The organism is Mycobacterium sp. NGS11 (assembly GCF_059813315.1).
Genome location: NZ_JCALEJ010000005.1, coordinates 1 through 57671, shown reverse-complemented (window position 1 = coordinate 57671; position 57671 = coordinate 1). Strand labels below are relative to the sequence as shown.

Below are 57671 nucleotides of genomic sequence, written 5' to 3'. Positions count from 1 at the left end.
AGGTCCAGGTTCTCGGTCCACGAGTCGTAGATCCCGTTGACGAAGTAGGTCAGCCGTATGCCGGTGTCCTTGGCGAACTGCGTGTAGGCGCGCACCACCTCGCTGTTGACGCCGTCGTCGACGGTCAGGGCGAGCAGGTCGCCCTCGCCCGGGATTTTCATCAGGGCACCGCCACCGGGCAGCGGGATGCGGGCACTGAGCGGCGGGGGCGGCAACAGGGCCTGCGGGGCGGCCGGGCCGGAGGCCGGTATGTCGGCCGCGGGGGCTTGGGCAAACGTGCGGGGCTGCGGATCGACGATGAGCCGCGCGGCGCCTACGCCGGCGACGACTGACGCGGCGAGCGATCCAAGGAACTGGCGGCGGTTCATGGCAGACAAGCGAACGCGTCGATCAACTGATCACGCGGTGACAGAAATGGCGAATTCGGCCCGAATAGTCGCCCGGTTATTGTCGCGCGCTGCGCATTACGCCGATCCCCGCAGGAACCGCCGTTGGTGCACAACATCGAGGCCACAGCCGCGAACCGTACCATTCGCTGCGCCCGAATGTCGGCTCCGTTACGGGAGGGTCAGCTGTGAATTCTCATCGATCGGGATTATCACCGGTGAACGGGAGCCGATCGCGGAATCAATGCGGTTCCCCGACGGCGGCCCGTTGCGGCAGTTGCACCGGTTCGACGTTGGGCGTGCCCAGCGTCGAGGCCAGCCAGGGCAGTGCCGTGGCAAACGCCTGGGCGGCGAACGGCCAGTCGTGCTTGCCGGGCTGTGTAACAACCGCGCAGGCGATCCCGTGGGCGGTTCCGGCGGCGCACAGCGCGTTGGCGGCGGCGTCCTGTCCTTCCGGGTTCGCGGCCGGATCGGCGGTGGCGGCGCTGAGGGTGGGGCTGGCTTCCTCGGCGACGTTGCGGGCCTCCGACGACGAGGGAACGTCGAACCATCCCGATAGCCCGGTGTAGTGGCCATGCCGGTTCATGACGGTGATCGGGTCGAAGTCGGCCCATGCGGCGGTGTTGCCGCCGAACAGCTTGGCCAGGGTGGCCTCTTTGGAACCGATGCTGGGCCCGCGATCACCGGCGATGTCCACGAACGCGCTGAACAACTCCGGATGCATGACGGCCAGGTCGACGGCGCAGGTACCACCCATCGACCATCCGGCGACCCCCCAGTTCGCCCGGTCCGGACTTACGCCGAAGTTCGACACCATGAAGGGCTCGATGTCCTTCGTCAGGTGGTCGGCGGCATTGCCCCGGGCGCCGTTGACGCACTCGGTGTCGTTGTCGAATGAGCCGGTGGGATCGACGAACACCAGCACCGGGGAGAACCCGTGATGGGCGGCGGCGAAATCGTCGATCGCGGTGAATGCGCCGCCGGGACCCAGCCAGTCCGCCGGGGTGTTGAAGGCGGAGCCGATCATCATGACCGTCGGCAGCCGGGGTGGGGGATTGCTGTTGAACCATGCCGGAGGCAGATAGACCAATTCCCGGCGGTGGGCGAAGTGGGAGCCCGAGGGGGCGTTGTCGGCGATGTCGACCGGCACCACCACGCCCTTGGCCGGCCTGGTTCCGGCGACCTGCATCTCGGTGACCCGCAGCCGGTCGATCTGGTCGGGCAACGGGGCCGACGTCAGCTGATTCCACGCGGCGAGCACGGTGGGGAAGTAGCCGACCCATCCGTTCAGGGCCAGTCCCGCGCACAGGACGCACAGCGGCACCGAGAGCACCGCGAGACCGCGGCGCCACCAGCGGGTGCCGGGCCAGCCCACCAGCGTGACCGCGGCGGCCAACCCGCCCAACGCGATCCAGAGCCACAGCGCGGTCGGCGCCGGATCCCCGGCCACCCCGAGCGAGGTGATGTACCAGTACGCCAGCGCGGTCACCGCGACGGCCGCGACCAGCGCCACGGGTAGCACCAGCTTCAGCCAGCGCCGCGAACGCCAACGGATCGCGACGAGCAACGCGAGCAGCGCCAGGCCCTGCACGGCCGGCGGAAACCAGCCGTGCAGCAGGGACAGCTGTCCGAAGAACTGCTCCAACGGTCGTGACCTCTGCTAGATCGATTCGCTGCGCGCGGTGAGGTGAGTATCGAGGGGCCGTTCGGGGTCACCGAAGGCGGCGGCCGGACCAACTATCCCATACGATCACGGCCCGTCACCCGACCGTTTCTGCGTGTGGGCTCACCGGATGGGCGAGCCGGCCGCCCAGGTTCACGCGTTGGTGATGACGCTGGCGAACGAGCGCAGCCGCAGGCTGTTACCGACGACCAGCAGGCTGGAGGCGGCCATCGCGGCGCCGGCGAACATCGGGTTGAGCATGCCGAGCGCGGCCAGCGGGATCGCGGCGAGGTTGTATCCGAACGCCCACACCAAGTTGGTCTTGATGGTGGTCAGCGTTCGCCGGGAGAGCCGGATCGCGTCCACGGCGGCGCGTAGGTCGCCGCGGATCACCGTGAGGTCGGCGGCCTGGATCGCGACGTCGGTGCCGGTGCCCATGGCCAACCCCAGGTCGGCGACGGCCAGCGCCGCGGCATCGTTGACGCCGTCACCGACCATGGCGACCACCTTGCCCTCGGCTTGCAGGCGTTCGACGGCGGCGACCTTGTCGGCGGGCGTGGCATCGGCGATGACCCGCGCGATGCCGAGTTCGCCGGCGATACCGGCGGCGACCGTGGCGTTGTCGCCGGTCAGCAGCACCGGCGTCAGGCCCAGCCCGGCGAACTGCCGCACCGCCTCGGCGCTGGACGGTTTGACGGTGTCGGCGACCACCAGGATGCCCCGGACCCGGCCGTCCCAGCCGACGGCGACGGCGGTCTTGCCCTCGCTCTCGGCCCGAGCCTTCGCCCCGGACAGGGCGGGGTCGGGCAGCATCCCGCACTCGGTCAGCAGGCTCTCACGCCCGACGACGACGACGCGTCCGTCGACCTTCCCCCGCACGCCCCTGCCGTGGATTCCGGTGAACTCGGTGGGCGTCGGGAGTACGCCGAGCTTCGCCGTGGCGGCGCGCGCGATCGCTTGTGCGACGGGATGCTCGGAGGCGTCTTCCAGGGCGCCGGCGTAGCGCAACAGCGTGGTGGGCTCGGTGTCGACGCCGGCGATGAGGTCGACCAGGGTCATCCGGCCGGTGGTGACGGTGCCCGTCTTGTCCAGCACGATGGTGTCGACGCCGCGGGTCGACTCCAGCACCTCGGGCCCGTTGATGAGCACGCCGAGCTGAGCGGCGCGCCCGGTCCCGACCAGCAGGGCGGTCGGAGTCGCCAGCCCCAGGGCGCACGGGCACGCGATGATCAGCACCGCGACGGCCGCGGTCAAGGCGGTCGTGAGCGAGAAGCCCGCCGCGAGCCAGCCGGCCAGGGTCGCCACCGCAAGCGCGATGACGACGGGGACGAAAACCCCCGCGACACGGTCGGCGAGGCGCTGCGCCCGGGCCTTGCCGGACTGGGCCCGCTCGACGAGCTTGGCCATCTGCGCGAGCCGGGTGTCGTCCCCGACGCCGGTGGCGCGGACGACGAGCCGACCGCCGGCGTTGACGGTGGCGCCGGTGACGGCGTCACCCTCGCCCACTTCGACCGGGACGGACTCGCCGGTCAGCATGGAGGCGTCCACGGCCGAGGAACCCGCGACGACGATCCCGTCGGTGGCGATCCGTTCCCCGGGGCGCACGACGAACTCGTCGCCGACCGCGAGCCGTTCGACCGGGACACGGGCCTCGGCGCCTGCTCGCAGCACGGCGACGTCCTTGGCGCCCAAGGTCAGCAGCGTGCGCAGGGCGGCACCGGCCGCCCGCTTGGACCGCCTTTCGAAATAGCGCCCGGCAAGGACGAACAGGGTCACGCCCGCGGCGACCTCGAAGTAGACGTGGCACGGGGCGCCGTCGCGCCCGATGGTCAGCTCGAAGTCATGCCGCATGCCCGGTTGGCCCGCCGTCCCGAGAAACAGGGCGTACAGCGACCAGAGGAATGCCGCCAAGGTGCCGAGCGAGACGAGGGTGTCCATGGTGGCCACGCCGTGTTTGAGGTTGGTCCATGCGCCCGCATGGAACGGCCGGCCGCACCACACGACGACCGGGGTGGTCAGCGCCAGTGAGACCCAGTGCCACCGGGGGAATTGCAGGGCGGGAAACATGGCCATCGCGATGACCGGGCCTGCCAGCACGACCGCGGTGACCAGACGCCGGCGCAGCGAGGTCAGCTCGGGATCATCTGATGTCTGCTGGGCCACCTGGTCGCGGCGGCGCTCCGGCTCGCGCGGTGGCAAGGCGGCGCCGTAGCCGGCCCTCTCGATCTCGTCGATGAGAATTTGCGCGTCATAGCCGGCGGGAGCCGTGAGAGCGGCCTTTTCGGTGGCGTAGTTGACGGTCGCGGCGACGCCGTCGAGCTTGTTCAGCTTCTTCTCGATCCGCGCCGCGCAGGAAGCGCAGGTCATCCCGGTGATGTCCAACTCGATCCGGGGGGCGGTGGTGGGTAGGGCGCCCTCGTGGATCTCGCGCGGGGGCGTGCTCATGCGACCGTGACGGCCTCAAAGCCGGCCTCGTCGACCGCACCGAGGACGGCGTCCGCGTCGACGGGGTGCGTGCTGGTGACGACGAGCCTGCCGGTGGTGGCGCTGACCGTCACGTCGTCGACGCCCGGGATCTGGGTCACCTCACTGCGAACAGCGGCCTCGCAGTGGCCACAGCTCATCCCGCTCACCCGATACTCGCTGGTGGGCATGCCGCTCCTTCTCGATCCCCCGGCAGTCTTGACCACCCCATTCTGCCTGCTCGGCCGAGCGGCCTATTGGCGCAGGTGCGATCCGCCGCCTGGCGAACGAGCTCACGTCACACGTAGCCGACACCGATATCGACCGATACCTGGCTTGCGGTGACCAGTCTGGATTGGTCGGAGGCAAGCCACGCAACGGCGTCAGCGATGTCTTCGGGCTGTGCAATACCGTCGGGTAGCAGAGGTTTGTGCAGGCCTCGCAGATGCGGGTAGTCGTCCGCGGCCGATTGCAGTGCATCCCGCATCCGGCCGGTCCCCATCGGGGTGGCGACCGCCCCGGGGTTCAGGCTGTTGACGCGAATGTTGTACCGGCCGAGTTCGGCGGCGAAAGCGCGTGCCATCCCCACCACGGCGTGTTTGCTGGCCGTGTAGTGGATCATGAACGACTGCATGTTTATGCCCGCAGCCGATCCGATCAAGATGATCGAGCCGCCGCGGTCGCCGTCGATGATGTGCTGCGCGCCCGCCATCACGGTGTTCCACGTGCCAGTGACGTTGGTGTCGATGGTGTCCCGGAACGCCTGTGCGGATATCTGATTCCAAGGAGAGGGGCTGCAGATCCCGGCGTTGGCGACGATGATGTCGAGCCGGCCGAGCTGGCGCACGGCGACTTCCACTTCTGCTTTGAGCGCATCCAGGTCGCGAATGTCGACCTGTGCGGCGAAGACCCTGCGTCCGCGTGCGGTTACCAGCCGCGCGGTCTCGGTCAGATCGTCGGGCGTTGGCGAGTCGTAGGGAACGCTCGGCGGCAGCGGGCCGGCGATATCAACCGCGATGATGTCGGCTCCCTCGGCGGCGAGGCGTGCCGCGTGTGCCCGGCCTTGGCCGCGGGCGGCGCCCGTGATCAGCGCGACCTTTCCCGAAAGTGACTGATTCATCAGCGGGGGTCCTTTCAGTCGCCGGCGTCCTCGTCGAGCGGGTTCCGGCGTCCAAGCATGCCCTAGTCGTGCCGTCGCCTGGGATCCGAACATTCCCGAACCGCAGAGCCAGTGGGATTACGCTGCCGGGTAGTGGAAGGAGACATCATGACCGTCACTGTCGTCGAACGGGGGCCTCGCCAGGTGAGCCGCAGGGTCGAGGTGGCCGCCCCGGCCGCGGAGCTGTATGCCATGGTCGCCGATCCACGCCGTCACCACGAACTGGACGGGTCGGGCACGGTCCGCGACAACATCAGCGTGCCGCCGCAACTCGTTGAGGGCTCGAAGTTTTCGACGCACATGAAGATGTTCGGCCTTCCGTATCGGATCACCAGCACGATAACCGCACTCATGCCGAACGAACTGGTGGAATGGCGCCACCCGCTGGGCCACCGCTGGCGCTGGGAATTCGAGGCGGTGTCTCCGACCCAGACCACGGTCACCGAGACGTTCGACTACCGCGACGCCGGTGCGCTGAAGAACAAGCTGAAGTACTACGAGCGCATGGGGTTCGCCAAGGCGAACGCCTCGGGCATCGAAGCGACCTTGACCAAACTGCGCGACCGGTATGCGGGCTGATCAATACTCCGCCGGATCGGCCGCGTCCCAAGGCATCACGCCGGATACCCAATGGCTGAGTTCCTTGGCCTGGTCGTTGCGGTGCAGATGGCGGGGCGGGGTCGCAAAGGTTGAGTAGGGCCGGCAGCGGATGACCACGCGGTTCTCGCGTTCACACATTTCCTGGATGTGTGGCCGGGCTTCGTCGCCCAGTGGTTGGCCGGACATCCGGCCGCCAACCGCCATCATCACGTCGACGGCCAGATCCCGGTCCTGGTCCAAGATCGCGTCGGCATAGACCTGCAAATAGGAGAAGGGCCACCGCTCGTCGAGCACACACAGGCTGACCTTGCCGTCACGTTCGACGACGCGAGCCTTGCCCCGGCCGGCCATGGTGGAAACGAGCAATTCGTCGGTATCGGTGGGGATGTAGTACACGATCGACATGCCCGGGCCGTCGTTGCGGCGACGGTAGCCGAAGACGCAGGTGCGATGGGTGCGCACGAACTCGCGTCGTTCGGAGGGGAGCATGTCGCGGTCGGTGGGAACGGTGAAGGCTTCCGCCGCCAGGGGCAGCAGCATGGCGAATGTTCCTCTCTGCCAGAGTGCTTGAATCTCGAGGCTAATTATGGATACAGTGTCTCCGTAATAAGTGCGGGTGTCAAGCGGAGGGAGAGCCACCTTGCGCGACGCGGGCGACAGCGACGGGCCGCGCCGTTCCCGCGGCCGCCCCGCCCTCCCGGTGGACCGCATCCTTTCCGCGGCCGTCGAGCTCGTCGACGATCAGGGGCCGGAGGCATTGTCGATGCGGTCGGTGGCGCAGCGCCTGGGGTCGGGCACCGCCACGCTGTACCGCCACTTCTCCAGCCGGTCCGAGTTGGTCTCGATGGTCATCGACAAGATTCTGGGCGAGGTCGACCTCGGCGCGGAGGAGCTCGCCGCAATGCGGTGGCAGGACGCCTGCATTCTGTTCGCGCAACACATGTTTGACGCGCTGAGCCGACATGGCAATGTCGCGCCCCTGTTGATCGAGTACACGCCGATGGGCCCGAACGCGTTGGCCCATCGCGAGCGCTGCCTGGCCATGCTCCTCGACAACGGGTTTTCGACGGCGGTCGCGGCCCGCGCGTACGCGACGCTGGCCCGCTACGTCCTGGGCTTCGCGATACAACTGTCGTCGGTGCCGGCGGAGGGCGATCAACGGGACGCCGAACTCTCGGTGGCCTTTCACCGGCTCGATCCGTCCCGCTTTCCCGCGACGGTCACCGTCGCCGACGATCTGCCCGTCCCGCTGGGGGACGAATTCGCGTTCGGGTTGCGGCTCATCGTCGCCGGGCTCGAGCGGTTGCGGAAGTGAACGCGACGGGGACCTGAACCGTGGGCTGGGTGGTTGGTCGCGTTTCCGCTCCAGAAAGGACTTGGCCCGATGATCGAACGTACCCCCGCGCAATCTGCGGCGCCGGCGCTGACCCGGTGGGGTCATTTGGTGAGCCGCTATGGCCTGGCGCTCGTCTTGGCGTGGATCGGGGTGGGCAAGTACGTGAAAATGGAAGCCCGCGTGCTCATTGCGCACAGTCCGCTGATGAGCTGGGTCTACGACGTCTTCAGTGCCACCTTCGTCGCGCGCGCACTCGGAACGATGGAAATCGTTGCGGCCCTTCTTATTACGCTACGGCCGGGGTGGCCGCGGCTCTCAGCTGCCGGCAGCGCGCTGGCGGTGGTGCTGTTTGCGGGCACGCTCAGTTTTCTGTTCACCACCCCGGGGGTGGTCGTGACGTACGCCCACGGTATTCCGGTGCTCTCGGCGCTGCCGGGCCAATTCCTGCTCAAGGATCTGGCCTTGTTCGGCGTCGCGTTGTGGACGCTGGGCGACTCGCTGTCGGCCGTCGATGAACGTCGCTCGCCGCAGTACTCACTTGGCCGAACGCCGCGGTCCGTCAGGCCGCGCGTCAGCGCGTGGATCGCAATCACCGCGGCGCCCATTGTAAGGTCGAGGCCACGGAGAGGAACTCGACGCCGTGACCGAGACCGTTGGCCAGGCGCTTGATGTCGACGCGCTACGACGCAAGTACGCCGAAGAACGCGCGCGCCGTATTCGCGCGGACGGCATCGATCAATACGTCGAGATGGCCGGCGCATTCGCCCGATACGCCCAAGACCCGTGGGCGGACGGAAACCTGGTCCGCGAGCCGCTCACCGACGAGGTGGACGTCGCCGTCGTCGGCGCCGGATTCGGCGGCCTGTTGACCGGGGCGCGGTTACGACAGCTCGGCGTTCGAAGCGTGCGGCTGATCGACCGGGCGGCCGACGTCGGCGGCACCTGGTATTGGAACCGCTATCCGGGAATCGCTTGTGATGTCGAGTCGTATGTGTACATGCCGCTGCTCGAGGAGCTGGGCTACACCCCCACCGAGAAGTACGCGAAGGGGCCGGAGATCTTTGCGCATTGCCGGCGCATCGCCGAGCACTTCGACCTGTACCGCGACGCCTGCCTGCAAACCGAGGTGCGGGAAATCCGTTGGGATTCAGCCGAATCTCGCTGGATCATCCGCACCGACCGCGGCGACGAAATGCGCGCCAGGTTTGTCTCGATGGCCAACGGCTATCAGGCCAAACCGAAGTTGCCGGGCATCGAAGGACTCGGTGCTTTCGGCGGGCATGCGTTTCACACCAGCCGCTGGGACTACGCGTACACCGGTGCGGAGCTGGAGAATCTGATCGACAAGCGCGTCGGCATCATCGGAACGGGCGCCACGGCGATCCAGTGTGTACCGCACCTCGCCGCTGCCGCCCAGCGGCTCTACGTCTTCCAGCGCACCCCGTCGTCGGTGGACGTTCGGGCCAATTGCGCCACGGACCCGCAGTGGGCCAACGCTTTACAGCCCGGCTGGCAGCGCGAGCGGATACAGAACTTCCAGATCCTCACCGCCGGAGGCCACGCCGACCAGGACCTGGTCGCCGATGCCTGGACGAGCATCACCCGCAAGCTACCGGTCATGCGTCAGAATCCCGACGGCCTCGCCGATCCCGGACAGCGGGGCCGCGACATCGAGCTGGCCGACTTAGCGAAGATGGACGAGATCCGGGCGCGCGTCGCCGCGATCGTCTCCGATCCCGCCACCGCCGAGGCGCTCCAACCGTGGTACGGATACTTCTGCAAACGGCCCTGCTTCCACGACGAGTATCTGCCGACGTTCAACCGGGACAACGTCACCCTGGTCGACACCCGCGGCCTCGGGGTGCAGCGCATCACCGACACCGGTGTGGTGGTCGAAGACGTGGCCTACGAACTCGACTGCCTCATCTTCGCAACGGGATTCGAGGTGGGCACCGACTACTGTCGCCGCACCGGATTCGCGCTGATCGGCCGAGACGGTGTGTCGCTCACCGAACACTGGAACGACGGCGTGCGCACCTTTCACGGCCTGTGTACGACCCGGTTCCCGAACTGCTTCATCGAAAGCATCGCCCAGGCCGGGCTGACGGTGAACTTCCCCTACCTGCTCGACGTCCAGGCCGGCCACGTTGCGTGGATCATCGCGACCTCACTCGCCGAAGGCATCACCGAAATCGAGGCCGCACCGGACGCCGAAGCCGCCTGGGTCGACACGGTCGTCGCCCGGTCGGTCGCGAGTGCCGAGCGCGCCAAGACGTGCACGCCCGGCTACTACAACCGGGAAGGCAAGGCCGACAGGAAGACTCGGCAGGGCAGCTTCTTCTTCGGCGCACCGACCGAGTACGCCGACATCCTGCAGCAGTGGCGCGCCGACGGCAACCTGGACGGCCTGCTGGTCCGTCGCGCCGGAGACGGGCCGTGACGAGTCGAAAAGCGCGATCGCTCTACGCCATTGGGCGGATGCGAGCGGCGACCCGGCGGCGCCGCGGACCGAAGGTGGCCATCATCGGCGCCGGCTTCGGCGGGCTCGGCGCCGCCGTGGCGCTGCGCCGCGCGGGCATCGACGACCTGGTGATCATCGAGGGCAGCGACGGCGTCGGCGGCACCTGGCGGCGCAACACCTACCCCGGCGCCGCATGCGATATTCAGAGCCACCTGTACTCGTTTTCCTTCGCCCCCAACGCATCCTGGAGCCGCACCTACGCGCGCCAGCCGGAAATACTGGCCTACCTCGAGTCGGTGGCCGACGACTTCGATCTGCGCCGCCATCTGCTGCTCGACACCACGGTGCGCTCGGTCCGTTGGGACCCGCACGCCGCAGCGTGGCATTGCGAGCTGAGCCGCGACGGGCAGCCGTCCACCCTGACCGCCGACGTCGTCGTGTGTGCGGTCGGCCTGTTCGGTTCGCCCAAGCTTCCTGACATCGACGGCGTGAGCGAGTTCGCCGGCCCGGTGCTGCACACCGCGCGTTGGGATCACGACCTCGATCTGGCCGGCCGCAACGTCGCGGTGATCGGCACCGGCGCAAGCGGGGTGCAGCTCGTGCCCGAGCTGGCGAAGTCCGCCGGGCGCGTCATGGTCTTCCAACGCACGCCGCCGTGGATGGTGCCCAAGGACGACCGCCCATATAGCGCAACCGAATTGGCCCGTTTCCAGCGAAGCGTCCTGGCGTTGCGCCACACCCGCTGGCAGATCTGGAAGTTCCAGCACGACAACACCGCGACCTTCGCCGACGACCCCGTGGTGACGGCGCGCACGCGAATCGCGACGTCGTTCCTGGAGCGCACCGTCGACGACGAAGAGCTGCGCCGGGCGTTGACACCGGACTATCCGTTCCGCTGTAAACGGGTGCTGCTGGGTGACGACTATTACCGAGCACTGCAGCGCGACAACGTCGAACTGATCACCGACCCCATCGCACGCATCGGCCCGACGTCGGTGACCATCGCATCGGGCGCCGAAGTCGACATCGATGCGATCGTGCTGGCCACCGGCTTCGAGACGTCTCGCTATCTGTCGGGGATCGACGTCGTCGGCGCCGGTGGACGCCGGCTACACGAGCACTGGGGCGACGACCCGTCCGCCTACCTGGGGGTCGCGGTCAGCGGATTCCCCAATTTCTTCATGCTCTACGGCCCTAACACCAACCAGGGCGGCAACTCCATCGTCTACATCCTCGAGGCCGGCGCGCGACTGGTCGCCAGCGCGGTGAGCCGACTGGCACGCCGTGGCGGATACCTCGACGTGCGGCCCGAGGCCGAAAAGCGCTACAACGACGCACTTTCCGGCGACCTGGAGCGCACCATCTGGACGCAGTGCGACAGCTACTTCCGCTCACCGTCCGGCCGAATCGTCACGCAATGGCCGTATACCGAGCTGGAGTACGCGCGCCGGACCTGGCGGCTCAGGGCACGAGAGTGGATACACGGCGGGACGCGTGATGGTGCGGGACTGACAAAGGCCGGCATCGGCGCGCGGCAATAGCCAACCGGAGTCCACGCGCGTGCTCGCGCCGGCCCAAACACGCTGAGCGTATTTATCTTCAGAGTGATTTTCACGGCTGTCGACGGCTGGCCAGATCGTTAACATTCTTAAGAATGTCCGGTCCCAGACGGGGCCGTCTGGCAGATCAGCAGGAGCGGTGAGCGGAGGTGTGGCCGGCGTGGTGAAACTGCTGCCGCCCGGCGCGGCCCGCCCGTCGCTTCGCCTGCCCTGGCTCAGCATCCTGGGCGTCCTCGCCATCGTCGTCGCCACGGCCGCGATCGTGCTGAAAAACCTACCGACGGGTGGCTCCGACGAAATCCTCAACGTCTCCTACGACCCGACGCGCGAATTGTATTCGGCGCTGGACAAGGAATTCGTTGCCGAATACCACGCGCAGAGCGGAAACACGCTGCGCATCAAGGAGTCTCACGGCGGCTCTGGACGCCAGCTCCGCAGCGTGCTGGATGGCAGTCAAAAAGCCAGCGTCGTGTCGCTGGCCCTGATCAGCGACATCGACACACTCAGCAAGCGGGGTCTGATCGCCGGCGACTGGCAACAGCGGCTGCCCAACGCCTCGGTGCCCTACACCTCGACGATCGTCTTCGTCGTCCGCAAGGGCAACCCCAAGGGAATTCGCGATTGGCCCGACCTCATCAATCCCGACGTGGCCGTGGTGTCGCCCAACCCGCGGACTTCGGGTAACGGTCAACTGAGCGTGTTGGCGGCGTGGGGCGCTGTCACAACCCGCGGCGGCAGCCCGGCGCAGGCGTCCGCCTACGTGAAGTCGTTGCTGCAGCACGTCGTGGTTTCCGACGCCGGAGCTCGCAGCGCCGGAGATAGTTTCGCCCTGGCCAAGATTGGCGATGTCCAGCTGACTTGGGAGAACGAGGCGCTGCGCGAGGTCGCCGCGAACAAGGACGAACTGGAGCTCGTGTATCCGCCGGTCAGCATCCTCGCCCAGCCCGCCGTCGCCTGGGTCGACGCGAACGTGACCGACCCCCGGGCGGCCGCCCACGCGAAGGCCTACCTCGACTATTTGTTCACCGACGCCGCCCAGGAGCTGGTGGCGAAATTCGGGTACCGGCCGTACAAGCCGGCGATCTTGGCCAAGCACGCCCTCCGGCTGCGGCCCCTGTCGTTGTTCCCGATCAGTGCGATCGCCAAAAGCTGGAGCGACGCCCGGGAACAGTTCTTCGGCACCAACGGAATCCTGGACACGATCTCGGCGCCGAACGCGGCGTCGGGCGCTTAGCGGAAAGACTCGGAAACGTGGGTGTGCGTGTGAATTACGACCTGGTGAAGGGCCGGCATGATGTGATCGCCGGCCTGACCGTCGCCGCCATCTCGTTTCCCCAGGCGATGGCCTATGCCCTGATCGCCGGGGTGGATCCGAGATTCGGCGTCTACTCGGCGATCGTCGTGACCATCGTCGCGTCGATCTTCGGGTCGTCCTCACACCTGATCAACGGGCCTACCAGCGCCATCTCGCTGCTGGTGTTCACCGCGCTGGCCTTCATCGACTCCGAGAACGCCAAGGAACTCTTCGAGGCGCTCTTCCTGCTGGCCGTGCTCGTCGGCGCATTCCAGATCGTGATCAGCCTGTTCAAGCTCGGCAACCTCACCCGCTACATTTCCGAATCGGTCATCATCGGCTTCATGGCGGCCGCGGCCTTTCTGCTCGCCATCGGACAGCTGGGCAATGCCCTGGGCGTCCGTGACAAGGGCAACGGCCACATGCAGGTACTCCGGCGCGTCTGGCTCACCCTGACCCACGGCGATCACATCAATTACCGCGCATTGACATTGAGTGTCACCGCGGTGATCCTGGCCATCGTGCTGCGCAAGCTGGTCCAGCGGTATGGGTGGCCGCAGGTCGACATGCTCGCGGTGCTCGTCATCACGGCGCTCATCGCCTACCTCGCCGGCTGGTCGACCCCGGGCCGAAGCGGCCACACCGCTGTATCGGTGGCCGCCAAGATCCCGCGCAGCCTGCCCGGCCCGCATGTGCCCGAGGTGCACCCGGAGTGGCTGCCGCATCTGTCCACGGGCGCGCTGGCCATCGCCTTCGTCGGCATCATCGAGGCGCTGTCGATCGCCAAAGCCATTGCCTATCAAACACAACAGAAGATCGACTACAACCGCCAGATCATGGCCGAAGGCCTGGCCAACCTGACCGGGGGCTTCTTCCAGAGCCTGCCCGGGTCGGGCTCACTGTCGAGGTCGGCGATCAACTTCCAGTCCGGCGCCGCGACGCGGTTCTCCGGGATCGTCTCGGCCGCAACGGTCGCCGCGGCTCTGCTGCTGTTTGCCCCGCTGCTGCGTTACGTTCCGCAGCCCGCCCTGGCGGGGCTCTTGCTCGTCACGGCGGTGCGCCTGGTCGATTTCAAGCGCCTGATCTACACCCTCAAGGCGTCCCGCTATGACGCCGGGCTGGTGCTCGTCACGGGCTGCACGGGTATCGCCGTCGACCTCGACAAGTCGGTCCTGCTCGGGGTGGTCCTGTCGATCCTGCTGTTCGGGCCGCGGGCGGCCAAGCTGACATCCAAGGAACTCGTCGTCACACCCGAACGTGTAGTGCGCGAACGTATTCCGGGCGACGCCGCGGACCCCTCGATCGCCATCTACGATCTCGAAGGTGAGCTGTTCTTCGGTGCCGCACCGGAATTGGACCGTTACCTGGCGGGGATCAACCATCGCATCGCCGAACAAGATCTCGCTTTCGTGGTGTTGCGCCTCAAGCGGGTGCGCCACCCGGACGTGGTCTGCATCGAGCGCATCGAGCACTTCCTGCGCGAGGTGACCGAGCGGGGTGTCACCGTCCTGCTCGCCGGGGTGCGCCCCGACACGCTCGGCGTCCTGAACAATGTCGGCTTCCGGAATTGGTTTCCCGCCGAGCAGGTCTTCCCCGAGGAGGACGAGGAGTTCTCGGCCACCCTCAAGGCGGTGCGCTACGCCCACAACCGCCTGGCCGACCTCAAAGTGAAGGAGCCGTTCACCGGCGCGCCCGAACTCGCCCCGCACTCCGAGTTGTACTACCTCGTCTAACCCGCGGCCGACACCCTGGCGCGTTCGGTCATCGAGGCGATCACGCCGCCGTCGCTGAGAATGTCCGTGCCGGTGAGATATCCGGCCTTCGCGCTGGCGCAGAAGGCGAGCAGCTCGGCCATCTCTTCCGGCTTGCCCCACCGCGGGACGGCGGCGTTGGCCACCATGGCGCCCGCGCCGGCCTGCTCCTCGAGCCGGCCCATCTCGGTGTCGATGGACCCCGGCGACACCGAGACGATGCGCAAGCCGCGGGTGTTGAAGCGCTCGGCCTGCGACTGGCTGTACCACTTCACGAAGCTCTTGCTGATGGCGTAGGCGAGGCCGGATCGCGCGTCCTCGGGAGCGATGCCGCACGCCGCCAGCATGGCGTCCATGAAGGCGTCCGTGTCGCTCAGTGCTTGCGGAAACTGTTCTGCCGGAATGACTTCGGCGGGTAGAATGTGCGCGGCCATCGATGCCACGTTGACGATCACCGCGCCCTCGTCGGCGCCCGCGAAGAACTCCTCGTTGACGTTGACGGTGCCGACGGCGTTGGTCCGCATGACGTAGTCGGCGGCGCCCATGCTCGGGCTGACCCCGGCGGTGTGGATGACGGAGACAACGGACCCTAGGCCGGTCGCGGCGGCGAGCAGGTCCGCGACGGCGCGCCGGTCTGTGACGTCGCAGTCGACCGTTGTCGCGGCGATCCCGAGGTCTTGCAGGGTCGTGGCCGCGGCCGCCAACCGGTCCTGCCTGACGTCGCAGAGCACCACGGTGTGGTCGCGACCGACGATTTTCGCCGTGGCCAGACCCATGCCGCCCGCCCCGCCTGTGATCACCGACACTCGATTCATAACTGGGACCGTATACGCGGTGTGATTTCGGGCGCGGGCGGGTGACCGTGCGGCGGCAGCTACCGCGGGTGGGCTGAATCTCCCGGTTCGTGATGTGGGTGACCGCTGTGCCGAATGGCCGTGCCGAAGAACGGCGCCCGGAGAGTGGCGACCACGTGGCGGCGGTTGACGACCAGCCCGACGACGGCCACCGCGACGTAGACGGCGCAGAGCAGCAGCCGCCCCTGTGTCGAGAAGATCGGGAACTGGACGACGAAGAGCCCGAGCAGTGCGCACGCGGCGAACCGGTGGAACCGCAGCGCCAGGATCAGCGCCACCCCCATCATCGTTTGGGTGGCGGTCAGCAGCACCTCCTCCACCTGGCGGGAATCCAGTTGCAGGGAGACCCCGCCCCCGCCCAGCAGGTGGGCGAGCGGCAGTGACCCGATCAGCAGGGTCCACTGGTTGACCTTGGAGGACAGCAGCGTGGCGATGGCGGCCGTGCCCTTGCCCCGGGCGGCGAAGATGGTCGCGATGATGAACTCCGGTGCCTCGGAGGCCAGCGGGGCCAGCCACTGCACCAGCAGGAAGCGGTTGATGCCGAGTTGGGCGCCGGCGGCGACCAGGTTGTCGGCGAACGGCTTGGCGCACAGCAGGATCACCGCGCCCGAAACCAAGAACAGGCCGATTACGGTGACGCGCCGCCGGCCGTCGGGCAGGTCGCCCAACGCGGCGGCGGTGCCGATCAGGTCGGGCTCTTCGACCTCGCCGTGGCTGATCTTGTAGAGGTAGAACCCGAACCAGGCCAGCAACGCCAGCCCCAGCCCGAGATGGATCTGGCCACTCGCCGGGATCGCGAACGCGAGGACGCCGGCGATCGACAGAAATCCGAGTTCGACCCGGTTTGCTGGCTCCAGCGTCAGACCGGTGGACTTCGCCGACCCGGTCTTGCGCGCGACCATGATGCCCACCAGCACCACGACGGGCCAACCCAGGCCCATCAGCAACCGATTGGATCCGGTCATGTTGGCGGCGGCGTATTGCGTGTAATCCGCGTTGTGGCCGGACACGTAGGCGTAGTACAGGTCGACGGCGTATTCGGGCAGCACCGCGATCAGGGCGAGCAGCGCCGTCGCCAGCCCGCCGGAGACATCGATCTGCGCCGCCTCGGCCGCCCAGGCCAGCAAGAAGCTGGCCGCCACCACTGCCGCTCCGAAGATCAGCAGGGCGAGCACCGCGCCGGTGTGCAGTCCGGCGATGCGGACGACCACGGCCGGGACGACGAACAAGCCGGTGATCAACCCCGAGCGGGTCAGGGTGCGGCGGCGCCAGCGCGTCGTCGACACGGTCGCTGCGGGCCTGTCTATGGCGAGCATCGTCATCCTTCGCGCTGCTGATCGGGTGGTTAGTTCGGCTCGATGCCGTGGCGATCCGGTTACCCAAAGTACGCGCGGCCTACACGCTCAGCAACGCAGCGGGTCGGCCGTGAGAACGGTGCGTGCAAGCCCATATTTGCTGCACAGGGGACTGGGAAAGCAAGAGTTAGGCTGCCCTGATTTCGAACTTTGGCAAACCTCGCTGCCATCTAGTAGGACGCGCAGCGAACCATCGCGGTTCCGCCGTTCGCCCTAGGCGTCCGGTCCCATGGCAGCGGCGGCGGCCTGGGCGAACAGCTCAACGGCCTGATTGCGGCTCAGCGATGCCAGCAACTGCGCTGCGGCGCGCATGGTGTCGCCCACCATCAGGGTGGGGCCGTTGCCGAGGTTGTCGAAGGCCTCGGCGATGACGTCAGGCACGGCCGCCGCGTCCGGCGGGACCTCGTCGGGGGAGCCGATCAGGCCTCGGCTGTATTCGAGTTCGCGCAACGCCGGTGTGTTGGTCTTGCCCAGGATGAGGCCCAGGACGTCGACGCCCTTGTCGTGCAATTCGGCCCACAGCGCCTCGGCGAAGACCATGTCGAACGCCTTCGAGGCGCCGTAGGCGACCATGTTCGGTCCGCCGGCCAGCCCGGCGCCCGACCCGAAGATGACGATGCCGCCGCTGCCTCGCTCCACCATCGCGGGCGCGAAATGATGGCACAACTGCATGGGCACCATGCAGTTGCGTTGCACCATCGCCTCGGCGGCTTCGATCGGATTGGCAAGGAACGGTGTGAAATTCGGGTCGGCTCCGGCGCAGTACACCAGCATGCCGATCTCCAGGTCACCGGTTGCCGCGGCCACCGCCGCGGCGGCACCGGGCTGCGCGAGATCGATTGTGACAGTGCGGGTTTGCACCGGCGTCTTGGCCTCGATGTCGGCCGCGACGCGGTCGAGCACGGGTTGCCTGCGGGCCAGCAGAACCACGTTGACGCCGCGCTCGGCGAGGCCTTCGGCGAACGCCGCGCCCACGCCATCCGAGGCGCCGGCCACCAGTGCCCATGGCCCGTATTTCGTCGCGAAAGTCATCTACTCGCCCCCGACCGTGGCGATACGAACCTGGGTGTAGCGCCGGCGGGCGATGCGCCAGCCCGTCGGCGTGCGCACCAGGTCGTCGTCATAGAAACCGATGGCATTGACGCCAGAGTTGTTGTCGCTAGCCATGATCAAGCCGTCGATATAGGTGCGTGCCGTGGCCTTGTCGCCGTCGAGCGTGATGGCCTGGTTGGTCAGGCGATGCAACGTGTGCCCCGCCAGGGCGTGCACCTGCTCCATGAAGTCGGCGACGGCGTCGACGCCATTCCAGGTGCCGATCTCGCCGTAGTCCAGTCGGCAGTCGTCGGTGAAGACGGTGCGAAACAGCGGCCAGTCGCGCCGGTCGATCCCGGTGGCATAACGCACCAGCAGCTCGGAGATGTCTTGCCGGTCATCGCGTTCGCTCACGGGACGTCTCCATTCGGACGGACGACGATCCGGGGCGGGCCGTCGGACCTGCGGGCCTGATCGAGGGCATCGGGCACCTCGTCGAGGCCGATGATCTTGCCGACGCTCGGCAGCGGATCCAGTCGGCCCGCGACGATGGCGTCGAGCGTGCCGTACCAGTCCTGGGGGTGCGGACCGCCGCCGAACTGAATGGTCACACCCTGGCGGGTCGCGGTGGTGATGTCGAGGGTGTCGCCGGTGTACCAGCCGCCCGCGCAGTAGATGCGGGTGCCCAGTTCGGCGGATTCGACCAACTCCTGGATCAGTCCGGACGCGCCCACGCATTCGAATACGACTGCCGGCCCGGGCAATCCGCGCTGCGCGCGCACCTCGTTGAACGCGTCGAACGGGGACTTCTCGCCCGGGTCGACCAGCACGTGCGCGCCGAACCGGTCTCGGGCTAGTTCGCGCCGGTCGGCGTGAAAGTCGGCGACGACGATGGGCTCGATGCCGCGGCCGGCCAGCGCCGCGACGGCCGAGAGCCCGATAGCTCCCGCACCGATGACGATGGGAATCTCGCCGTGGTTCAGTTGCGCCGAGCGCACGTAGAACTCGCCGACCGCGAACGCGTCGGTCAATGCGACGGCATCGTTGGACACGTCGCCGGGGACCGGCTTGGCCGCCACTTCCGAAACCACCAGCAGCTCAGCGAAACTGCCTTGGGCTTCGGGATGCTGACCGATGATGCGCATTCCGCCGGCGCCGCCGTCGACCAGGCGCACCGGCATGGCCGTCACGCGCGTACCGACGGCGAACTGGTCGGTGCAGCCAGGCCCGTGTCCGACGACCTCGCCGACGAATTCGTGGCCGAGCACGATGTCGCGCTCGGTGTCGTACAGCGAGCGGCCGGTCGGGTCGTCGATGGCGAGCTCGGGATGATCCATGAAATGCACGTCGGACGCGCAGATCGCGGTGCTCAACGTGCGCAGCAACAGCTCACCCGGCCCGGGCTTCGGGTCCGGTATCGCACGGACCTGCAACCGGCCGTCTCGCAATACCACAGCGCGCAATGAACTAGCTTTCTCGGATAATCGATATAAGATCTCGAATGTTCGTACAACTGTAAAAACGGAGTGGTAGAGGAGTCAAGCAATCCGCGGTTCGACGTCAGCGCCGACCGCCCGCGTGCTCGATGTCGTCGAGCTGCTGGCGCGGTCCGGAAATTCGCGGCTGCGCTTCTCCGACGTCGTGCGCGAGCTGGATCTCACCCAGGCGACCGCGCACGCGATCCTGAAAACGTTGTGCGACCGCGGATGGGCGAGCCGCGATCCGATCGCGAAGACGTTCGCGCTCGGTCCCGCACTCGCCGTGGTGGCCGCCCGCACGGACACCGCGCGCCCGCTCGCGCATGCGGCGCGGTCCGCGGCGCTGCGGCTGTCCCGCGAGGTCGGCTACGCCTGTTCGGTGGTCGAAAAGTTCGGTGATTCCCTGGTGGTCACCGCCTTCGAGGGCGAGCCGGCCACGCAGCCGTCGGGGATACCGGGTGACCGCATCCCCTACGCGCCGCCGTTCGGGGTGGCCATGGCGGCCTGGGACACCGAGGAAGAACAGCGCGGCTGGATCCGGCGGGGCGCGGGCGACAACGCCGACCGCACCCAGCGCCTGGAGCAGGTGTTGGCGCACACCCGGGAACGAGGGTTCGACGTCGACTGGACGACTCCGGCTCTCGCGCAGGCGGTGCAGGTGGTCGGCACGCTGGACAGCAGCGAAATGCCGACCCCGGTGCGGCACATCATGGATCAGCTGCTGATCGAGTTCACCACCATCGGATTTCTCTCCGATGACAACCCGGGCCGGCGCAAGCAGCCCGTGGTGACCATCGCTGCGCCGGTTTTCGACGACCGGGCCCGCGTCGCCCTGATGGTGGCCGTGCACCCGCTGTGCGCGCTGACCGCGCGACAGATCCGCGACATCGGCAAACACCTGACCGACGAGACCGCCGCCCTCAGCGGGTCGCGGCCACAGACCGATACCGCCGTGTAGCGCATCACACACAGGAACGGGGGCGTGCGTCGGGGTAGCCTCGCCTGGGAGGCGAAAAGTGGTGGCACATAACTACGTTGTGGACGAGTTGGCCGATTTCGTCGTCGGCGCGCGGCAGGGGGATCTGAGCGGGCGGCCGCGCGAACTGTTGAAACGCAATGTCCTGGACAGCATCGCGTGCGCCGTGGGCTCGCTGGACGGCGAGCTCGTCCCGACGATCCGCGACCACACCGCAGCGTTCGGTGGCGCCCCGACGGCCACGCTGGTCGGCGGGGGGCGAGCATCGGTGGACCAGGCCGCCTTCTTCAACGCGGTGCTGGTGCGTTACCCCGATCTGCTCGACACCTACCTCACCGTCGGCGGGCTCTGCCACCCCGCCGACAACCTCGGCGCCTTGCTGGCCGTGGCCGAGCACACCGGCGCCAGCGGAGCCGACTTCCTGCTGGCGCTCGCGGTCGCCTATGAGATCCAATGCCGTTTCAGCGCACAGGTTCCCGTGATGGCGCGCGGCCTCAACCACGCGCTGCAGCTGGCGATGTCGGTCGCGGCGGGCAGCGCGAAGCTGCTGGGGCTGAGCGCCGGACAGACCGCGAACGCCATCGCGGCCGCGGCGGCCGACAACGTTTCGCTGGCGACGGTCCATGCCGAACCGGTGTCAAACTGGAAGGGCATCTCGCCTGCCAGCACCGGCATGCGCGCCGTGTACACGACGATGCTCGCCGCGCGCGGGATCACCGGACCCAGGTCGCTGTTCGAAGGCCCGCACGGATTGGTGCAGTTGTTCGATCAGCCCATCGATCTCCACCCGGCCGACCGCGGCCTCACCTGTGTCGAGCAGACCTACCTGAAGCAGTACTGCTCGCTCATCCACGGCCAGGTCGTCATCGACGCGGTCCTGGCCGTTCGCAGCGAAAACGGTTTGCGCGGTGCGGATGTCGACCGGGTGGTCCTCGAGGTCTTTCAGGGGGCGTACGACTTCGCCGGTGGGGGCGCGTATGGCGACAAGCAACACCCGATCACCAAGGAGCAGGCAGACTACAACCTCAAGTACCTGACCGCGGCCGCGCTGCTCGACGGGGGAGTCGGCCCCGAACAGCTTGAGAATAGCCGGGTTTCGCGGGCTGACGTCCAAGACCTGTTGTCGCGGGTGCGGGTCGAGGCGGCCGACGACCTGACCGCCGACTATCCGCAACGCACCGCGGCGCGGGTGCACGTGATTACCAGCGACGGGCGAGAGTTCAGCCGCGAGCAGTCGGATTACGAGGGATCGCCCACCCGCCCGATGTCCTGGAAACGCGTCGTGGACAAGTTCGCCTGGCTCGCCGAACCCTTCTGCGACGAGTCGCTGCGCGATGACATCGTCGCCGCCGTCGCGCGTCTCGACGAGATCGGAATCGCCGAACTCACCGGACTCCTCGGGTCGGTGCCTCCCACCGCCCGGTGCGCTCGCAGCAAGCCGCGTTTCTGACGTCCGCGCGCCCCCTTGCGTGGCCGACCGTCGGCCATGAATGATCCGGCCATGGGCAAAGAACACCGCCACAATCGGTGGGAGCTGGTCACCTGCGCCGTGGCTGGGCACGCCACCTATGCACCGGACGAGAAGTCGCTGGCCGACCGGTTGAGCGGCAGCACCGGACTGGGCGAAGTGTGGCGCTGCCTGCGGTGCGGCGAATTCACCGTGGGCGAACCGCACGGCCGCGGCCGCGCCGAAGACGCGCCGATGATCATGCGCGGCAAGGCCTTACGCCAGGCCATCATCATCCGTGCCTTGGCGGTGGAACGCTTGTTGCGGGCGGTGGTGATCGGATTAGCCGCTTACGCGGTGTGGAAGTTCCGCGGGGCGCGCGGCGCCATCCAGGCCACCCTCGATCGCGACCTGCCGATCTTCCGCGCCGCCGGATTCAAGGTCGATCAGATGACCATCGTGCACGAACTGGAGAAGGCGCTGGCCGCCAAGCCGTCCACCCTGGCCCTGCTGACCCTGGCGCTGGTGGGATACGCGCTGATCGAGGTCGTCGAGGGGGTCGGCCTCTGGCTGCTGAAGCGGTGGGGCGAATACTTCGCGGTGATAGCCACCTCGGTCTTCTTGCCGCTCGAGATCCACGACCTGGCCAAGGGCATCACCATGACCCGGGCGGTGACCTTCGCCATCAACGTCGCCGCGGTGATCTACCTGCTGGTCTCGAAACGGCTGTTCGGGCTGCGGGGCGGGCGCAAGGCCTACGACGAGGAACGGCGCGGCGAGCAACTGCTCGACGTCGAGAAGGCCGCCGCGGCGAAGTGACCCCGCACCCGGCAGGCCCGCCGAAGTGACAGGCATACTGCCCGTCGGAACGGAGGAATCAATGGGCACCTATGCCATCACCGGGTCGGCTTCCGGGATGGGACGCGAGACCGCCGCGCGCCTTCGGGACAGCGGGCACAAGATCATCGGTGTCGACATCAAGGACGCCGATATCGTCGCCGACCTGTCGACACCCGATGGACGCAAAGCGGCGGCCGACCGCGTCCTGACGGCCTCGGGCAACCGGCTCGACGGTGCCGTGCTCGCGGCCGGCCTGGGTCCGGGCCCCGGTCGCGACCGCATCCGCCAGATCGCTGCGGTCAATTACTTCGGTGTCGTCGAACTGCTCGCCGCCTGGCGCGCCGCGCTGGCCGCCGCCGAACGCGCGAAGGTCGTTGTCGTTGCCAGTAATTCGACGACGACGGTTCCCGCGGTGCCGCGCCGGGCGGTCAGGGCGCTGCTTGCCCACGATGCCGATAGGGCGGTGCGGACCGTGCGGCTGTTGGGTCCTGCGGCGCCGACGATGATGTACGCGGCATCCAAGATCGCGGTCAGCCGTTGGGTGCGACGACACGCCGTGCTTCCGGAGTGGGCAGGGTCGGGGGTGCGACTGAACGCATTGTCTCCCGGTGCGATCATGACGCCGCTTCTGCAGGAACAGCTGTCGAATCCGAGGCAAGCCAAGGCCGTCCGGTCGTTCCCGGTCCCCCTCGGGGGCTTCGGAGACGCGGGACACATGGCGGACTGGATGTGTTTCATGCTGTCGGACGCCGCCGACTTTCTCTGCGGCAGTGTAGTATTCGTGGACGGCGGTACCGACGCGTATTTCCGCCCCGATGACTGGCCAAAGGCGGTACCGGCACACCGATTGCCGGGTTATCTGCGCCGGTTCAAGGGTTTTCACTAGACGCACTGTTGCGTGCCCTTCGTTGCGTCACGAATGTGCCGTACGCCACAACCGGGCTTTTCGTGACGTTTACCGCGGCGCGGCGCCGCCGTAAATCCGCTGCGGTGCAATTGACTGAGTCGGCGCACATGCCGAAAGAACAAAGGAACACATTGTGGCCACACTTCCGGCCTGGGTCAGCCAGGCTCCCGCCACTTTCGACGTGGTCGCGCCGCTGAAGACGCGCGCCTCCCACGTAGTGCACGCGGTGCTCAGAAGCTCGCGGCGACCGGCGGCCACGGGTCCGCGCCTGATGCCCAAAGGCGTCGAACGCTGCTGACGGGCGGATCGACGTCCCGCCGGGCTTTATCGCCGATGCCCGCCTAATCCGGCGGAACGGCCGACTGCGCCGCCCGATCGCGTTCCCGCCGCCGCGCCCGGGAGGCGCGCAGATTGACGGCGTTACCGCACGTTTTGGCGTCGTGCCAGACCCCGCTGTTGTTTTTCGAACGGTCGTAGAACGTCGATCCGCACCGGTGGTTGTGGCATCGCTTGAGCCGCCGCCAGGTGCCGGCCTGCTGGCTCAGCAGCACCTCGGCCCACAACGCCGACGCCAGCCAGCGCCAGCCGCTGGCGCTGGGTTCCAGCAGCACCTCGCCCGAATCGGACAGCGTGACGGAAGCGGTAATGCCGCCGGCGCCCGGCCCACTCGGCGGTTGGCCGGCCACCAGCTGCTCGACGGTGGCCCGCAGGCCGCGAAGCCTGGCCAGATCCGCATCGCCCAGCTTCGGGGGGTGCAGGGTCACGCCGCGCGCGCACGACCACGCTCGCACCGCGGCGGCGGCCCAGTCGCGGGCGAGGATCGGGTCGGCCAGCAGGTCCGGTCCATACCCGTCGATGGCCCTCGTGTTGAGGAAGTCCTGGACCAGGCCCAGGCCGCCGGGCGCCGCGGCGCACCCGTATCGCTGTGACGCACCCCACGGCGAAGACATACCCAAATATTACTTGCCTATGTCACATGCGGCCAGTACCGTGACGTAAGCAAAACAGTTTTGACTCAGTCAAGGGAGTAGGGACATGGTCAACGTCAAGGGGTCGACGGTGGTTGTCACCGGTGGACAGCGCGGACTCGGCAAGGCCATCGTGGCCGAGTTGTTGGAACGAGGCGCGGCCAAGGTCTACGCCACAGCGCGGGCGCCCAAGCCCAGCCAGGATCCGCGCGTCGTCAGCGTCGAATTGGACGTCACCGAACCGGAATCGGTGGCCGCCCTGGCGGCCGTGGCGCCGGACGCCGACATCGTGATCAACAATGCCGGTGTGCTCGGCGCCCGAAGCCTGCTCACCAGCGACATCGACGAGGTGCGAGCGGTCTTCGAGACGAACTACTTCGGCGCGCTGCGGGTGGCCAAGGCGTTCGCGCCGATACTTGCCGACAACGGCGGCGGGGCGCTGGTCGACATCGCCTCGATCCTGTCCTGGATGCCCGGATCCGGGGGATACGGAGATTCCAAGGCCGCGCTGTGGTCCACGACGAATTCGCTGCGTATCGAACTCGAAAAGCAAGGCACCCTGGTTACTGCCGCGCACCTGAGCTTCACCGACACCGAGATGACCTCCGGCTTCGACGCACCCAAGAACGACCCGCGCCAGGTGGCGCGCGCGATCGTCGACGGCGTCGAGGGGGACGCCACCGAGGTGCTGGCCGACGACGACACCCGCTACGTCAAGGCGGCGCTGGCCGGGCCGATTGAGGCGCTGCCGCGGATGGGGTGAACCGCCCCTCTGGGCCCCGGCCCACAGTCACCAACCGGCGGACCCGCCGACGTGTTTGGATAGCGGCATGGAAGAGGAACGCATCGTGAGCGCCACCCGCGTCATCTCGGCCAGCGCCGCTCGCATTTTCGAACTCATCGCCGACCCGGCCCGGCAGCCCAGCTGGGACGGCAACGACAACCTCGCCTCGGCCGCTCCGGGGCAGCGCGTCCACCAAGTCGGTGACGTGTTCACCACGACCCTGACCAATGGTGCGGTGCGCGAAAACCACGTCGTCGAATTCGTCGAATGCAGCAAAATCGCTTGGTGCCCGGCGGAACCCAAGAAGCAGCCGCCCGGCCACCGGTGGCGCTGGGAGGTCAGCCAGATCAACCCCACACTGACCACCGTGACCCACACGTACGATTGGACGGCGCTCAACGACCCCACCCGCATCGAACGAGCCCGTGCGACGACGCCCGACATGTTGCGCGAGTCGATGGACAAGCTCGCCGTCCTGGCGCAATCGCCGGAATAGGACCGGCCCGCGGCCGTCGGAAAAGCCCGGCGGATCAGCCTTTCTTACCGCGGACCCACTGGAACGTGCCCAGGTTCTTCACCCGTACGCTCGCAAAACCGTTGTCTTCCAAGGCATCGCCGATTTCGTCGTCGTCGAACGCGTGCGCCCCGACATTGGGCAGCAGCTGCCAATAGCGGGCCAAGCGCCCGGCGGTCGGGACCATCACGGCCAGCCTGCCGCCAGGCCGCAGCACCCGCGCGATCTCGGCAAGGGCGGCCGCCGGATCCGGCACCAATTGCAACACCGCGGTCGACACCGCCACGTCAATAGTGCTGTCGCGCAGCGGAAGTCGTTGTGCGTCGGCCTTGATGAAGCCGACCTGCGGCCCGGCCTCGTTGCGCACGGCGCGGGCCAGCATCGGCTCGGAGATATCGACGCCGAGGGCCAGGCCGTTCGGTCCGGCGGCTCGCGCCAGCGACGCGGTGACATTGCCCGGACCCGAGCCGACGTCCAGCGCGATACCGCCCTGCGGGACGTCCAACCACTCCAGCGGCAGTTGCCACGCGCTGATCCAGCGCCGGGAAAGCGCTTGGGCGTTGTCGTAGAGCATCGATCCGATCGGTGACGCCCAAGCCGCCTGGATGGGGCCGGTGTTCTTCTCGACTGGGCCGTCGTTGCCGGCGCCGAGCAGGTTCAGATAACCGTGGCCCACGTCTGGATCGGCCGGCGGGTCGATCAGCAGGTCCAGCGCTCGCCGCAGGGCGGGAGGCAGCGAGATGTGCACGTCGGTCATGCGTACTCCTTCGATCAAATGCCAAGCCAGACGCCAGAAATCGAATAGAAAGCCGCGTAGCGTCGGCTCCGGTAAGTCCCCGCCCGCAGCCTACGCCGGGGGCGGGGACACTTCGACCGCCGCGATTTGGCGGGTGGGTTACCGGTGGGCGACGGCGTGCTCGCGGACCAGGGCGTATAGCCGCCAGTAACCGGGGACGCCCTTGAGCGCGGTCTCACCGCGGTCGCCGAACCGGTGCCGCGACCCGGTGACGATGTCGCGCAGCGTGGATGACACCAGTACCTCACTGGGCCCCGCGAGCGCCGCCACCCGGGCGCCGATGTGGACGGCCATGCCTGCGACGTCCGCGCCGCGCATCTCGACTTCGCCCGCGTGAATGCCGACCCGCACCTCGATGCCCAGAACGCGAACGGCGTCCACGATGGCGTCGGCGCAGGCGATCGCCGCGCTCGGGCTGCTGAACGTCGCGACGAATCCGTCTCCGGCCGTGTTGACTTCGCGTCCGCTGAACCGCTGCAGTTCGTGACGCACGATCGTGTCGTGGTTGTCCAGCAGGTCGCGCCAGCGGTGGTCGCCGAGCATCGCGGCGCGCTCGGTGGAGCCGACGATGTCGGTGAACACGATGGTGGTGAGCAGGCGCTCGGCGTCGGATCCGCCACGCACGCCGGTGATGAACTCCTCGATCTCGTCCAGCATGGGCGCGGTATCGCCGACCCAGTACAGGGTGTCGCCGCCGGAACACTCGACCAGGCGCGCGCCGGGGATGCGCTCGGCGAGGTAGCGCGCGTGCTCGACGGGGCTGAAGCCGGGATTGTCGCGGTGCAGGATCAGGGTCGGCACGGTGATCCGAGGCAGCCGGTCGCGGACGTCGCCCTGCCTGACCTTGTTGATGAACGCCCGCGCCATGCTGGGTGACGCGGCCCGGTTACCGGCCATGTCCCACCACGAGCGGAATGCGTCGTCGTGCGCGACGCTGGGGGCGATGATGCCGAGCATGTCGAAGCCCTGCTCGACGGCGTCGGGCTCCATCCCGATCGACGTGAAGCGATCGGCGGCGTCGAGCTCAGCGCCGATGGGGTAGTCGGGGCCCCGCAGGGTGCGTGCCGCACCGTTGGCTATGACAAGACTGCTCACTCGGTCGGAGTGGTCGGCCGCGAGAACCACCCCGGCCAGCGTGGTGAAACCCGGGGCGAAGACGGTGGCTCGCTCGCAACCGACCGCGTTCATCACCGCGAGGGCATCCTGCGCCCACGATTCCGGGCCGAGCATGTCCAGCGAGGGAATCCGGGACGACAGGCCGATGCCGCGCTGATCGAAGCGGATCACCCGGCAGAAGGAGGCCAGCCGTCGATGGAACCGATACATCGAGGGCTCGAGGTCGACACAGTCGATCGGGATCAGCGGGCCCGGCAGCATGAGCAGGTCGATCGGGCCATCGCCGAAGACCTGATAGGCGATGTCGATCTCGCCGCAACTGGCGTACCGGGTCCGCGGAGCCGCAGAACTCCCAGCCACGGGTCAAGGCTAGTTCAGGACGCCGACAATGTGAGCGCCGTTAGCGGGCCTGCTCCCGGCTGATGATCGGAACCAGATAGCGGGCGGCGTACTCGCGCACCGCGGCCGGGTCCGAGGTGTCGAGCCGGTCGGTGGGAAAGACGATGATGCCGAGGGCGACGCGAAGCAGGATATCGGCGACGTTGTCCAGGTCCGGCTCGAGCAGGTCGGCCCCGCAACGCCGAAGGGTATGGGCGATTCCGTCGGCGAACTGGCGAATCGGGAAGGCATGCGACCGGGAGAACATGCCGAAGAGTTCGGGTTCGCTGTCGGCGATCCGCGAGTACAGCGGTGAATCCTGGACCAGCCGCACCCCGAGCGCGAAGGCCTCGACCACAGCCCGTTGCGGGTCACAGCCGGCGGTCGCTTGATCCAGGGTGCTGAAGAACTGTCCGGCCTCGCGCCTGACCACCTGGGCAAACAGCTTCTCCTTGGTCGGAAAGCGCCGGTAGATGGTGCTGCGGCTGACCCCGGCCCGGGCGGCGACGTCGTCGATGTTGGCGCGGCGCACCCCGTAGGTCTCGAACACGCTTCGCGCGGTGTCCAGGATGGTGCGGTCGAGATCGGTGGTTTCGTCGAAATTGCGCTCAAGGCTGCGGTTCTGCATGTATCACGACCTTCACGGCAATCTCGCGGTACACAGAATGCTAGCCTTGGAACAAAGATACATTTTTGTGTCGGCGTTCCACGACGCGCCACGCCAGCGCAACGCCGGGCGACAAGGAGGTGGGCATGACCGCCCAGAACGACGGGTGGGCCGCGGCGACCGCCGGCTCGCGTTTCGACACCGGCGTTCGCGAGGCGATGCCCATGCCCGTCGACGACGAGGTCGCCGACGCCGCGACGCGGCTGGGGCCGGACTCGTTGATCTGGAAGTTCTATGGCGACGTCCGGACCCAGTTGTTCGGGTTCCAACGCACCGCCGGGGTGGAGAACTGCATCGAACAGCTCGCCCAGGGCGTGCTGGACCACTCCGTGATCTTCAGCGACACGCTGGGCCGGGCCAAGCGGACCGCGCCGCCCCTGATGAACACCGTCTACTCAGACGAGCCCCACGAATGGGGCCGCAAGGTGCGCGACTTCCACAAGACGATCAAGGGCACGGTCAGCGACGGATCGAGATATCACGCGCTGAACCCGGAGCTGTTCTACTGGGCGCACGCCAGCTTCGTCGACCAGGTCATCTACAACGCCGACACATTCATCCGCCGGCTGTCGCGCGCCGAGAAGGAACAGATCTTCACCGAGGGCAAGCTCTGGTACAGCCTGTACGGCGTCAGCGACCGGGGACAACCGCAGACCTACGACGACTTTCTGGCCTACTGGGACGAGATGCTCGACCGGTTCGTCCCGCACAAGACCGTGCTGTACGGCACCGGCTACATCCGCAAGGGCATACCGGGTCCGCGCCGGATTCCCAGGCCGGTCTGGAAGGTCCTGTCGGCGCCGCTGAACGCCTACACCCGGCTGATCGTGGTCGGAACGCTGCCGCCGCAGATGCGCGAGGTGTGCCAGCTGCAGTGGAATGCCAAGAAGGAGAAGCGTTTCCAGCGCATCGCCGCGGCGATTCGAGCGCTCAACCCGCTGCTCAACCGGCTGCCCGTCCGGGTGCTCTACACGAGCTGGGCCGCCGCGGGGTGGCACCGCGCGGGCGTCGATCCGCGCCGGCTGCACAACCAACCGGCCGCGTAACCGAATCGGGTCGCGTTTTTCGTGACAGCGCGCGGGCGGATAGGGCATCGTGGTTAGCCGGCTCCGCATTGGGGCATTCCGCTCTGTCGGCCGAGTGGCCGGTCGAGCTGGCCGATGGCAGGGCGACCCCGAAGGAGAACCGCGATGCAGATGACGGGCAACACCGTTCTGGTCACCGGCGGCGGCAGCGGCATCGGCCGCGGCCTGGCGGAATCTTTCCACCGATTGGGCAACCAGGTCATCATCGCCGGCCGGCGCAGCAACCACCTACGTGCCGTGGCGGAGGCCAACCCGGGCATTCAGACCTTGTCGCTCGACCAGGGCGACCCCGCCGACATCCGGCGGTTCGCCACCGAGCTGACCGACCACTACCCGGACCTCAACGTGGTGATCAACAACGCCGGGATTCAGCGGGTCGAGGACCTGACCGGCAGCAGCGTCGGCCTGGCCGAGCAGAGCATCGCCATCAATCTGCTGGGCCCCATCCGGCTGACGTCGGCGCTGCTGCCGGCGCTGCTGCGCAAGCGGCACGCCACGATCCTCAACGTGACGTCCGGGTTGGCGTTCATGCCCAGCGCGCTCACCCCGACCTACTGCGCCGCCAAGGCGGCGCTGCACTCCTACACCGAATCGCTGCGGTTCCAGCTGCGGGACACCTCGGTGCAGGTGATCGAGATCATTCCCCCGCACGTGCAGACCGCCCTGCAGGGCGAGCGGGGATTCGATCCCCGGGCGATGCCGCTGGAGGACTACATCACCGAGACGATGACGCTGCTGCAGACCCAGCCGCAGGCCAAGGAGATCGTGGTGGAGCGCGTCAAGATGTTCCGGTTCGCCGAGCGCGACGGCACCTACGACGACATCTATCCCCGTTTCAACGAGACGATCACGGCGATGCTCGGCACGTAGGGGCAGCGCGCTGAACATCGCGTGCACACAGATGAAACTCCCTGTGAAATAAGGCGATACGGTGGCACGCGCGCCTGACCAGACGCCCCGTGTCGTTGGCATACCGGTCCATGATGGGACAGGATCGAGGACATGGCCGATGTCGACTTCTCGCTGTTGGACGTCCCGCGCGCGGCACCGGTCGATGATGCCGACGCCTATTTGCGCGCGGCGATCGCCTGGCATTTCGGCGATGACACCGGTTCGCCGTTCTGGTTGAGGGCCGCCCACACGCTGGGCTTCGACCCGTTGACCGACATCAACACCTTCGCCGACCTTCGGCTGTTTCCCAACCTGATCAACGAATTACGCAGTGTTGCCGTGGAAAACCTCATTCCTCGCGGTTACGCGGCCGAAGGAGCTGCGCCGCCGCTGCCCCAGATTTTCGAATCCGGCGGCACCACCGGAGCCCCGAAACGCACTGTGCAGATGCCGGATTGGGTCGCACAGGTCGTCGAATGGCAAACCGAGGACTTCGCGGCGGGCGGGTTTCGGCGGGGGCAGGGCTTTCTCTGCCTGATGCCGAGTGGGCCGCACGGTGTCGGCTACTTCTCCCGGCTGGTGTCGCAGCGCCTGGGCGCGGTTTTTCACGCGATCGACATCGATCCCCGCTGGGTCAAGAAGATCGCCGCCCGCGGCGCCGCCGGCGAGGTGGCGGCCTACGTCGACCACGTCGTCGAACAGGCCGCCTTCGTGTTGCGGACGCAGAATGTCGCGAACCTGCACACCACCCCGCCGCTGCTGGAGGCGATCGCCCGCAACGATCGGATCGTCGACCTGGTCAACGACAAGATCCGTCACCTTTTGCTCAGCGGCGCGCATGTGGACGCCGACACGCTCGACCTGTTGCGCGGCATCTTCCCGAATACGGCGGTCGCCATGGCGTTCGGCAGCACCATGGTGCTGTCGCAGGCGGTCACCCGCATCGTCGACGGCGACGCGTTCGTCTTCGACCCCCGCACCCCGTATGTGGTGTTCTGGGTGGTCGATCCCGACACCGGGCAACGCGTGCCGTACGGGCAGCGCGGCCAGGTGGTGATGAACCACGTCAGCAAGGGCATGTTCATCCCGAACAATCTGGAGCGCGACCTGGCGATCAGGATGCCCGGACCCGCGGGCGACCTCAGCGATTCGGTCAGCGCGGTGCGACCGGTGACCACATTTGAGGGCGAGGCCGTCATCGAAGGCGTGTACTGAAGCGTGGCCGTCGAACACGGTTGCCCCGCAACCGATTTGGTAAACCTGGACGCACTAGGCCCGGACGGCGAATATCGAACCCGCAAACGCGAGGTCATCACCACGACCGCGGGGACCCCGGTCGCCGAGATGAGTATGGTTCCGCCGCTCTACGTTTCGCGGACGCTGGGCGCGCAGCGCAACGTTGCACCGCTGCCGGCCGCCCAGCGCGTGGCGGCCCTGGCCCGGGCTGCCGAGATATTTGTCAACGGCGTGATCGCCGGTCTGGATTTCGAGGCCTACGTCGGGTTGGCCGGCCGGATTTCGGGCATGCCGATCGCGATCACCCGGGCCGGGGCGAGCGGGGTGGCCGACGCCGTCACCGAAGCTTTCGATGCCGTCCGGCCGGCTCGGCCTTTGGGTGCGGCGCTGGACTGGCGCGAGGAGCGCACCCGCGGGGGCGGTGCGCTGTGGGTGCGCCGGGGCGAGGTGTTCGGCGTGCACGCGGCCGGAAACGGTCCGGGCGTCCACGGGCTGTGGCCCCAGGCGCTGGCGCTGGGCTACCGGGTCGCGGTGCGCCCGTCGCGGCGCGAGCCACTGACGGCGCATCGGCTGGTGTGCGCGCTGCGCCAGGCGGGCTTTCGCGCCGAGGACGCCGCCTATCTGCCCACCGACCACGCCGGTGCGGACGAACTCATCCGTCGCGCCGACCTCGCGATGGTGTACGGCGGCCAGGAGGTGGTGGACAAGTATGCCGGTGATCCGGCGGTGATCGTGAACGGGCCGGGCCGCAGCAAAATCGCGATCACCGCCGACCGGGACTGGCGCGACTATCTCGACCTCATCGTCGATTCGATCGCCGGTCACGGCGGCATGGCGTGCGTCAACACCACCGCGGTGCTCTACGAAGGCAATCCCACGGCGCTGGCCCGAGCGATCGCCGAACGATTGGCGACGATCGAACCGCTGCCCAGCGACGACGAGCGGGCGAGCCTGCCCACCCAGCCGGTCGAGAAGGCGCGCGCGCTCGCGAACTTCCTGGCGGCCAGAGCCGCCGGGTCAACCCCGCTGCTCGGCGCCGATCAGGTGGTCGCCGACCTCGGCGACGGCCACGCCGCGCTGCGCCCGGCCGTCCATCTGATGACCCAACCCGATGTGGACAAACTCAACCTCGAGCTGCCCTTCCCGTGTGTGTGGGTGTCGGCATGGTCGCGCCAGGCCGGCTCGGCTCCGTTGCGGCATTCGCTAGTCGTCACCGCGATCACCGGCGACGAGACGCTGATCGACGACCTGGTCGCCGAGCCCACCGTCGGCAACGTCTACTGCGGGCACCATCCGACGTGGTTCCAGGCACCGCAGATTCCGCACGACGGCTTTCTGGCCGACGCCCTGATGCGCAACAAGGGCTTCATCAGGGACTGACCGGCGATGTTATTCGCCGAAGCCGCCGTGCGGCGACGCGACCGGAGCCGGCCCGCCCATACCGAGGTGGCTGGAGGCGAAGGAGACGCCTTTGTCGATCATGGCGCCGTCGTCGGCGTAGGTGTCGTGGGCGGAGAAGTTCATGCCGTCGGAGCAGACGGGGTCTTCGGTGGCGCACACCTTGACGGTCTTGTCTTGGTAGAGCGGGCCGATGACCACGGGCGGTTCGCCCAGGAAGTTCATCGCACGCACGTTGGGCATGCCGAAGAGCACGACCGAGGAGACGTGGCTGGCGACGTCGGGGGACAGCGGTTTGGGCACGGTGTTGGGGTCGATGCCCTCGGGTACGGCGGCGGAGGTGACAAAGCCCATCACGGCCGCGCCCTGGGAGTAGCCGCCGAGCACCATTTTGGTGTTGGGGCAGTCGTGGGCCATCGAATTGACATGGGCGCCTGCGTCTCTGACGCCGTCGATGCCGGTGTCCCATTGGTCGCTGGCGGGGTAGTTGACCGGGTAGACGTCGAAGGAGCGTCCGCCCACGCGCTGGCGCAGGGAGTCGACGAAGGCTTGGCCGGTGGGGCCGACGCCGGGTGCTTCGCCGGTGCCGCGGGCGAACACCACTTGCACGTCCGGACACTGGGCCGACGCGGAGGGGACGACCGACGTGGACACGGCCGAAACGGCCACGCCCGCCGCCGCGAGAACTACTGCTGAACCGAGGAAACGAACGATGTGACGCGCAATCATGCCGCCATTGTGCCCAGCCGACACGCCGCTTAAACGCAGGAAACACCGAAATTAACGTGTTCTCATAAAATAACCGCCGCGGCTGCGGACGGGCTGAGATCGGTTGTGCGCGGCGCGCATCCGGCGCCGCCGATCGCATCCCCGACGGGCCATCGTCATCGCTGGCCGCCGCCGGAGCCGTCATGGCCGGACCGGAGCGCGGGCCCACGATGCAATGTGGTCTGCTACTTGTGGTTACGAGCTCGGGGAGCGGTGAAGCAACGGCCGCCCTCGGCAAGCGGCTCGAGTGGATGCGGCGGCGAAGTTGAACGCGATAGCGCAGGCCCTGAACGCGGTCACGGACCGCGTGGCCAACCCGGCGCGGGTGTCGGACCCCGATAAGTTGCGCCGCACCGTCTTCGGCAAGACCGTCTTGGTGACCGGCGCCTCCTACGGCATCGGCGAAGCGACCGCACGCAGCCTGGCCGCCGCCGGGGCGACCGTCCTGGTGGTCGCCCGGTCCGAGGAACGGCTCCGCGACGTCACGTCGTCGATCAACGCCGGCGGGGGCAAAGCGGTCGCCTATCCGGCCGACCTCACCGACGAATCCGCGGTGAGCAGCCTGACCAAACAGATCACCGAGGAGCACGGCCCGCTCGACATCGTGGTGAGCAACGCCGGCAAGTCACTGCGCCGCTCGCTGCATGAGCAGTACGACCGGCCGCACGACTTCCAGCGCACCATCGACATCAACTACCTGGGACCGGTGCGGCTGCTGCTGGGGCTGCTACCGGCCATGCGCGGCAACGGCAGTGGGCACATCGTGAACGTGTCGAGTGTCGCCGTGCGGGTGGCGCCGGGCCCGCAATGGGGTGCCTATCAGGCGTCGAAGGGGGCCTTCGACCGGTGGCTGCGCAGTGTGGCCCCGGAGCTGCACACCGACGGTGTCGATGTGAGCACGGTCTATTTCGCGCTTGTCCGAACCCGGATGATCGCGCCCACCCCACTTTTGGGCCGCCTTCCCGGAATGTCGCCCGACCAAGCCGCCGACGCCATCGCCAAAGCGATCATCGAGCGACCGCGCACCATCGAACCGCCCTGGGTGCTGCCGGCCGAGCTGGCCTCCGTGCTACTGGCCGGCCCGGCCGACTACGCCGCCCGGCTATGGCACCGCCGGCTCTTCAGCGAGCCCGACAACGACGAGGCCGACGATGACCAATGACCGCGTGGTGACCACCGCCGCCCGGGCCCTGCTGCACTCCGGTCTGCTCAATCCGCCGCCGCCCCTTGCGGGTTTCCGGCTTCTCCGCGAGGCGCGCCGGGGCGGCACGAATCCCTACACGCTGTTGGCTGTGACGACCGCGCGTTGGCCCGACCGGACGGCGATCGTCGACGACGACGGCGCGCTGAGCTATCGGCAGCTGCAGCAGCTGACCGAGTCGCTGGCTCGGCGGTTGTCCGCCGATGGTGTCGCACCCGGACAGGCGGTTGGAGTGATGTGCCGCAACGGACGCCGTTTCGTGGCGGGCGTTTTCGCCGCCGCCCTGCTGGGCGCCGACGTCGTGCCGATGAGCACGGAGTTCCGCAGCGATGCGCTGGCGGCCGCCGTGCAGGCTCACCGTATTTCGACCGTGGTCGTCGACGGCGACGAGTTCGCCGAGCGAGTCCGCGCCGCGGATAAATCGGTTGTCACCGTCGACCCGGCGAGCGTCGGCACCGACGAGGGCGCGCCCAGGCCCGACGTGGCCGCACCCGGCCGCATCGTACTGCTGACGTCGGGCACCACCGGGAAACCCAAAGGGGTGCCGCGCACACCGCAGCTGCGCTCCGCGGTGGGTGTGTGGGTGACGATCCTCGATCGCACCCGGTTACGCACCGGCTCACGAGTTTCGGTGGCGATGCCCATGTTTCACGGGCTGGGGCTGGGCATGCTGATGCTGACACTCGCGCTCGGGGGCACCGTTCTGACACGTCGGGAGTTCGACGCCGAAGCCGCGCTGGCCCAGGCGTCGCTGCACCGCGCCGACGCCTTCACCGCGGTGCCCGTCGTACTCGCCCGCATCCTGGACCTGCCCGAGCAGGTGCGGGCGCGAAACCCGCTGCCCTACTTGCGGACCGTGATTTCCAGCGGCGACCGCCTCGACCCCAGCCTGGGTCAGCGATTCATGGACGCCTACGGCGACATCCTCTACAACGGCTACGGCTCCACCGAGGTCGGCATCGGTGCGCTGGCCACGCCGGCGGATCTGCGCGAAGCTCCCGAAACCGTGGGAAGACCCGTCGTGGGGTGCCCGGTGCGCATCTTCAACAAGAACGACAAGCCGGTGGGCCCGCGGGTCACCGGGCGGATCTTCGTCGGCGGCGAATTGACCAGCGAGGGCTATACCGACGGAGCGGCAAAAGCCGTGATCGACGGCATGACCAGCACCGGCGACATGGGCTATCTGGACAACGCGGGCCGGCTGTTCATCGTCGGCCGCGAAGACGACATGATCATCTCCGGCGGCGAGAACGTCTATCCACGTGCGGTGGAGAACGCGCTCGCCCAGCACCCCGCCATCGCCGACAGCGTGGTCATCGGTGTCCCGGACGAACGCTTCGGGCAGCGGTTGGCCGCGTTCGTGGTCGCGCAGCCCGGCGGCGAGATCGATGAGGCGGAGCTGCGCGAGTACCTGAAGGGCCGGGTCTCTCGCTTCGAACAGCCGCGCGACATCAACATCGTCGACAGCATCCCGCGCAACCCCGCCGGCAAGGTGCTGCGCAAAGAACTGCCCCGCTGACTTTTACTCCTCGCCGGGCTCCAAAGCGGCGACCTGCTTGGCCAGCCAGTTGGGTGCCAGCGCCGAGATCGCGGTGGCACCCGCCGTCGAGCCCAGCACACCGGACCAGGCCACCGGCCCCAGCGGCGTGCACCCGAAGAACTGGCTGAGCCCCGGGGTCTGCACGATGCCGACCAGGACGCCGGCGCTGCCCAGGGCGGTCGCCACGACGAGCGGGCTGTGCCGGCGGGTCAGCAGCGTCTGCGCCAGCTGCGTCGTCACGAGCGCGGTCAAACCCATTGTCGCGGTGCGGCGTTCGGTACCCGGCGTCCATCGTCCGATGGCCCAGGCGGCCGTTGCGCCGGCGGCGGTGACGGCGCCGCGGGTGACGATCTGGCGCATCAGCGGCGCATCGAGGGAGGGCGTGGGCCCGGTCAGCACCTCGCGGCGGTGCAGGCGGCGCGCCTCCTCGGCGGCTTCGGCGGATTCGTACTCGGCTTCGTCGGGCTCGACGTACTGCGACGTGACCGCCACCGCGAGCGCGGGGAACATGTCGGTGAGCAGGTTGACCAGCAGGAGCTGACGGGTCCCCACCGGGGCGCGGCCCTGGCCGAAGGCGGTCCCGATGATGGTGAACAGCACCTCGCCGACGTTGCCGCCCACCAGAATCGTGACGGCGTCGCGAACGCCGCTCCACATGCTGCGGCCCTCGACCAGGGCGTCCATCAGGACGCCCAGATCCTCGTCGGTCAACACGATGTCGGCGGCCCCGCGAGCGGCCGACGATCCGCGACCGCTCACCCCGATGCCGACGTCGGCCATCCGGATGGCGGCGGCGTCGTTGGCGCCGTCACCGACCATCGCGGTCACGCGCCCGCAGCGCTGCAGGGCGGCCACGATCTGCACCTTCTGTTCCGGGCTGACCCGGGCGAACACCTGCACGTCGGCGACCAGCCGGGCGCACGCGTCCTCGTCGAGGCCGGCGAGTTCGGCGCCGGTCACCACCTGCGCGTCGGCGGGCAGGCCCAGCTGCCGGGCGATCGCCCGCGCGGTGACGGGATGGTCGCCGGTGATCAGCACCACCTCGCGGCCGGCGTCCACCAGCGCTTCGATCAACGGGCGCGCCGATGCCCGCGCGGTGTCGGCCAAACCGACGTAACCGAGCAGCTCGAGGTTCTGCGCCGCGGCGTCCACGGCGTCGGCGTCGGTGTCATCGTCGTCGGTCTCGTGCTTCCAGCCGCGCTGCGCCACCGCGAGCACCCGCAGGCCCTGCTCGGCCAAGCCGTGCACCACCGCCTCGGCCCGCGCCTGGTCGGCTTTCGGGTCGGCGAACTTGCAGCGCGGCAGGATGACCTCGGGAGCTCCCTTGAGGACCAGCACCGGCGCGTCGGCGGGGTGACCATTGCTAGTGCCGTCGTGGCCGACCGTGCCGATCGCGGCGGCGAAGCCGCGACTGGACTCGAACGGCACCTCGGCGAGCATCGCCCAGTCCGAATCACCTTGGCCGTTCAGCGAACTCGCGGCGGTGAGGATCGCCTCGTCGGTGGCATGCGCATGCCCCTGGCCTTCCTGCGGCTGGGCGGATGCGCGTGCGGCGGCGCGCAGCAGACCGGCGGATTTCGGGTCGGTCAGCTTCGGGAACGGGTCGTGCGGATCGACATCGTCGGGCACGGCGCACACCACCCGTAGCCGGTTCTCGGTCAGCGTGCCGGTCTTGTCGAAGCAAATGGTGTCGACGCGGCCCAGCGCCTCGATGGAACGTGGCGCGCGGACCAGGGCCCCGCGCGCCGTCAGCCGCTGGGCGGCCGAGAGCTGGGATAGGGTCGCCACCAGCGGCAGCCCCTCGGGGACCGCGGCCACCGCGATCGCGACACCGTCGGCCACCGCCTGGCGCAGCGTCGCGCGGCGCAGCAACGCCAACGCCGACACCGTTGCACCGCCGGCGAGCGTCAGCGGCAGCACCTTGCTGGTCAGCTCCCGCAGCCGGGCCTGGATTCCGGCCGACGTTTCGACGTCGGCGACCGCCGAGATCGCGCGGTGCGCGGCGGTGCCGACGCCGGTCGCCACGACGATGCCCCGGGCCCGCCCCGCGACGATGGTGCTGCCCTCGAACAGCATGCTGGCGCGGTCGGGGTCGTTGACCGCGACGGGGTCCTCCTGCTTGTCCACCGGGAGCGATTCGCCGGTGAGCAGGGACTCGTCGACTTCGAGGTCTTCGGCCACCAGCACGCGGGCGTCGGCCGGCACCACCTCGGGTGCGGTCAGGTCGATGACGTCGCCGGGCCGCAACGACTTGGCGGACACCGTGACGGTGCGGGTGGCGTGCCGCGCGGCTTCCAGCCGGCGTTTGGTCGTCGCGACACCCGGAACGACGACCCGGCGCACCAGCTGATCCTGCTCGGCGAACAGCTCGGCGGCCGCGGCCTCGGCCCGTAACCGTTGCGCCCCACCGGTTATCGCGTTGACGGTCATGACGCCGGCGACCAGCAGCGCGTCGATGTTGCTGCCGACGATCGCCGACGCCGCGGCCCCGACGGCCAGGATCGGGGTCAGCGGGTCGGCGAGTTCGGCCCGCGTGGCGGACGCCAGCCTGGCCGCGTTGAGCAGCGGACCCCGTAGTGGCGCCAGCGCCGGGCTGTACGACAGGTCGTCGAGACGACGCCGCCACGACGGCTCGGTTTCGACCGCCAGGGGCCGGGAACCGCCGGCCAGCCGCGAGTAGACGATCTCGGGATCCAACGCATGCCAGGCGGTGAGCGGCTGGGGGGTGGGATCGGGCAGGCGCAGCACCCGGGTTGCCGACAGGGTCCCCGCCACCAGCGCGGTGGCCGCGGCCGCGTTGACCGGGTTGAGCCATCGGCGAAAGCTCACGGGATTCGTGGGTGCTTGTTCTTCGCCGGTGACGAGCAGCAGCCCGGCCAGCGTGGTGCCGCCCTGGGCAAGGTGCACGGCCGATTCGCTGGCCGACCGCGCCACCGGGATCGCCGACAGGATCCGCACCGCGTCGGCCAGGTCGGTGCCGGTGATGATGTCTGCGGTCCACGCCGTCGCGGCGCGCGGATCGTCAAGGGCCACACCGACGTCGGCGATAGCGAGCGCGGCGAGGGTGTCGGTCGACGCGAAATCGCGGTGCAGGGCGGTGATCAGCAGGACGGGTCCGCGATCGACTCGCAGCTCGCGGACCACGTTCAGCAGCGGCGTGCCCGGCGGATGCGATGCGCCCACGCTGGCGGAGAGGTCCTCGGTGCCGGCGACGTGGCGTAAGACCACCCGCGCACCCGTCCGGTTCGCGGTCTGGAACAGCGGAATCGCGTAGGGGTCGACCTCCCAGCCGACGGCGACGCTGCCCACGCATTCGCCGTCGACGATCAGGTCGGCGTTTTCCAGACCCTCCGCGGGCTTGCCCGACGGCCTGCCCTCCGACGAAACCCATCTCAGGCGCGCACCGGTGGCCGGGAGTTCGTCCGGGTCGGGCTCGGGCGCCTCCTCACCGTGCAGCAGCGCGTCGGCGACCTCGTAGACGCGGTCGTCGTCCCAGCCGGGCGCGTCGCCGCGCACGCGCAAGACGGCACGATGATCGCCGCGCAGCGCGGCCCCGTCGATGACGACCACCTTCACGCGGTCCAGCCGGCGCAGCGCGCCAGGGTCGAGGACCAGTTGCCCGGAGTTGGCGAGCCCGCGGCCCAACACCGCCGCGAACGCCTGCCGGCCCATGTGCGCCGCCCGCGGTACAGCGGCTTCGATCGCGCCGGCCGCGTCCTCCGTACCGCCCCCCGCGACCAGCGCGCTCGCCGCGGCGATCAGCGCGCCGTTGGCCGCGGAGTCGACATAGCTCTCGACGGGGCCCGCCATGGACCCCTTCCCGGCGTCGATCGCGACGTCGATGGACCCGCCAACCACCACGTGCGAAGCCTCACCGGCCGCGGCGGCCGCCCAGCTGTGCCGCGGCTCATGGGACTTGGCACCGGCGGATGAGATGACGGGCACCACCGGAGCTTGCGGCCGCTGAGGCGAGGCCAACGCCGGCTCGCGGTCCCGCCACACCCGGCGGTGGGCGGTGGCCTCCGAGATCTGCAGGGTGCGTTGGGTCAGGTCGAGCAGCGGAGTGCCGATCGCCTGGGTCAGCCCGTAAGCTGCGGCCGTCGTGGCGGCAAGCGCGATATCGGTGCCCACCCGGCCCAGTCGCGATTCCAGGATCGCCACCATGCGCGGCTGATGGTTGATCAGGGCGGCCGCGGCCCGGGTGGTCTTGGGTGCGGCGGGCAGGCGGGTCACCCAGCCGGTGACCGCGCCACTCACCGCGACGATGTCCAGGGCGGCGGCAGTCAGGGGCACCAGAACCGCCAGCGGGTTACCCGGGTCGGCGAAGGGCGCGGACAGCGGCGACGACACCGAGGTTGCCGGAGCGATGTCGTCGGCCAGGGTGACAACCGCCTCCCGCACCTCGTCCAGGACGGTGCCGGGGTCCGCGTCGTCGGTGAATTCGACCACCAATCGGCCCAGCGAGCCCTCGACATGGGCCTTGGCCACGCCGGCGATCCGGCGAACCGGCTCTTCGACGACGGCCGCGTACTCGTCCCACCGCGGGAACGGCAGCAGCGGGTCGAGGTCCAGATGCACCCGTCGTCCGCTCTGCCAGCGCACCGGGGGCAGGACGCGGGCCGACGAACCATTGGTGGAGCCGCCGAATCCGATGGCGCGGCCAGTAGTTTCAGCCACCGACTGAACCACCGGACCGGCCAATTCCGTGACCGGACTGGTCAGCGTCTGCAGCGCGCCCACGGCCTCCGCCGCGGTGGACACACCGGCCCGCACTACCTGCGCGGCTCCGCCGGCTACGCCAGCGACGACGCTGGAAACGCCGGGAATTTTCACTCGTCACCCTTCAACTTCGTCTACGCGCCTAATGATCCTGACGTGTGGAGGAGCTGTCCACACGCGGGCGGGAAGGTGAAACCGTGCGACGACGCCGATGACGATGCAGGTCCGGCCTCCCTTAGAGAGCAAGGGTGCGATTACGTCCCTGGACCAAGGTTACCGGGTTGGCGACAAACCAAACGTGCTGAACAAGCCGGGGTCGAGGAAGACGGTGATGCCGGCGATCCCGGTAGCGCCGGTGGTCAGGACGTGAATGGAATGGGCCGCCATTGACCCGTCGGCGCTGCGCCGGTACTCGGCAACGGCGGGTTGCGCATTCGCGGCCGTCGGGACCATCGCGATATCGCCGGGGCTCGGTCAGAGCCCGCCGGGCGAGGAACCGCAGCACCGCGTCGCGGCCGGTGAACCATATTGGCATGGGCGGCATTTCGAGTTTGACGTCGGCTTGCAGCAGCGCCGTCACCGCCGCCATGTCCGCGTTTTCGAATGCGGCGCAATACCGGTCGAGCAATTCGCGGCGCTGCGCATCGCCGGGCTCGGAGATGTCTTCCTCGGCGGGGGAGAGTTCGGCAAGCCGTGCCCGGGCGCGCTGCAGCGAACTGTTGACCGCTGTGGGTGTGGTCTCGAGGAGCTCGGCGACTTCGGCGGCACTGAACTGCACGACGTCGCGCAGAATCAACACCGCGCGCTGTCGCGCCGGCAGCTCCTGTAGCGCGGTCATCACCGCGAGCCGCACGCTCTGCTTGGCGGCGAGGTCGTCCTCCGGGCTCGTGAACATCGAGTCCGGAATGGGCTCGAGCTAGGCATGCGCGCCGGCCTTCGCGTCGAAATCGGTGTCCGGGTCGAGCGAGCCGTCCCCCACCCCCATCGGGAGCACGCGGCGGGCGCGGCTCTCCAGCGCACGGAGGCAGGCGGTGGTCGCGATGCGATACAGCCACGTCTTCAACGCCGCGCGTTCCTCGAAGGCCGGATAGCCGCGCCAGCCCCGCAGATACGTCTCCTGGACCAGATCCTCGGCGTCGTGCACCGAGCCCAGCATGCGATAGCAATGCGCGATCAGCTCGGCCCGAAAAGGCGCCGCCTGTTCGACGAAATCCTCCTGCGCCGGCACGACCGTCTCCTCTCGGCTGCGAGGCGAAACCTACTTCCTTAGAGACGTCGCGCCGCCAAAATTCATCGGTCCGGGCGCGATGAATCCCGATGCGGCTTCGTATCTGAATCAGTGAAGACGCGGCAAAGGCCGCCAGACCAGCGAGAGTGAGAAGACCATGAACCAGCCCCGCACCGCCCATGCCGACGGGCTCGTCGGCACCACCGCGATCATCACCGGAGCCGGTCGGGGGTTCGGCCGTGCCATCGCCTGCGCGCTGTCGGCGGCGGGCGCACAGGTCGTCGGCGTTGCGCGTACCCGATCGCAACTCGAAGAGGTGCGCACCCGGCTCGGCGACGCGTTCACCCCGGAGGTGGCCGACGCCGCCGAACCTGGGACGGCCCGTCGGCTCATCGACCAGTACCGGCCGCGCACACTTGTGCTGTGCGCCGGAGCGACGCCGCGGATGACGCCGCTACCGGATCAGACCTGGGAGACGTTCAGCGCGAACTGGAACGTGGACGTGGCGCAGGCATTTCACTGGATTCGCGAAGCGCTGCGACGCCCGCTGGCGCCGGGCAGCTCGGTGATCGTGATGTCCAGCGGCACCGCGCTGAACGGATCACCGCTGTCCGGCGGCTACGCGGGCGCGAAGGCGACCGTCAGGTTCATCACCGGCTATGCGGCCATGGAAGCGCAACGCGCCGGGCTGGGGATCGGCTTCACGGCCGTGCTGCCGCGGCTGACGCCGGCCACCGACCTCGGCGCGGTCGCCGTCGCCGCCTACGCCGAACGGCAAGGCGTCGACGTCGACTCGTTCCTGCGGGCCGCCGGACCCGCGCTCACCGCCGAACTGGTGGGCAAGTCGGTCCTGGAGATCGCCACTGGCGCCGCCGCCGAAGGCGGCGCGTACCTACTCAGCTCCACCGGCCTGGCGGCGCTGTCCTGACCACCCACGCCATCCGCCGCCGCGCGAAAACTCAGTGGCGCAGCGGATTTCGTGTTCTCAGCCGCGCTGGTACATGGCCCAAAAACACGAAAGCGCGGTAGCCGTCGACCGGCTACTCGCGCAATGTTCGGCTCAGAGATTCAGGCTATAAGATTCGGTGGTTCGCCCTGCCGACCTGATACCCGGCAGGAAACGACTTCTCGATGACCTGCAGTTGGTGATCCACCCTGGATTCCAGCTCGAGCACCACGCAGCTGTCGCTGAAGGATTTCGATTCGAGAACTATGTACCGCTGACCACAATCGGTGATCGGGTCGCCCGAGTGCAAGCTCTCGACCGACACCGACTCCGGAGTTCCATCTGCCTCCATGCATGACACGTTAGGTCAATTCCGCAAATGAGGGAATAGACCGCTACTTCGCGGCGGCGCCCCGTTGCTTGAAGAACACGCTGACGTGAGAGATCAACCCGTCGTCGTTCTGCTCGAACCGGATGCATTCGGGCCACGTGCTCGCGACATCGTCGATCTCGAATGTCTCGGACAGCTCGGCGAACGACACCCGCGAATCCACGCGCGAGACCCGCCGCACGTCCAGCCGGTGGCCCCGCAGATTGGTGCACACCTTGCGCAGGTAGGCGACGTAGTGCGCCTTGCCCTCGACCACGTCGCAGAACGGCCCCTCCCGGGTCAGGCCCTCCTCGGCGATGGTGTCGGCCAGTCCGTCCCAGTCATGAGCCGCCAGGCATTCCAGGTAGCGTTCGACCACTTGGCCATCGGTGCCCATGTCTTCTCCGCTCGCTCGTGAGTCCACGGTAAGCGCCGAATCGTTGCCGGGCTAGGTTCCTCTTATGAGTTGGTGGACCGTGCACGCCGAACGGACGCTGTGTGAACACGTGCCCGCGCCGCCCGAGGCGGTCCGCAACTTCTACGTGGACCTCGACAACATCAAGCTCGTGCACCCGCTGATCGTGTCCGTGGAAACGTTGTCCCGCAGCGCAACCCCGGACGGCTACCAGCAGACCTACCGCGTGGTCGACCGAATCCCATTGGGGCCGTTGACCATACGCACCAGCTATCGGGCCCGGCTGCGAGTGCCCGCGCGCGGCGACGTGCTGACCGAGGCCGATCAGTCCCCCGGGGTTCGGCTGCGCGGCACGGTGAGATTCGATCCGGCGGACGGCGGCACCCGAGTCACCGAGCGGATAGGCATAACCGCCCCGCGGCTACTGGCCGGCGTGACCATCCGCGAAGGGGTCAAGGCGCACGTCAAGATGCTGGCCGGCATCAGGAGTCACTTCGAGTCTGGGAGGTCGCAATGAAGTGTCGTGCCGCTGTGCTGGAAGGGGTCGGCAGGGATTGGGAGATTCGCGAGGTTGCACTCGATCCGCCCCGCGCCGGTGAGGTTTTGGTACGCATGGCCGTTGCCGGCATCTGCCACTCCGATGACCACCTCGTCACCGGCGACGTGCTGCCGACCCCCGAGGTACGTGCGTCAACGGGTATCCCTGAGCCCGACTGGTTCCCGATGCTCGGTGGTCACGAGGGCGCCGGTGTCGTCGAAGAGATCGGCCCGGGTGTGACGTCGGTGCGGCCGGGGGACCACGTGGCGATGTCGTTCATTCCCGCATGCGGGAGTTGCCGGTTCTGCGTAAACGGCCAGAGTTACATCTGCGACGACGGCGCGAGTCTGTTCTCCAGGGAGATGCCGACCGACGGAACCTGTCGCCGGCACCTCGGCGACGAAGACCTCATGGCCTACGGTCAGCTCGGCACGTTCGCCGAATATGCCGTGCTCACCGAAAAGTCCGTCATCAAGATCGACGATGCGATCCCATTCCACGCCGCCTCACTCGTGTCGTGCGGCGTCAGCACCGGCTGGGGCTCCGCAACGATATCGGCGGGCACCGAGCCGGGCGACACGGTGGTCGTGATCGGCACCGGCGGCGTCGGTATGAACGCCCTGCAGGGGGCCCGGGCCGCCGGGGCGACCTATGTGGTCGCGGTGGATCCCGTTGAATACAAACGGGATTCGGCCAAGATCTTCGGCGCCACTCACTCCGCGGCCTCCGCCGAGGAGGCCGTACCGCTGGTGGCCGACATCACCACCGGAGTCATGGCCGACCGCGTCGTCGTGACGCCCGGCGTGCTGCACGTGGAGCTGATCCCCTCGGCCATGCGGCTGCTTCGCAAAGGGGGGATATGCGTGGTCACCGGCATCACCCCCTACACCGAACCCGTGGTACCGCTGATCCTGCAGGAGATGGTGCTGTCGGCCAAACAACTTCGGGGAGCGCTCTACGGCGGGATGAATCCGCGCACCAGCGTGCCGTTGCTGTTGTCGATGTATCAGGCGGGTGCGCTGAAACTCGACGAGTTGGTCACCCGGCACTACCAACTCGACCAGATCAACGAGGCGTTCGTGGATCTGCGCGAGGGCCGCAACATTCGCGGAATCATCGACTTCGCCGATCTTTGACCGAGCCGACCGGTCTCACTGCGCCAAGCCGGCCCGCAACTCTCGCTTGAGCACCTTGCCGTAGCTGTTTTTCGGTAGCTCGTCGACGAATTCGTAGCGCTTGGGCCGCTTGAAGCGCGCGATGCGGCGCAGCAGGTGGGCGTCCAGCGCGGCCGGCTCGGCCGCGCCCACGATGAACGCGACCACCACCTCACCCCAATCGGCATCGGGGGCGCCCACCACGCAAGCCTCGGCGACACCGGGGTGCTCGAGCAGAGCCTCCTCCACCTCGCGGGGGTAGATGTTGCTCCCGCCGCTGATGACGACGTCCTTCGACCGATCCCGCAGCGTGAGAAAACCGCGCGCGTCGAACGAGCCCATGTCGCCCGTGTACAGCCAGCCCTCTTTGAGGGTCGCGCGGGTGGCGTCGGGATTGCGCCAATAGCCGGACATGACCGCGTCTCCGCGGCAGACGATTTCGCCGATTTCGCCGCGCGGCGCCACGCGGCCATCCGCAGCCAGCACGGCGACCTCCATCCCCGACCGCGCATAGCCGACGGACCCCAGAAGCGCGTCGTCATCGGATTCGTGATCCGCGCGGCGCAGCCCGGTGATGGTCATCGGCGACTCGCCCTGTCCGTAAATCTGCGCGAAGACCGGGCCGAACGCCGCGATCGCCTTGCGCAGGCCTTCGGAGTACATCGGACCGCCGCCGTAGACGATCGCCTTCAAATTGGCCGGCCGGCCGCGGCCCGTATCCACCAGCCGCTGCACCATCGTCGGCGCCAGGAAAGTGCTGGCGGCTGGGTGACGTTCGCACAGATCCAGGAATTCGTCGGGGTCGAAACCCCCCGACACCGGCACGACCTGCCGGGCGGCGCGCAGCACGTACGGCAGGACGTAGAGTCCGGAGCCGTGCGACATCGGCGCCGCATGCACCAGGCTGCAGTCCTCGTCCGGAGCGTCGATGTCAGCGAGGTGCGCGACCGTCATCGCCATGAGGTTGCGGTGCGACAGCATCGCACCCTTGGCCCGGCCGGTGGTCCCGCTGGTGTAGAACAGCCACGCCAGCGCAGCCGGATCGGTGCGCGGCGGAGGTGCCGGGCCGACGCCCAACCGCTGCGAATAGTCCTCGGAATCAATGGCTTCCGTCGGCGTCGCGGTGACCGGCGCCAGCTCGGTGCCAATGGCCGACGAGGCGAAGACCCGCGCCGCGCCAGCATCGTCGAGGATCTGCGCCATCTCGCGCGGGTGCAGCTTGTAGTTGATCGGGACGACGACGCACTCGGCGGCCCAGGTCGCGAACATCAACTCGATGGTCTCGGGACGGTTGTGGGTCGCGATGGCGATTCGCGCACCGGCACCATGCTGTTGCCGGATCGACGCGGCCAGACGTAAGGCGCGGTCGCGCAACTCATCCCACGTGCACACCAGTCGATCCCCGTGATACACCGCACCGCGATCGGCAAACCGGGTCGCGGCCTGATCGAGCAGGGCAAACAGATTCATCGCTCGATCCACTGCGCCGCCAGCGCGGCCTCCGAAAGATACTTCGTCGAGCTCCAGCCGCCGTCGACGACGATCGTTTGGCCGTTGATGAAGCTGCCGCCCGGCGAGCACAGGAAGGCGACGGTGCTGGCGATGTCGTCGACGCGGCCCAGCCGCTGATGCGGCGTCATCTCGGTGTTGATCTTGCGGAAACGCTCATCCTCCAGGCGCTGCTCGACCATCGGCGTCACCGTCACCCCGGGCGCGACGGCGTTGCAACGGATGCCGGACGCGCCGTATTGGCAGGCGATGTGGGTGGTCAGGGCCGTGAGTCCGCCCTTGGCGGCGGAGTAGGCGCCGCCGCGCAGGCCACCGACGACCGCGAAAGTCGATGTCACGTTGATGATCGCCGAGCCGGGCCCCATGTGCGGTAGCACGTCGCGGGCGAGCCGAAACGGCGCGCGCAGCATCAAACCCAAGAAGTAGTCCAGGGTTTCGTCGTCGGTTTCGTGCAGCGGCTTGGGGCTGCCGACTCCGGCATTGTTGATCAGGAAGTCGATGTGACCCCACCGGCGCACCGCGAGGTCCACGATGCGGCGCGGCGCATCGTCGTCCGTGAGATCGACGGCAAGTGTCGCGACGCGCTCCGGATCACCGACGGCCCTGCCCAGCTCGGCCAGCCGCCCCTCGTCGCGGCCGATGCCGACGACCGCCATGCCCGCCTCGGCGAGCTTTGTGGCGCAACCCAAGCCGATGCCGCTGCTTGCTCCCGTGACGATTGCGACCTGCATATCACCCATCCTTCGCCGGCGTCAGAGCCGCCCGGATCCGATGCTTCAGTATCTTCCCCGCATCGTTTTTCGGCAGGGCATCCCAGATCTCAACCTGTTCAGGGGCCTTGAATCTGGCCACGCCCTTGCTCACCAACATGTCGAGCAGGCTCGCGACGTCCGGGCGCGCGCCGCGGGCGGGCACGATCACCGCACAGGCGCGTTCTCCGGTGCGCTCGTCGGGCAGCCCGACGACCGCGATCTCGGCGATGCCGGGGTGGTCGGCGAGCAGGTCCTCGACCTCCTTGGCCGAGATGTTCTCGCCGCTGCGGATGATGACGTCCTTGGCCCGGCCGGTCACCACGAGGTACGTGTCGTCGACCCAGCGGCCCAGGTCGCCGGTGCGGAAAAACCCTGCGGCATCGAAGGAGTCGTCCTCGGGGTGGCGGTAACCCAGCAGCATCTGCGGGCCGCGCACACAGATCTCCCCGTCGCCGTCGGGCGCGGAGTCGTGTGCGGCGAGCTTGATCTCGGCGATCCCGGGCCTGCCGTCGGTATCCGCGGCGTAACCGGCCTCCCGGGGTCCGGGCGCACCGATCGTCGCGACGGGCACCTCCGTGCAGCCGTACACCCTGGTGATCACGGCGCGGTCGAAATAGGCTGTGGCGCTGCGGATCAGCGACGGCGACACCGAGGCGCCACCACAGATGAACATCTTCAGGTCGGGCAGCCGGGTGCCGGCGCGTCCGGCCGCGGACAACAGCTGCTGCAGGAACGGCGTCGCCCCCGCCATGTGGGTACACCGCTGCGAGTCCATCAGGGTGACCGCCCTACCCGCATCCCACCGGTCCATCAGCACCGCGGTGGTGCCCAGCAGCAGCGGGCATTCGAACGCGTAGATCGAGCCGCCGATGTGGGCGACCGGCGACGGCACCAGGAACGTGTCACCCGGGGTGATCATCCAGTGGTCGCGGATCTGACGGATCAGCGCGTGCATCGAATTGTGACTGTGCAGTACGCCTTTCGGCCGGCTCGTGGTGCCGGACGTGTAGAGGATCATCCGCACGGAATCGGGATCGAGCACCGGAAGGGTCGCGGCGTGCGGTGGCTCCTGCACCAGGGCCGCATACGGCGTGTGCGGCCCGGCGTCACCGCGCAGCACCACCACCTCCGGCGCGCGGCTCATCGCGGGCGCCACGCGCTCGAGCATCGCCGCGTAGTCATGGCCGCCGTGATGCCTCGGAACGAAAATCACTGCGGTGCCGGCGTCTTCGAGGATGTACCGCAGATCGTGGTCGCGCAGCGACGGCAGGATCGGGTTCACCACCATCCCCGCGAGCGTCGCGGCCAGGTAAATGACAGCGCTCTCGTGCCAGTTCGGCAACATGAACGACACGGTGCTGCCTGTCGGCACGCGCGCCAGCAGCGCGCCGGCCAGCGCGCCGGCCTGGTTGTACAGGGCGGCGCAGTCCAAACGGACGTCGTTGTCCACCAAGGCTGTTCGGTGGGGCGTTTCGGATGCGGCCTCGCGGAGCGCATCGGCCAGCGTCGTGCGCACCCACCACCCGCGCCGGTATGCCTCCGCCGCATGCGCCCCGCTGGCCCGGGCGATCACCACGACCTCATCTGGGCGCCCTCATTCATCCACGCGACGCATCGTCATCGCGTACCGGAACCTCGACGACAGGTGGGTGTTGACCGTCACCTGGGCCACCTCGCCGTCGGAGGTCGTGTAGGTGCGCCGCATCTGCAGCGCGGCCGTGCCCGCTTCGGCACCGAGACCATCCGCCAATTCCGGTGCGAGCAGGACGGCGGCGATCTCTTGGTGCAACTGGGCGACGCTCACCCCGAAAAGGTCCTCGATCAAGGGAAATATCGGGCCGGCGTGGCGTTGCAGCAACCTGCCCACCGCCGCGAAACTGCGGTTGATGTAGTACTCCGTCCGGCACAGCGGAACCGGCGCGCCCTCGGCCTGCCGGTAGCCGCGGACCGACAGCCACTGGGTGCCGACCTCCAGGCCGGTCAGTTCGGCGAGGTCGTCGTCGATCGTCACCATCGCGTTGGATTCGATGGTCAGCTGCGCGCCGGCCGCGAACGCGAGGAGGTCGTCGATCGACATCGCGTCCTGCGCATAGGAACTCGACGCCGGCCGGGGAACCACCCGGGTGCCCGCCCGCGGCCGGGAAGCCACCAGGTTGTCCTCGCGCAGCCGGCGCAGCGCCTCACGGATGGTGTAGCGGCTGACCGCGAAGCGCTCGCATAGTTGGTGCTCGGTGGGCAACTGCGAACCCACCGGGTAAACCCCGTCGACGATCTCCTTGCGCAGGGTGCGCGCGATCTGGAGGTAGCGGTGGTCGCCCGCGATCGCCTGCGGCATCACGGTCCGTCCGGCCTCGCGCGCACCGCCAGCACGCTGCCCTCGCCGTCGGCGGAGAGGTAGAGCGTCCCATCGGCCGACGCGGTGATGCCGGCGAAGGGACCCTGCGGCCCGGAGAACGGTGGCATGCCGCGCAGCGGTTTGGGCGTGACACCCGGCGGGGGGCCGACGGGCAGCCCGGCCGCAATCGTCCGCCGTGCGCTGGTGGTCAGATCGAACTCGACCAATTCCTTGGCGCCGGCATCGACTATGTAGAGCACGCCGCCCCGGACCAGAATGCCCTGCGGGCGTTGCAGATCGGTGATCACGGTGTCGATCCCTGACCCGCTCACCCGCAGCACCCGGCCGGCTCCGGCCTCGGCCACCAGACACGCCCCGTCCGCGTCGACCGCAACCCCGACCGGCTCACGCAGCTCTTTCGCCAAAACCTCAACACCACCCGATTGCAGCGACAGCACCCGTCCGGTGCCCAGCTCGGCGAACACCACACCGCCCCCGCTCAGGGCGATACCGTAGAGCTGGTCGAAACCGTCTGCCAGTAACTCGGTTTCGCAGGCGTCCGGACGGTATCGGGCGACCTGGCCGCCGGACGTGGTGACGAAGAACTCGCCGGGCCCGCTCGCGGCGAGGCCGCGCAGGAAGCCGGGATAGCCTGGGCTGAACAACATTCCCGCGGTGCGCAGGGACCCATCGGGCTCGGCGACGTAGAAGTAGGTGCCGTCGGCGATGTAGAGCCGGCCGTCGTGGCCCATCGCCAGGTCCATCGGCCAGTTGAGGCCGCCCGCCAACACGGATCGCGTTGTGCCGTCCGGTGAGATCTCGGTGATCTCACCGGTGAAGTTGGAGACGAACAACCGGTCGTCGACGAAGGTGCAGTTGTCCAGGCCGGGGTTCAGTTGGGCGAGCAGGCGTTGTTCGCCGCTGCGGGGATCGATGCGCAGCACCTGCCCGCTGGCCACCTGCGTCGAGACGATGTAGCCCTGCGCGTCGAACTTGACCGAGTCGGGCACACCGAGACCGGTTGCCACACAGTGCGGCTCGCCGCCATCAGGGTCGATGCGCCAAATCTCGTTGGCTCCCATCACCGGGAAGTACAACAGGCCGTCCGGGCCGACCTCCATCGCGTTCGGCGAGGGCACGTTCTCCAGGAGCACCCGCGGCGGTCCGCCCGCCAGGTCGAATTCCAGCAGCCGCCCACCCTCACGGCATTCTCCGATGAACAACCGGCCCGCATGAAAGGTGATGCCGTTGGCTGACGGCACGTCGTCGCGTAGCACTCGCGTGCGGCCGCCGGTGTCACGCACGCTCACCCGGCCGTCCATCACCTCGGTCGCGTACAGGTTGCCGCCGGCGTCGAACGCGACGTCGTCGGGCGCCACGATGTCGCCGCCCTTGGGGCTCGCGGTGAAGATGTCCCCGGTGCGGTGATCGAGCGCGCTGATCTGACTGCCGGTCACCTGGGCGATGTAGATGCGCCCGTCCGGGCCGGTGCGCAGGCCATTGGCGCCGAACAGCCGGCTGGGCGCGGTGACCCGTTCGAGCTCCCAGCCCTCGGCCACGTCGACGGGGTGCGGCGGCGCATACCGCGAGGGCAGCGTTGGGATGGCCCTTGAGATGGACATGCTCGCCGAGGTCCTTCCGTCAGCCGGTTGGGCTGGACGCTATCAATTCCTCTTAGTCCAGACAATAGCTGTCATCGGCGCGCAAACGGACCTTGACAGCGAAGTCTTCGGATCGGAATAGTGTTCTCCAACGGGCAGAATGCCACATTTTGTCCGGACAAAATGAGTAAATCGAGCTCGTTGCGATCGCTGGCGCGGCGGCGGCGGGGAAAGCAGGTCATGGCCGATCACCAGGATCACGTCAACCTTCTAGGTCTCGACGGCCGCGTCGTGGTGGTTTCCGGCGCCGGCGGGGGCGGCATCGGCACGACCGTTGCGGCCATGACCGCCCGGGCGGGAGCCACCGTGATCGCGGTAAGCCGATCCAAGGAGAACCTCGACGAACACATCGCCCCGCTGGCACACCAGGGACTGGCCGTGGTGCCTGTCGCGGCCGACGCGTCGACCGACGAGGGTATCGCCACGGTGATCGACCACACGCGCCAAGCCGACGGCGGGTTGTACGGCCTGGTCAACGTCGCCGGCGGCGCCGAGCCGTCGACCTGGATGCCGTCCACCCGGGTGACGCGTGGGGACTGGCGCAAGATCTTCGCCGACAACCTCGACACCGCGTTCTTCATGAGCCAGGCCGTCGCGCGTGAACTCGTCGCCCAGCACCGGCAGGGATCGATCGTGTCGATCTCCTCGATCAGCGGCATGAACACCGCGCCGTTTCACATCGCCTACGGAACGGCCAAGGCCGCGATCACCGCGATGACCCGCACGATGGCACTCGAGTTGGCGCAGGCCGGAATTCGGGTCAACACGGTGGCGCCCGGCGTCACCGAAACGGCGGCTTCGCGCACCTATGTCGACGAGGACCCCGAGCGCGACCGCCAGGCGATCGCGATGGGCCGACGTGGGCTTCCCGAGGAGCAGGCCGGTGCCATCCTCTTCCTGCTCTCGAAGCTGTCGAGCTATATCACCGGCCAGACGCTGCTCGTCGACGGCGGCCTGGGCCTCAAGTGGAGTCACCTCGGCGCCGACAACACGTCGCTGTTCCTGCATGACGAATCCTTCCGCGCGGCGATGAGGAGGTTATGATGACCCGCCCGGCGAAAGGCGCGAATCCCGAAGCGGCCGAAGAACTCTCGCAGCCGATGACGATCGGAGTCGAGGCCTACATCTCCGAGGACTATGCCCGCGCCGAGCGCGACAAGCTGTGGCGCAAGGTCTGGCAGCAGGTCGGCCGCGTCGAGGAGCTCCCCGAGGTGGGCAGTTACCTTACCTATGACATCCTCGACGACTCGATCATCGTTGTGCGCACCGGTGACAACGAGTTTCACGCCCACCACAACGTCTGCATGCACCGCGGCCGCCGGCTGATCGACACACCCGAAGGAGCCAAGAACGCCTGCGCGCGAACCCGAAAGTCGTTCGTCTGTGGTTTTCACGGCTGGACCTACGGCCTGGACGGCGCGTGCACGCATATCCGCGAACAACAGGACTGGCAGGGCGCTCTCACCCCCGACAACACCCACCTTCGACCCGTCCGAGTCGACACGTGGGGCGGCTGGCTGTGGATCAACATGGACCCCGACTGCGAGCCGCTGGCCGACTTCCTGTTTCCCGCCGCGAAGATCCTCGACCCGTTCGGGTGTGAGAACATGCGCTACAAGTGGCGCAAATGGGTCATCTTCGACTGCAATTGGAAGGTCGCGCTGGAGGCCTTCAACGAGACCTACCACGTCTACACCACCCATCCGGAGTTCAACAAGTTCGGTGAGTTCAAGGGCTGGGCGAAAGCCCAAGGCAGGCACAGCAATATCGGCTATGACGCGCCCGAGGACATGGAGGCCACCAAGTCCAAGATCCGCCTGGGCATCGGCGCCGATCCGCGGGTGTCGACCGCGGAGATGCAGGTGTACACGATGGAGGAGACCAACGCCACCACCACCCAGACGCTGGTGAATGCCGCCAGGCGGCTGGTCGACGAATTGCCCGAGGGGACACCGGCCGACAAGGTGCTCGAGCACTGGCTGGCGTCGGCACGCCGCGACGACGAGGCCCGCGGGGTGATCTGGCCGACGATCCCCGCCGACATACTCGGGCAGGCCGGCACCGCATGGCAGATCTTCCCGAACTTCCAGATCGGCCAGGGTCTGACCAGCGCGCTGTGCTACGGCGCGCGGCCGCATCCCAGCTACAACCCGGACAAGTGCATCTTCGAGGTGTCCGTCTTCGAGCTGTACCCGAAAGGCCAAGAGCCGCAGACGGAGTGGGAGTACACGCCGGTCGGAGACCCCCGGTGGCGCTCGGTCCTACCGCAGGACTTCTCCAACATGGCCGCCGTGCAGCAGGGCATGAAGTCTCTTGCCTTCCCGGGCACCAAACCCAACCCGTACCGCGAGCGCAGCACCGTCAATCTCCATCATCAACTGTCGAAGTACATGGGTACCGGCGAACCGCAGGAGCTTTAGTGCCGATCGCAAGCGCGGCGCGGGCGCCGGGCGCCGCGGGTCGGCACTATCAGAAGGAGACGCATGACCACCGCTGACGAGCCCTGCGGGCCCACCGACGTAGCGCAAGACGTCGACATAGACGCGCTGCGGGCCAAGTACGCCCAGGAGCGCGACAAGCGCCTACGCGTCGACGGCGGCGCGCAGTACCTCGAACTCGAAGGTGACCTGGCGGACTTCTACGAGATAGACCCGTACACTCCGATCGCCGACCGCGCGCCGATCAACGAGGACCTAGAGGTGGCCGTCCTCGGCGGTGGGTTCGCCGGATTGTTGTCCGGTGCCTACCTGAAAAAGGCCGGCGTACAGGATGTTCGGATCATCGATATGGCCGGAGACTTCGGCGGAGTGTGGTATTGGAACCGCTTCCCAGGCATCCAGTGCGACAATGACTCCTACTGCTACATCCCGATGCTCGAGGAGCTCAATTTCCTGCCGAGCAAGAAGTTCGCCGACGGGGCCGAAATCTTCGCGCACTGCCAGGCCATGGGTAAACACTTCGACCTCTACGATGGCGCGATCTTCTCTACCCAGGTCGAGACCATGCGCTGGGACGAGAAGATAACGCGGTGGCGGCTGACCACCAACCGCGGCGACGACATTCGCGCACGGTTTGTGGTGATGGCGCAGGGCTCGTACAACAAGCCAAAGCTGCCCGGCATCCCCGGTATCAAGGAGTACCTAAACGGCGGCGGCCACGCATTCCATTCCGCCCGTTGGGACTACGACTACACAGGTGGCGATGCCAACGGCGGGCTGCATAAGCTGGCTGACAAGCGGGTCGCACTCGTCGGCACGGGGGCTACCGGCGTCCAGCTGGTGCCGCATCTCGGCCGGGATTCCAAGCAGCTCTTCGTGTTCCAGCGCACCCCGTCGTCGGTGGACATGCGGGCCAACACACCCACCGACCCGGCCTGGGCGGCGGCGCTGCAGCCCGGTTGGCAGGAGGAGCGCAAACGTAACTTCCACAATTGGTCACCGTTTGTTGGGGTGGTCTTCGGCGAGCCGGATCTGGTGTGCGACTTCTGGACCGAATTGGGGCGCAACATGACCGCCCGGATTGCCGCCAGCCCGGATCCCGCCTCGCTGGGGATCGAGGAGATCATGGCGATCCGCGAGGAAGAGGATTACAAGATCATGGAGCGGCTGCGCCGCCGCGTGGCCGCGCTGGTCGACGACCCCGACACCGCCGAGGCACTCAAGCCGTACTACCGCTTCATGTGTAAGCGGCCGTGTTCGAGCGAGACCTACCTGCCGGCGTTCAACCTGCCTAACGTGACGCTGGTGGACGTGTCGGAGTCCAAGGGCGTGGAACGCCTGACGGAGAAGGGCATCGTCGCCAACGGCGTCGAGTACGAGGTCGATTGCGTCGTATTCGCCAGCGGTTTCGAGATCTCCACGGAGATCAGTCGACGCTTCGCCGTCGACGTCATCGAGGGTCGAGACGGGCTGTCGCTGTTCGACTACTGGCACGACCGCTACCAGACGTTGCACGGCATGACCACCCGCGGATTCCCGAACCAGTTCTTCACGGGCTTCATCCAGGGCGGCGTCTCGGCCAACACCACCGCGATGTTCGAGCAGCAGGCCGAGCACATCGCCTACATCATCGCCGAAGCGCAAAAGCGCGGTGCCACCGTCGTTGAACCCAGTCAGGAGGGCCAAGACGGCTGGGTCAGGACGGTTGCCGAGCTCGCTATCGACAACTCGGCATTCGAGATGTCCTGCACCCCTGGCTATTACAACAATGAAGGCCAGGGTGGCGCCAAAGACAACGGTGCGTTCCTCGGCGATTTCTACTCGCCGGGTTTCTACGCCTTCGGTGACCTGATCGCCGAGTGGCGCGCCAAGGGTGACTTGGAAGGCCTTGAGCTTTCGTGAGCGACTTGAGGTTCGACGGCAGGGTCGCGGTCGTCACCGGGGGCGGCCGAGGGCTCGGCCGCTCCTACGCCTTGCTCCTGGCCTCGCGGGGGGCGAAGGTGGTCGTCAACGATGCCGGCGGCCGCCTGGACGGCGGCGGGAGCGACGCCGGGCCGGCCGAGCAGGTGGTCGCTGAGATCACGGCGGCCGGGGGCCAGGCCGTGGCGTGCAGCGCGTCGGTTGCGACCCGCGCAGGCGGCGAGGCGATCATCGGGACCGCACTCGAAAACTACGGCGGCATCGACGTTCTGATCCACAACGCCGGCAACGTGCGTCGCGCGTCGCTCAAGGAGATGAGCTACGAGGACTTCGACGCCGTGCTCGATGTGCACCTACGCGGCGCGTTCAACGTGGTGCGGCCGGCGTTTCCGGTCATGTGCGAGGCGGGTTACGGCCGCATCGTGCTGACGTCGTCGATCGGCGGCCTGTACGGCAACCACAACGTAGCCAACTACGCGGCGGCCAAGGCCGGCGTGATCGGGTTGTCGAACGTCGCCGCGCTCGAGGGCGCCGCCGAGGGCGTGCGGTGCAACGTGATCGTGCCGGCCGCGGTGACGCGAATGGCCGACGGCATCGACACCTCCTCCTACCCGCCGATGGGCGCGGAACTCGTTGCGCCCGTGGTCGGTTGGCTTTCCCATGAATCCTGCTCGGTGACCGGTGAACTCTTCGTCGCGCTGGCGGGTCGCGTGGCGCGGGCGGTCATCGCGGAAAGCCCGGGCGTGTGCCGGTCGTCGTGGACGATCGAGGACGTCGGCAGCC

At 68.1% G+C, this 57671-nt stretch carries 50 protein-coding genes and 2 pseudogenes (1 of these 52 running past the window's edge); 27 read left to right on the top strand and 25 right to left on the bottom strand.

Going from position 1 to position 57671, the window contains the following annotated elements:
- The 5 genes from AC5Y4T_RS08740 to AC5Y4T_RS08720 all read right to left on the bottom strand — a co-directional run.
- Window positions 1–368: the 5' end (the start) of a polysaccharide deacetylase family protein gene (locus AC5Y4T_RS08740; RefSeq protein WP_499917496.1), read on the bottom strand. It extends 442 nt beyond the left edge of the window; the window shows 368 of its 810 coding nt (coding positions 1–368); it begins with the start codon at window positions 366–368; the stop codon falls past the left edge of the window.
- Window positions 369–627: 259 nt separating this feature from the next.
- The gene (locus AC5Y4T_RS08735; protein ID WP_499952720.1) at window positions 628–2031 is read right to left on the bottom strand and encodes an alpha/beta hydrolase; all 1404 of its coding nucleotides are present in this window, start codon (window positions 2029–2031) and stop codon (window positions 628–630) included.
- Between the two features lie 171 nt (window positions 2032–2202).
- Window positions 2203–4494: a heavy metal translocating P-type ATPase gene (locus AC5Y4T_RS08730; RefSeq protein ID WP_499952719.1), complete on the bottom strand. Its 2292-nt coding sequence runs from the start codon at window positions 4492–4494 to the stop codon at window positions 2203–2205.
- Window positions 4491–4703 carry a heavy-metal-associated domain-containing protein gene (locus tag AC5Y4T_RS08725; RefSeq protein WP_499917499.1) on the bottom strand — a complete coding sequence of 71 codons (213 nt, stop codon included), beginning with the start codon at window positions 4701–4703 and terminating at the stop codon, window positions 4491–4493. The genes AC5Y4T_RS08730 and AC5Y4T_RS08725 overlap by 4 nt, the downstream gene beginning before the upstream one ends.
- A gap of 107 nt (window positions 4704–4810) precedes the next feature.
- Window positions 4811–5632 carry a mycofactocin-coupled SDR family oxidoreductase gene (locus tag AC5Y4T_RS08720; RefSeq protein ID WP_499952718.1) on the bottom strand — a complete coding sequence of 274 codons (822 nt, stop codon included), beginning with the start codon at window positions 5630–5632 and terminating at the stop codon, window positions 4811–4813.
- Between the two features lie 147 nt (window positions 5633–5779).
- Here AC5Y4T_RS08720 and AC5Y4T_RS08715 point away from each other — a divergent pair, with 147 nt between their 5' ends.
- Window positions 5780–6250: an SRPBCC family protein gene (locus tag AC5Y4T_RS08715; RefSeq protein WP_499917501.1), complete on the top strand. Its 471-nt coding sequence runs from the start codon at window positions 5780–5782 to the stop codon at window positions 6248–6250.
- Here the strand turns inward: AC5Y4T_RS08715 and AC5Y4T_RS08710 are convergent, their stop codons facing one another.
- Window positions 6251–6811 carry a pyridoxamine 5'-phosphate oxidase family protein gene (locus AC5Y4T_RS08710; RefSeq protein WP_499917502.1) on the bottom strand — a complete coding sequence of 187 codons (561 nt, stop codon included), beginning with the start codon at window positions 6809–6811 and terminating at the stop codon, window positions 6251–6253. It abuts the gene before it with no gap.
- A 160-nt stretch (window positions 6812–6971) separates the two neighbouring features.
- Between AC5Y4T_RS08710 and AC5Y4T_RS08705 the strand changes: the two genes are divergently transcribed.
- From AC5Y4T_RS08705 to AC5Y4T_RS08680, 6 genes and pseudogenes are all read left to right on the top strand, one after another.
- Window positions 6972–7586, top strand: coding sequence for a TetR/AcrR family transcriptional regulator (locus AC5Y4T_RS08705; protein ID WP_499952880.1), 615 nt, complete (start codon window positions 6972–6974; stop codon window positions 7584–7586).
- Window positions 7587–7655: 69 nt separating this feature from the next.
- Window positions 7656–8114: pseudogene (locus AC5Y4T_RS08700) on the top strand (DUF417 family protein); the annotation flags it as partial.
- A gap of 133 nt (window positions 8115–8247) precedes the next feature.
- Window positions 8248–10047 (top strand): flavin-containing monooxygenase, encoded by a 1800-nt coding sequence (locus tag AC5Y4T_RS08695; protein ID WP_499952717.1) that lies wholly within the window; start codon window positions 8248–8250, stop codon window positions 10045–10047.
- Between the two features lie 38 nt (window positions 10048–10085).
- Complete coding sequence (locus AC5Y4T_RS08690; protein ID WP_499952879.1) at window positions 10086–11609, top strand: flavin-containing monooxygenase; 1524 nt, start codon at window positions 10086–10088, stop codon at window positions 11607–11609.
- Between the two features lie 178 nt (window positions 11610–11787).
- Entirely contained in the window at window positions 11788–12861 is a 1074-nt protein-coding gene (locus AC5Y4T_RS08685) for a sulfate ABC transporter substrate-binding protein (protein WP_499952878.1), read from the top strand.
- A 17-nt stretch (window positions 12862–12878) separates the two neighbouring features.
- Window positions 12879–14654, top strand: a complete 1776-nt coding sequence (locus AC5Y4T_RS08680) for a SulP family inorganic anion transporter (protein WP_499952716.1) — start codon at window positions 12879–12881, stop codon at window positions 14652–14654.
- Here AC5Y4T_RS08680 and AC5Y4T_RS08675 read toward each other — a convergent pair.
- The 5 genes from AC5Y4T_RS08675 to AC5Y4T_RS08655 form a co-directional block, all read right to left on the bottom strand.
- On the bottom strand, window positions 14651–15487 hold the full coding sequence (locus AC5Y4T_RS08675) for an SDR family oxidoreductase (protein ID WP_499947151.1): 837 nt from the start codon (window positions 15485–15487) through the stop codon (window positions 14651–14653). The genes AC5Y4T_RS08680 and AC5Y4T_RS08675 overlap by 4 nt on opposite strands.
- Window positions 15488–15546: 59 nt before the next feature.
- Complete coding sequence (locus tag AC5Y4T_RS08670; RefSeq protein WP_499952715.1) at window positions 15547–16848, bottom strand: sodium/calcium exchanger protein; 1302 nt, start codon at window positions 16846–16848, stop codon at window positions 15547–15549.
- Between the two features lie 246 nt (window positions 16849–17094).
- Window positions 17095–17913: an SDR family NAD(P)-dependent oxidoreductase gene (locus AC5Y4T_RS08665; protein ID WP_499952714.1), complete on the bottom strand. Its 819-nt coding sequence runs from the start codon at window positions 17911–17913 to the stop codon at window positions 17095–17097.
- On the bottom strand, window positions 17914–18327 hold the full coding sequence (locus AC5Y4T_RS08660) for a nuclear transport factor 2 family protein (protein ID WP_499917508.1): 414 nt from the start codon (window positions 18325–18327) through the stop codon (window positions 17914–17916).
- Window positions 18324–19367 carry a zinc-binding dehydrogenase gene (locus AC5Y4T_RS08655; protein ID WP_499952713.1) on the bottom strand — a complete coding sequence of 348 codons (1044 nt, stop codon included), beginning with the start codon at window positions 19365–19367 and terminating at the stop codon, window positions 18324–18326. The genes AC5Y4T_RS08660 and AC5Y4T_RS08655 overlap by 4 nt, the downstream gene beginning before the upstream one ends.
- 124 nt (window positions 19368–19491) lie before the next feature.
- On the opposite strand from AC5Y4T_RS08655, the gene AC5Y4T_RS08650 reads away from it, so the two are divergent.
- The 5 genes from AC5Y4T_RS08650 (at window position 19492) to AC5Y4T_RS08630 (ending at window position 23859) form a co-directional block, all read left to right on the top strand.
- Window positions 19492–20349, top strand: a complete 858-nt coding sequence (locus AC5Y4T_RS08650; RefSeq protein ID WP_499952712.1) for a helix-turn-helix domain-containing protein — start codon at window positions 19492–19494, stop codon at window positions 20347–20349.
- A gap of 79 nt (window positions 20350–20428) precedes the next feature.
- Entirely contained in the window at window positions 20429–21817 is a 1389-nt protein-coding gene (locus tag AC5Y4T_RS08645; RefSeq protein WP_499952877.1) for an MmgE/PrpD family protein, read from the top strand.
- 51 nt (window positions 21818–21868) lie between these two features.
- The gene (locus AC5Y4T_RS08640; protein ID WP_499952711.1) at window positions 21869–22633 is read left to right on the top strand and encodes a DUF2127 domain-containing protein; all 765 of its coding nucleotides are present in this window, start codon (window positions 21869–21871) and stop codon (window positions 22631–22633) included.
- A 61-nt stretch (window positions 22634–22694) separates the two neighbouring features.
- Window positions 22695–23540 carry an SDR family oxidoreductase gene (locus AC5Y4T_RS08635; protein WP_499952710.1) on the top strand — a complete coding sequence of 282 codons (846 nt, stop codon included), beginning with the start codon at window positions 22695–22697 and terminating at the stop codon, window positions 23538–23540.
- 154 nt (window positions 23541–23694) lie between these two features.
- The gene (locus tag AC5Y4T_RS08630; RefSeq protein ID WP_499917513.1) at window positions 23695–23859 is read left to right on the top strand and encodes a hypothetical protein; all 165 of its coding nucleotides are present in this window, start codon (window positions 23695–23697) and stop codon (window positions 23857–23859) included.
- Window positions 23860–23902: 43 nt separating this feature from the next.
- Here AC5Y4T_RS08630 and AC5Y4T_RS08625 read toward each other — a convergent pair whose 3' ends face one another.
- Window positions 23903–24511, bottom strand: a complete 609-nt coding sequence (locus AC5Y4T_RS08625) for a CGNR zinc finger domain-containing protein (RefSeq protein WP_499917514.1) — start codon at window positions 24509–24511, stop codon at window positions 23903–23905.
- 85 nt (window positions 24512–24596) lie between these two features.
- Between AC5Y4T_RS08625 and AC5Y4T_RS08620 the strand changes: the two genes are divergently transcribed.
- Together AC5Y4T_RS08620 and AC5Y4T_RS08615 are read left to right on the top strand one after the other, a co-directional pair.
- On the top strand, window positions 24597–25292 hold the full coding sequence (locus tag AC5Y4T_RS08620) for an SDR family oxidoreductase (RefSeq protein ID WP_499952709.1): 696 nt from the start codon (window positions 24597–24599) through the stop codon (window positions 25290–25292).
- Window positions 25293–25359: 67 nt separating this feature from the next.
- Window positions 25360–25809, top strand: a complete 450-nt coding sequence (locus tag AC5Y4T_RS08615; protein ID WP_499917516.1) for an SRPBCC family protein — start codon at window positions 25360–25362, stop codon at window positions 25807–25809.
- A 34-nt stretch (window positions 25810–25843) separates the two neighbouring features.
- Here AC5Y4T_RS08615 and AC5Y4T_RS08610 read toward each other — a convergent pair whose 3' ends face one another.
- From AC5Y4T_RS08610 to AC5Y4T_RS08600, 3 genes are all read right to left on the bottom strand, one after another.
- The gene (locus tag AC5Y4T_RS08610; protein WP_499952708.1) at window positions 25844–26584 is read right to left on the bottom strand and encodes a methyltransferase domain-containing protein; all 741 of its coding nucleotides are present in this window, start codon (window positions 26582–26584) and stop codon (window positions 25844–25846) included.
- A gap of 138 nt (window positions 26585–26722) precedes the next feature.
- Window positions 26723–28099, bottom strand: a complete 1377-nt coding sequence (gene lipJ, locus AC5Y4T_RS08605) for a bifunctional lipase/adenylate cyclase LipJ (protein WP_499952707.1) — start codon at window positions 28097–28099, stop codon at window positions 26723–26725.
- A gap of 40 nt (window positions 28100–28139) precedes the next feature.
- The gene (locus AC5Y4T_RS08600; RefSeq protein WP_499952706.1) at window positions 28140–28745 is read right to left on the bottom strand and encodes a TetR/AcrR family transcriptional regulator; all 606 of its coding nucleotides are present in this window, start codon (window positions 28743–28745) and stop codon (window positions 28140–28142) included.
- A gap of 125 nt (window positions 28746–28870) precedes the next feature.
- Between AC5Y4T_RS08600 and AC5Y4T_RS08595 the strand changes: the two genes are divergently transcribed.
- The 4 genes from AC5Y4T_RS08595 (at window position 28871) to AC5Y4T_RS08580 (ending at window position 33376) form a co-directional block, all read left to right on the top strand.
- Window positions 28871–29830, top strand: coding sequence for an oxygenase MpaB family protein (locus AC5Y4T_RS08595; RefSeq protein WP_499952705.1), 960 nt, complete (start codon window positions 28871–28873; stop codon window positions 29828–29830).
- Between the two features lie 144 nt (window positions 29831–29974).
- Window positions 29975–30739: an SDR family oxidoreductase gene (locus AC5Y4T_RS08590; RefSeq protein ID WP_499952704.1), complete on the top strand. Its 765-nt coding sequence runs from the start codon at window positions 29975–29977 to the stop codon at window positions 30737–30739.
- A gap of 132 nt (window positions 30740–30871) precedes the next feature.
- Complete coding sequence (locus tag AC5Y4T_RS08585) at window positions 30872–31975, top strand: phenazine antibiotic biosynthesis protein (protein ID WP_499952703.1); 1104 nt, start codon at window positions 30872–30874, stop codon at window positions 31973–31975.
- A gap of 36 nt (window positions 31976–32011) precedes the next feature.
- On the top strand, window positions 32012–33376 hold the full coding sequence (locus AC5Y4T_RS08580) for an aldehyde dehydrogenase family protein (RefSeq protein WP_499952876.1): 1365 nt from the start codon (window positions 32012–32014) through the stop codon (window positions 33374–33376).
- Window positions 33377–33385: 9 nt separating this feature from the next.
- On the opposite strand, the gene AC5Y4T_RS08575 is transcribed toward AC5Y4T_RS08580, so the two are convergent.
- Entirely contained in the window at window positions 33386–34123 is a 738-nt protein-coding gene (locus tag AC5Y4T_RS08575; RefSeq protein ID WP_499952701.1) for a cutinase family protein, read from the bottom strand.
- A gap of 304 nt (window positions 34124–34427) precedes the next feature.
- Here AC5Y4T_RS08575 and AC5Y4T_RS08570 point away from each other — a divergent pair, with 304 nt between their 5' ends.
- Window positions 34428–35324, top strand: a complete 897-nt coding sequence (locus tag AC5Y4T_RS08570; RefSeq protein WP_499947519.1) for an SDR family NAD(P)-dependent oxidoreductase — start codon at window positions 34428–34430, stop codon at window positions 35322–35324.
- Window positions 35314–36882, top strand: a complete 1569-nt coding sequence (locus AC5Y4T_RS08565; RefSeq protein WP_499952700.1) for an AMP-binding protein — start codon at window positions 35314–35316, stop codon at window positions 36880–36882. The genes AC5Y4T_RS08570 and AC5Y4T_RS08565 overlap by 11 nt, the downstream gene beginning before the upstream one ends.
- Window positions 36883–36885: 3 nt before the next feature.
- Here AC5Y4T_RS08565 and AC5Y4T_RS08560 read toward each other — a convergent pair whose 3' ends face one another.
- Complete coding sequence (locus AC5Y4T_RS08560) at window positions 36886–41736, bottom strand: cation-translocating P-type ATPase (RefSeq protein WP_499952699.1); 4851 nt, start codon at window positions 41734–41736, stop codon at window positions 36886–36888.
- 159 nt (window positions 41737–41895) lie between these two features.
- Window positions 41896–42850: pseudogene (locus tag AC5Y4T_RS08555) on the bottom strand (sigma-70 family RNA polymerase sigma factor).
- Window positions 42851–43007: 157 nt separating this feature from the next.
- On the opposite strand from AC5Y4T_RS08555, the gene AC5Y4T_RS08550 reads away from it, so the two are divergent.
- Window positions 43008–43778, top strand: coding sequence for an SDR family NAD(P)-dependent oxidoreductase (locus AC5Y4T_RS08550; protein ID WP_499952697.1), 771 nt, complete (start codon window positions 43008–43010; stop codon window positions 43776–43778).
- Between the two features lie 145 nt (window positions 43779–43923).
- Here the strand turns inward: AC5Y4T_RS08550 and AC5Y4T_RS08545 are convergent, their stop codons facing one another.
- Window positions 43924–44148: a hypothetical protein gene (locus tag AC5Y4T_RS08545; RefSeq protein ID WP_067122006.1), complete on the bottom strand. Its 225-nt coding sequence runs from the start codon at window positions 44146–44148 to the stop codon at window positions 43924–43926.
- Window positions 44149–44191: 43 nt separating this feature from the next.
- The gene (locus AC5Y4T_RS08540) at window positions 44192–44563 is read right to left on the bottom strand and encodes a nuclear transport factor 2 family protein (protein ID WP_499952696.1); all 372 of its coding nucleotides are present in this window, start codon (window positions 44561–44563) and stop codon (window positions 44192–44194) included.
- Between the two features lie 64 nt (window positions 44564–44627).
- Between AC5Y4T_RS08540 and AC5Y4T_RS08535 the strand changes: the two genes are divergently transcribed.
- Both AC5Y4T_RS08535 and AC5Y4T_RS08530 read left to right on the top strand, forming a co-directional pair.
- Window positions 44628–45098 (top strand): SRPBCC family protein, encoded by a 471-nt coding sequence (locus AC5Y4T_RS08535; protein ID WP_499947131.1) that lies wholly within the window; start codon window positions 44628–44630, stop codon window positions 45096–45098.
- A gap of 14 nt (window positions 45099–45112) precedes the next feature.
- Window positions 45113–46255, top strand: coding sequence for an NDMA-dependent alcohol dehydrogenase (locus tag AC5Y4T_RS08530; RefSeq protein ID WP_499952875.1), 1143 nt, complete (start codon window positions 45113–45115; stop codon window positions 46253–46255).
- A gap of 15 nt (window positions 46256–46270) precedes the next feature.
- On the opposite strand, the gene AC5Y4T_RS08525 is transcribed toward AC5Y4T_RS08530, so the two are convergent.
- The 5 genes from AC5Y4T_RS08525 to AC5Y4T_RS08505 are packed head-to-tail and all read right to left on the bottom strand — an operon-like array spanning window position 46271 to window position 52491.
- Entirely contained in the window at window positions 46271–47743 is a 1473-nt protein-coding gene (locus tag AC5Y4T_RS08525) for an AMP-binding protein (protein WP_499952695.1), read from the bottom strand.
- Window positions 47740–48522 (bottom strand): SDR family NAD(P)-dependent oxidoreductase, encoded by a 783-nt coding sequence (locus tag AC5Y4T_RS08520; protein WP_499917531.1) that lies wholly within the window; start codon window positions 48520–48522, stop codon window positions 47740–47742. Before AC5Y4T_RS08520 ends, AC5Y4T_RS08525 begins: the two co-directional genes overlap by 4 nt.
- Window positions 48515–50110, bottom strand: a complete 1596-nt coding sequence (locus tag AC5Y4T_RS08515) for an AMP-binding protein (RefSeq protein ID WP_499952694.1) — start codon at window positions 50108–50110, stop codon at window positions 48515–48517. The genes AC5Y4T_RS08520 and AC5Y4T_RS08515 overlap by 8 nt, the downstream gene beginning before the upstream one ends.
- Window positions 50111–50128: 18 nt before the next feature.
- The gene (locus tag AC5Y4T_RS08510) at window positions 50129–50869 is read right to left on the bottom strand and encodes a GntR family transcriptional regulator (protein WP_499917533.1); all 741 of its coding nucleotides are present in this window, start codon (window positions 50867–50869) and stop codon (window positions 50129–50131) included.
- Window positions 50869–52491, bottom strand: a complete 1623-nt coding sequence (locus AC5Y4T_RS08505; protein ID WP_499952692.1) for an SMP-30/gluconolactonase/LRE family protein — start codon at window positions 52489–52491, stop codon at window positions 50869–50871. Before AC5Y4T_RS08505 ends, AC5Y4T_RS08510 begins: the two co-directional genes overlap by 1 nt.
- Before the next feature lie 219 nt (window positions 52492–52710).
- On the opposite strand from AC5Y4T_RS08505, the gene AC5Y4T_RS08500 reads away from it, so the two are divergent.
- The 4 genes from AC5Y4T_RS08500 to AC5Y4T_RS08485 form a co-directional block, all read left to right on the top strand.
- Complete coding sequence (locus AC5Y4T_RS08500; RefSeq protein ID WP_499917687.1) at window positions 52711–53574, top strand: SDR family NAD(P)-dependent oxidoreductase; 864 nt, start codon at window positions 52711–52713, stop codon at window positions 53572–53574.
- Window positions 53574–54950, top strand: coding sequence for an aromatic ring-hydroxylating oxygenase subunit alpha (locus AC5Y4T_RS08495; RefSeq protein WP_499917535.1), 1377 nt, complete (start codon window positions 53574–53576; stop codon window positions 54948–54950). Before AC5Y4T_RS08500 ends, AC5Y4T_RS08495 begins: the two co-directional genes overlap by 1 nt.
- Before the next feature lie 63 nt (window positions 54951–55013).
- On the top strand, window positions 55014–56870 hold the full coding sequence (locus AC5Y4T_RS08490) for a flavin-containing monooxygenase (protein ID WP_499917536.1): 1857 nt from the start codon (window positions 55014–55016) through the stop codon (window positions 56868–56870).
- On the top strand, window positions 56867–57671 hold an 805-nt coding region (locus AC5Y4T_RS08485; protein WP_499952691.1), incomplete at its 3' end, for an SDR family NAD(P)-dependent oxidoreductase. The genes AC5Y4T_RS08490 and AC5Y4T_RS08485, both read left to right, overlap by 4 nt.

Excerpts from the sequence above, each read along its gene's own strand:
- AC5Y4T_RS08720 (WP_499952718.1), bottom strand. The coding sequence starts at position 5,632 with ATGAATCAGTCACTTTCGGGAAAGGTCGCGCTGATCACGGGCGCCGCC.
- AC5Y4T_RS08715 (WP_499917501.1), top strand. The coding sequence starts at position 5,780 with ATGACCGTCACTGTCGTCGAACGGGGGCCTCGCCAGGTGAGCCGCAGG.
- AC5Y4T_RS08510 (WP_499917533.1), bottom strand. The coding sequence starts at position 50,869 with ATGCCGCAGGCGATCGCGGGCGACCACCGCTACCTCCAGATCGCGCGC.
- AC5Y4T_RS08610 (WP_499952708.1), bottom strand. The coding sequence starts at position 26,584 with ATGACCGACGTGCACATCTCGCTGCCTCCCGCCCTGCGGCGAGCGCTG.
- AC5Y4T_RS08535 (WP_499947131.1), top strand. The coding sequence starts at position 44,628 with ATGAGTTGGTGGACCGTGCACGCCGAACGGACGCTGTGTGAACACGTG.
- AC5Y4T_RS08665 (WP_499952714.1), bottom strand. The coding sequence starts at position 17,913 with ATGACTTTCGCGACGAAATACGGGCCATGGGCACTGGTGGCCGGCGCC.
- AC5Y4T_RS08545 (WP_067122006.1), bottom strand. The coding sequence starts at position 44,148 with ATGGAGGCAGATGGAACTCCGGAGTCGGTGTCGGTCGAGAGCTTGCAC.
- AC5Y4T_RS08585 (WP_499952703.1), top strand. The coding sequence starts at position 30,872 with ATGGCCGATGTCGACTTCTCGCTGTTGGACGTCCCGCGCGCGGCACCG.
- AC5Y4T_RS08495 (WP_499917535.1), top strand. The coding sequence starts at position 53,574 with ATGACCCGCCCGGCGAAAGGCGCGAATCCCGAAGCGGCCGAAGAACTC.
- AC5Y4T_RS08540 (WP_499952696.1), bottom strand. The coding sequence starts at position 44,563 with ATGGGCACCGATGGCCAAGTGGTCGAACGCTACCTGGAATGCCTGGCG.
- AC5Y4T_RS08615 (WP_499917516.1), top strand. The coding sequence starts at position 25,360 with ATGGAAGAGGAACGCATCGTGAGCGCCACCCGCGTCATCTCGGCCAGC.
- AC5Y4T_RS08565 (WP_499952700.1), top strand. The coding sequence starts at position 35,314 with ATGACCAATGACCGCGTGGTGACCACCGCCGCCCGGGCCCTGCTGCAC.
- AC5Y4T_RS08525 (WP_499952695.1), bottom strand. The coding sequence starts at position 47,743 with ATGAATCTGTTTGCCCTGCTCGATCAGGCCGCGACCCGGTTTGCCGAT.
- AC5Y4T_RS08730 (WP_499952719.1), bottom strand. The coding sequence starts at position 4,494 with ATGAGCACGCCCCCGCGCGAGATCCACGAGGGCGCCCTACCCACCACC.
- AC5Y4T_RS08670 (WP_499952715.1), bottom strand. The coding sequence starts at position 16,848 with ATGACGATGCTCGCCATAGACAGGCCCGCAGCGACCGTGTCGACGACG.
- AC5Y4T_RS08500 (WP_499917687.1), top strand. The coding sequence starts at position 52,711 with ATGGCCGATCACCAGGATCACGTCAACCTTCTAGGTCTCGACGGCCGC.
- AC5Y4T_RS08710 (WP_499917502.1), bottom strand. The coding sequence starts at position 6,811 with ATGCTGCTGCCCCTGGCGGCGGAAGCCTTCACCGTTCCCACCGACCGC.
- AC5Y4T_RS08595 (WP_499952705.1), top strand. The coding sequence starts at position 28,871 with ATGACCGCCCAGAACGACGGGTGGGCCGCGGCGACCGCCGGCTCGCGT.
- AC5Y4T_RS08620 (WP_499952709.1), top strand. The coding sequence starts at position 24,597 with ATGGTCAACGTCAAGGGGTCGACGGTGGTTGTCACCGGTGGACAGCGC.
- AC5Y4T_RS08590 (WP_499952704.1), top strand. The coding sequence starts at position 29,975 with ATGCAGATGACGGGCAACACCGTTCTGGTCACCGGCGGCGGCAGCGGC.
- AC5Y4T_RS08575 (WP_499952701.1), bottom strand. The coding sequence starts at position 34,123 with ATGATTGCGCGTCACATCGTTCGTTTCCTCGGTTCAGCAGTAGTTCTC.
- AC5Y4T_RS08520 (WP_499917531.1), bottom strand. The coding sequence starts at position 48,522 with ATGGGTGATATGCAGGTCGCAATCGTCACGGGAGCAAGCAGCGGCATC.
- AC5Y4T_RS08490 (WP_499917536.1), top strand. The coding sequence starts at position 55,014 with ATGACCACCGCTGACGAGCCCTGCGGGCCCACCGACGTAGCGCAAGAC.
- AC5Y4T_RS08675 (WP_499947151.1), bottom strand. The coding sequence starts at position 15,487 with ATGAATCGAGTGTCGGTGATCACAGGCGGGGCGGGCGGCATGGGTCTG.
- AC5Y4T_RS08690 (WP_499952879.1), top strand. The coding sequence starts at position 10,086 with ATGCGAGCGGCGACCCGGCGGCGCCGCGGACCGAAGGTGGCCATCATC.
- AC5Y4T_RS08600 (WP_499952706.1), bottom strand. The coding sequence starts at position 28,745 with ATGCAGAACCGCAGCCTTGAGCGCAATTTCGACGAAACCACCGATCTC.
- AC5Y4T_RS08635 (WP_499952710.1), top strand. The coding sequence starts at position 22,695 with ATGGGCACCTATGCCATCACCGGGTCGGCTTCCGGGATGGGACGCGAG.
- AC5Y4T_RS08640 (WP_499952711.1), top strand. The coding sequence starts at position 21,869 with ATGGGCAAAGAACACCGCCACAATCGGTGGGAGCTGGTCACCTGCGCC.
- AC5Y4T_RS08550 (WP_499952697.1), top strand. The coding sequence starts at position 43,008 with ATGAACCAGCCCCGCACCGCCCATGCCGACGGGCTCGTCGGCACCACC.
- AC5Y4T_RS08625 (WP_499917514.1), bottom strand. The coding sequence starts at position 24,511 with ATGTCTTCGCCGTGGGGTGCGTCACAGCGATACGGGTGCGCCGCGGCG.
- AC5Y4T_RS08725 (WP_499917499.1), bottom strand. The coding sequence starts at position 4,703 with ATGCCCACCAGCGAGTATCGGGTGAGCGGGATGAGCTGTGGCCACTGC.
- AC5Y4T_RS08505 (WP_499952692.1), bottom strand. The coding sequence starts at position 52,491 with ATGTCCATCTCAAGGGCCATCCCAACGCTGCCCTCGCGGTATGCGCCG.